This is a genomic window from Streptosporangium sp. NPDC004379 (genome assembly GCF_042873875.1).
Lineage (GTDB): Bacteria > Actinomycetota > Actinomycetes > Streptosporangiales > Streptosporangiaceae > Streptosporangium.
In genome coordinates this window covers 419,957-477,627 of sequence record NZ_JBIAMC010000004.1, presented here as the reverse complement: position 1 = coordinate 477,627, position 57,671 = coordinate 419,957, and the positions used below count along the sequence as shown (strand labels likewise).

Genomic DNA, 57,671 nt, shown 5'->3' with positions numbered 1-57,671 from the left:
GGGCCAGATCTGGCATCTGACTCTGAACCAGGAGCAAAATCTCATAAACAGGCAGGCCCTCGGGGTGATCGGCCAGAACCCGGGCGGCCATAAACAAGATCTGTCGGGTGAGCTCCGTCCGCGACGTCATAGCTGCAAGATCGGCAAATCCAACCTGATCATTACACCCGCAGCCGACGTCCCGACGGCCGGTTCACAGCCAACGGCATCCCGGGCCACCTGCGCTGTAACGCTCAGGCGGTACGGCGGATCCGCTCCAGGTGGTCTCGCCCAGAGCAGTGCGACAACCCCGGCGCAGGGGATGCGGGCGTCCTCGATCGTTGGGGTTCCGCCGCAGGTCGCGGAGTTCACCATCCAATCTTCCGAAGCCGCAGCGGATGACTGCACCGGGGCACCCTTCGGTAGCGTGCTCGCATGACGGAGCTCGGAGATCTCGCCGACCGCCTGCGGCGGTTCGCGCGGGAGCGCGACTGGGAGCGGTTCCACACGCCCAAGAACCTCGCCATGGCGTTCGCCGGAGAAGCCGGCGAACTCGTAGCGGAGTTCCAGTGGCTGACGCCCGAGGAGTCGGCCGCGGTCATGGACGATCCTGAGGCCGCCGAACGCGTCAGGTCCGAGCTGGCCGACGTCGTCACCTACCTGGTCCGCCTCGCCGACGTGCTGAACGTGGACCTCATCAAGGCCACCCACGCCAAAATCGACCAGAACGAGAAACGCTTCCCGGTACGGACCACGCGAGGACGGGCCGGGAGGGCGTCATCCGACACCGTCTGACGGCGCGACGCCTTTCCGGTCCGACTGCGACGGTCCGACGGCACGCTGGACCGGAACGACCGACGCGAGGACGACGGTGCATGAGAACAGCATCGACCAGAATAAAAACCGCTTTCCGATAGAAACCCTCGAAGACCGGCTGAAAGCCCCTGCCACTCGTCTGATTTCGTCGGAAGATCGCTGTAATGTTCCTGGCGTAGTGATGCGGCCCGACGGGCTTCCGCTGATCGTCTGATCACCTGATCGCTTGATCGTCTGATCCACGCGGACACGCCCCCATACCGCACGAGTCTCTCGTGCTGCCTGGGGGTAGGTCCGTGACGGCGTTCCGGCACTCCGCCGAAGGTCTGGCCAGACTGGCGACCGACGGCTCGGTTCCCGAAAGACGGCTCAGCGAGGTCATCGCCGAGTGTCTCCGAAGGACGGCGCGGATCAACCCCTCCCTGGCTGAGCGCAGGTCGTGGGAGCGCAGCCTTCCCGTCCTCGCCCAGGACCTCCTGGACGCCGGGCTCGGCGGCGTCGAGATGCTGGTGGAGTACCAGCTCCCGCTGACCAGCAAGCGGGCCGACGTGGTGCTCGCCGGGGTGGATCGCCGTACGGGCGAAGACGCCTACGTGGTCGTGGAGCTCAAGCAGTGGAGCCGCGCGGAGCGGTTCGAGGACGATCCGAAGCTGGTGCTCGTCGAGGGCCTGCCGGGCGGCCCCAGGCTGCACCCGTCGTTTCAGGTACGGGACTACTGCGACTACCTCGCCGACTTCGTCGGCGCCCTGGCCGGCCGGGACGATGCGCTCCGGGGTGTGGCCTACCTGCACAACGCCGCCGACCTCGACGTCGAGGACCTCTACGGGCACGTCCAGGACGAGCGCACCCGGCTGTTCACCAAGACCCGGCGCGGCGCCTTCGTCGACTACCTTCGGGACCGGTTCGCCCCGCTTCCGGGAGCAGGTGCGGCCGACCGGCTGCTGAGCAGCGCCGTACGGCCCTCCAAGCAGCTCCTCAAGCTCGCCGCCGAGGAGATCAGGGATCGTAAGCAGTTCGTCCTGTTGGACGAGCAGCGGCTGGCCTACGAGATCGTCCTGAACGCCGTGGACCGGGCGCGCGGGGCCGACTCCAAGGAGGTCGTCATCGTCTCCGGCGGCCCGGGAAGCGGCAAGAGCGTCATCGCGCTGTCCCTGCTGGGCGAGCTGTCGCGGCAGGGGCGGACCGTGCTGCACGCCACGGGTTCCCGCTCCTTCACCGAGACGCTGCGCCGTGTCCCCGGCAAGGGCTCCTCGAAGGTGAAGGGCCTGTTCAAGTACTTCAACAGCTTCATGCAGGCCGAACGGAACGGCCTCGACGTGCTGGTCTGCGACGAGGCGCACCGGATCCGCGAGACCTCGCAGAACCGCTACACCCCCGCCCGGCTGCGCAGCGACCGCCGCCAGATCGACGAGCTGATCGACGCCGCGCGGGTGCCGGTCTTCCTGCTGGACGAGCACCAGGTCGTACGGCCCGGCGAGCTGGGCACCGTCGCCGAGATCAGGGAGCACGCCGAGGCCCGCGGGTTCCGCGTCCACGAGGTCTCCCTCGACGGACAGTTCCGCTGTGGCGGCAGCCGCGCCTACGAGCAGTGGGTGCTGCGCCTGCTCGGCCTGGACGGCGACGGCCCCGAAGCATGGACCGGCGACGACCACTTCGCCGTGTCCCTGGCGGACTCGCCGTACGAGTTGGAGTCCCTCCTACGCGACAGGCAGAAGAAGGACTACTCCGCCCGCATGACGGCCGGTTTCTGCTGGCCGTGGAGCGACCCGCGCAAGGACGACACCCTCGTCCACGACGTCCGGATCGGCGACTGGTCCCGTCCTTGGAACGTCAAGGGCGACCGGGCCGTGGGCGACGCGCCGCCGAGCGCGCTGTGGGCGACGCAGGAGGGGGGCTTCGAGCAGGTCGGCTGCGTCTACACCGCACAGGGCTTCGAGTACGACTGGAACGGGGTCATCCTCGGCCCCGACCTGGTCTACCGCGACGGTCGGCTCGTCACCGTTCGCGTGGCCAGCAGGGACCCGGAGCTTAAGAAGCGGGATGTGACCGACGAGCAGGCCGACCGCCTGATCAGGAACACCTACAAGGTCCTGCTCACGCGGGGAATGGTGGGCACCCTCGTCCACTCCACAGACCCGCGGACCCAGGAGTTCCTGTCCCGGCTTCTGGCCCCGAACAGCTGAGCACGACCCGCACCCTTCATCGACGCTCCTTTTCGGATCGACAACTCAACATCACAGAATGCGGCCCGACGGGCTTCCGCCGTTCATCCGGACGTGGACACGCCCCCACACCGCACGAGACTCTCGTGTCACTTGGGGAAATCCATGGTTGCGATGCCGCTTCCCGCCTACCGGGCACCGGTCGAAAGAATCGCGGAAATGCTCTCCGTCCCAGGATCGGTGATGGAGAAAAGGCTGTTGGAGACCATCGCCACGAACTTGAAGAAGGAGACCGGCCGGGGAAGCACCCCCGGGCAGAGAGCGGCTTGGACCAACAGTTTGCCGGTCCTCTTCGGTGACCTGATGGAGGCGGGACTCGGGAAGGTGGAGGCCCTCATAGAAGTCCCGATGCCCGGAAACAAGATCACCCAAGCCGACGTCGTCCTGGCCGGAGTCGATCGCGACACGGGCGGGGACACCTATCTGGCGATCGAGTTGAAGCAGTGGAGGAGCGCCGACCTCTTCGAGGATGATCCCGACATGGTCATCCCCTCGACCCGGTTCCGCGAACCGGTGACTCATCCGGTCATCCAGGCCGAGCAGTACTGCGAGCACCTCAGGAACCACTGTGGTGCCCTGCAGGGGGTTCCGCACGCTCTGAGCGGTGTGGTCTATCTCCACAACGCGCCGCGCGAGAACGTCAGGAGGCTTTTCGACCTCGCCGGAGAGAGAGCCGTTCCGCTGTTCACCCTCAGTGAGCGTGGTGCGTTCCTCGACCACCTTCGGAACCGCTTCTCGAACGAACCTGGGGCCCCGGCGGCGGATCGGCTGCTGAACGGAACCGCACGGCCGAGCAAGCACCTTCTTGCCCAGGCCGCCGACTCACTCAAAGGCCGCAACCACTTCGTCCTCCTCGGGCGGCAGAATGACGCCTTCAGGATGGTCATGCACGAGGTCGAGCAGTCCTACCGGGCCAACAGCAAGCGGATCGTCGTCATCACGGGCGGTCCCGGCAGTGGTAAGAGCGCCATCGCCATCGAGCTTCTGGCGACGCTGAGCGAGAAAGACTACAAGGTGCGCTTTGCGACAGGTTCCCAGGCGCTCACGGAGACACTGCGCCGGCACGCCGGATGGCGTAACAAGAGAATCAAGGACCTGTTCGTCTACTTCAGCGACTTCACCCGCAGACATCCCTACCTCGATGTGATCGTCGCTGACGAGTCCCATCGCCTGCGCAAGAAGACATTCAACCGGTGGCAGCCGGCGCTCGGAAGCGATCGTCCACAGATCGAGGACATCATCGAGTCCTGCCGGGTCCCGGTCTTCCTCCTCGACGAACACCAGGTGGTCCGTCCGGGAGAGGTCGGAACAGTAGCAGCGATCAAGGCTCAGGCCCAGCAACTCGATGTGCACTTCAGGTACATCTCGTTGGATGGGCAGTGGCGCTGCGGCGGCAGTGCCCTCTATGACGAGTGGGTCCGCCGGCTACTGGGGCTGGGTGATGAGGACAGCGCATGGGATGGTTCCGGCCCGAAGCCCTGGGTGAAGGACCCCGCCTTCGAAGTGGTCCTGGCCGCGTCACCCGAGGAGATGGAGCGTGTCCTTCGGGAGAAGATCTCCGATGGATGGTCGGCCCGCATGACCGCAGGATTCTGCTGGCCATGGACCAAGGTGGATACCGATGCCAAAACCCTCACTCCCGATGTCGAGATCGGAGACTGGGCTCGTCCTTGGAACGCCAACTCCACAAGCTGGGTGGGCGACGCTCCACCCAAGGCACTGTGGGCAACCGAGAAGGGAGGCTTCGAACAGATCGGCTGCATCTACACAGCTCAAGGCATGGAGTTCGACTGGGCGGGAGTGATCATCGGTCCTGACCTCGTCGCACGCGGCGGGAAGCTCGTGACCGAGCGAGAGGCGTGCAAGGACGGTGAACTGACGAAGAAGGGAGTCACTCCCGAGCGGTTTGATCGCCTGATCCGCAACACCTACAAGGTCCTGCTCACTCGCGGCCTCCGGGGAGTCGTCATCTACGCTGTCGATCCAGCGACCCGGGAGTTCCTTTCCGAGCTGATCGACAGCACTCTTCCCGATGGGACCGATCCCCTGTGACGCCCGCCCTCCCGGGACGAACGAGGTCAGGGCAGTGGCTCCGCCGTGGAGGGCGCCCCGCCCATGGCCTGTCATTCCGGCATGGGATTCCGGTGCGGCGGCTCGGCGATGAACCGGCGAGGTTGGAGCCCTATCGCGTCGTCGTCCATCGCACCGGTTCACCGAGTACGGCGGCGGCACCGTCGAGATCGGCCAGCCGAGTGGCCAATGTGGCGACGGCCAGGCGTTCGGGGAGGGCCGCGCTGAACTTCAGCCCGTGCAGTGCTTTTTCGTCCACGTCGGGCAGGCACAGCCGGTCGGCGGCGTCGGCGGTCCCCACCCGCCACATCTCCGGGGTGAGGTCGCTGCGGAGGCGGACGGACTCGTCGCCGACCCGCTGACCTGGCACCGCGATGCCCTCCAGTGTCGCGGCGAGTGTGGCGTTGGCGCGGAACCCCGCCCAGGTCCACCAGCGCACGTCATCCGCCGAGGAGTCCCGCGTGATCACCGTTCCCCTGGGATGGACCGAGGCGGGAGATGACTCCCGGAGGGCGGCCAGCCGTTCGGTCGCCCTCCGGCTGAGCCGTACGGGGGGGTCGGCTCCGAGGAGGACCGTCCACATGCTCCTTGTGAGCGCGTATGACAGGCCGCCGTGGCCGGTGCCGCCCCAGCGCGCCTTGCCCCGGCCGTCCGCGGCCTCGACGAAGCAACGCCGTCGTGCCCAGTCGATGTAGGTGACCCGCCAGGTACGGCCGGCGAGCAGCAGCAGACGGGGCCCTTGGACCTCCTCCGTCAGCAGCGCCGGATCGGTCTTCCCGATCTCCTTCCGCCCGTTCAGCACGGTGAACTCGGGCGCGGCGGTGAAGACCGCGGTCATGTCCATGAAGTGCCGCCGGCCGAAGCGGCGTTCGGCCTCCGGGCCGATGAAGAGCATCCCCTGGTCCTCATCGAGGTAGCCCTGGTCGACCAGGTGCCGGAGAATCACGGTGGCGGAGGGGCCGAAGGGACCGAGGCCGTTCCACCACTCCTTCCAGGTCCGATCTCCCACTCGGTGTTCCTGCAGGCACAGGGCGAGCAGTTGCTGGGCCACGATGTGGCGGGGCTCGGACGGCGCACGGACCGGCTCGACGAAACCCTGCCCCCACAGATGCAGGAGCCCGGCGGCCCGCAGAAGCGACTCCTCGTCCAGCGCGAGGAACAGGCAGTTGCGGGTGGTTCCCGGCCTGCGGCCGGTGCGGCCGATCCGCTGGAGGAAGGAGGCGACCGTGGTCGGCGCGTTGATCTGGATGACCCGGTCGAGGTCTCCGACGTCGATGCCGAGCTCCAGAGTGGAGGTGGCGACGATGACGCAGTCCCGCCCCTCGGCGAAAGCCTGCTCGGACCGTCGGCGTTCGTCCGCCGACAGTGACGCGTGGGAGAGGAACGTGGTGACGCCGCGGGAGCGCAGCGCGTGGCCGAGCTCCTCGACCAGCCGCCGGGAGTCGCAGAAGACGAGCCGCTTCTCGCCCCGGTGCAGCGCGGCGAGGAGCGCCGCGGCGTTGGCCACCGACCCGACGTAGTCGAGCTGGACGTCCCCCGGAGGCGTCGGCGGGGAGGACGGGGAAACGACCACCCGGCCGTCCGCAGATGAGGTCGCCACGTCCGGGGCGACCACCTCACCCGGCCTGGCTCCCGCACCAGACCCCTGCAGCCAGCCCAGCAGCTCGGGCGGGTTCCCCACGGTCGCCGACAGGCCGACCCGCTGGATCGGGCCCCCGGCCAGCCGGGTGAGGCGTTCCAGTACGGCCAGCAGATGCCAGCCCCGGTCGTCCCCGGCAAAGGCATGAACCTCGTCCACCACGACCGCCCGGAGCCGCTCGAAGAGCTGCCGATGGTCGACGTTCACGCTGACCAGCATCGACTCGATCGACTCGGGTGTGGTGAGCAAGATGTCCGGTGGGTCGCGAAGGATCTGCCTGCGCCGGTTGCCGGACACGTCCCCATGCCAGAGCGCCACCCGCCGGCCTGTCCAGGCGGCGTAGAAGTCCAGGCGGGGCAGGAGATTGTTGAGTAGTGCCTTGAGAGGGCAGACGTAGAGGACGGACAGGCCCCGCCAGTTCGCCGAGGTCATCCGGCTGAGCAACGGGAACATCACCGCCTCGGTCTTGCCTCCGGCGGTCGGCGCCAGCAGCAGCGCGTCCGATCCGGCGAGGAGCGGTGCGACCGCCGCCTCCTGCAGCGGTCGCAGCTTCGGCCAGCCGAGGGTGTTGACGATGTGGTGGAGGACGACGGGGTGCAGGTCCTCCGCACTCACGTCAGGTCCAGCTCGACGTCGTCGACCGACAGCGCGTTGCGCTCGACGTCGTTCAGCTCCCCCGAAGCCACGGTGAGCCGGTAGTGCCGCCGGGGGTCGAAGTCGGGGAACTGGTCGACCCGGTCGAGCACGTCTCCGACGAGCTTCTTCAGGAAGACCCGCGGCGCCACTCCCACCTTGCCGCCGAGCGAACCGGCGACCGCCGCCGCCAGCGAGGCGATGTAGTCGTCGTCGACCACGGCCGGGACCCGGGGCGAGGCTCCCGTGGCGTAGAGGTCACGCACCTTGGCGCCCAGTTCCAGCAGCCCGTCACGGGTGAAGCCGGGCAGCCGGATCTGCACGGCGCGCGGGTTGTCGAAGCGCGGGTCGGTGGTGAAGTCTGCCGCCAGCCTGGAGGCGAGGGGCGGCAGCCGCTGCAGTCCCTGGTGCGACTCGAAGAACGCCGGGGTGCCGGTGACGAGCACGTACAAGCCGGGGAACCGGCCGGAGTCGACCTCGTCGACGAGTTGCCGCAGCGCGTTCAGCGCCTTGTCCCGGACGTCGGAGCGGACCCGCTGCAGTGTCTCCACCTCGTCCAGCACGAGCAGCAGGCCTGGATGTCCCGAGTCGCGCAGCACGGTCAGCAGCCCCTGGAGGAAGCCGAGGGCACCGAAGTGGTCGAGGTCGCCGCGCACCCCCGCGGCCCGCTTGGCCGAGGCCGCCACGTGCGGCTGCCCGCCCAGCCAGGCGAGCACCCCCTCGGCGGTCGCCGGATCTCCGGCGGCGACGGCGGTGCGGTATCCGCGCAGCGCGGCGGCGAACGTCGGGGCGGACCGGCTGACCTCGGCCAGCCGTTTCTCCAGGAGCGCCTCGACGGCCCGGTCCAGCGCCTCGGCGTCGGACTCGGGGACCCCCGCCGACAGGGCGTCCTCCTCCAGGGTGAACATCCATGCGTCCACGACCGAGCGCAGCGCGCTGGGCGGGAACTCGGCGGTGGCGAGGTTCTCGCAGAGCCGCCGGTAGATCGTCTCCAGCCGGTGCAGCGGCGTCTCGGTCTCGGAGATCTGCACCTCGGCGACGGCCATGCCGTTCTGCTTGGCGCGTTCGGCGAGCCACCGGGCGAAGAAGGTCTTGCCGGCGCCGTACTCACCCCTGACGGCCTTGAAGACCGCGCCGCCCTGTGCGGTCGTCGCCAGCTCGGCCTCCAGCGCGGCGGCGAAACGGTCGAGGCCGACGGCGAGGAGGTCGAGGCCGGCGGAGGGCACAGTCCCGCGCCGCAGGGCGTCGATCACCTCGCGGCGGCGACGCTCACTGACCTTCACCGAACCGCACCTGCCTCACCCGACCGTCCTCTTCGACGAAACGACGACCCGTACGGAGCACACCGCTCCCACTGGCCCGGACCGCCTCGCCACCGGCATCACCCGTCATGGCCCGGCGATTCCGAACTGCTCGGCGAGCAGGGCCGCGTCGAGCAGAACCGTCACCTCGTCGGGGTCGTAACCTACCGGATCGTAACCGTCGATGCTGAGCACCCGGCGGACCGCCGCCAGCACGTTCCGCAGCCGGGCGGCGGGGATCTCCGCGACTGCGGACAGGGTGGTCTCGTGCAGCCGCCCGCCGTTGGCGAGCAGTGCGCCCAGCACGGCGCGGACCCGGGCGTCGTCGGGAGCGGCCCGGCCTGCGCGGGCCCGCTGCGCGGCGTACGCATCGGAACCGAGGAGGTCGTCGAGGAAGCGTTCCCAACCGGGCCGGACCGCCGGAGCGGGCGCGGCGACCTCCTCCAGGCCGATCAGCTCGGCCTGCCCCTCGGGCGCCTTGGAGCGTGTCGCGGCGGGCGGCGCCGCCACCGGCCGCCGGACGGCGACCCCGCTGTTCCACCAGACGGGCTCCTGCGCCGGGGCGGGGCGCCATCCGGCGATCTCGTCCACGGGTGTGGCGCTGAACACTGCGAACGGCACCGCGACTTCGGCCCCGGACACGCCGCCGTGGTAGCCCGCCCGCTTGTGGCCGTAGCGGATGTCCTCACGCCAGGGCAGCACTACGTGGCCCCCGCCGAGGAGGACCCGCCTGCCCTTGACGAGGATCTCCCCGTCCCCGGGCGGGTTCTTCCCGGGCCGCCAGCGTCCGGACTCCGATCCGGTGCCGGAGCGGGCCGTGCCGCCGCGTTCCACCACATGCCCGTGGTCGGAGGTGAGGACGAGCAGCCGGCCGGCGATGCGGGCGGCCTCCAGCAGGGCCGGAAGGCGCTGCACCCGGTCGGCCGTCCACTCGATGGCGGGGTCCATCTTGTCGAGCGAGTCGTCGATGTCGTTGAGCACGACGCCGACGACCCGGGCCGGTCCCTCGATGGCCGACTTCACCGCCGGGGAGAGGGCGTGCCCGTCCGGGGCGCGCAGGTCGTCCTTGTGGAACAGCCGCGCCTGCGGGTCACCGACAGCCTGGGGGAAGGCCGTCTTCTCGTCGTGCTGCCCGCCGGTGTGCAGCGCCCCGGTGAGCAGGCTGGTACGGCACGCCTCGGTCACGGTCGGCAGCGCCGGCAGCAGCACCCGCCGGTGCCCGAGCGAGGAGTCGACCAGCTCGGTCCACCGCCTGGCGGTGAGGCTGTCCGCCAGCTCGGCCAGGACACCGGCCGACATCCCGTCGAGGACGACCAGGAGCGACCGGCCCAGCGGCCGGACCAGGGCGCTCAGCGCGGACTCGATCGGGACGAGCGTGCCGGGGTCGCTGTCGGCGGCGACCGCGACGGCCAGGTGCCCGGCGAGCCCGCGGTCGCGTTCGTTCCGGCGGGCGACGACGGCGGTGAGCAGTTCCCGGTAGGCGGCGGCGACCTTGTCGTCGGAGTCGCGCACACCCCGGAAGGCCCACTCCACGTAGGCGCCCGACCGCACCTGCTCGTGCAGGGCGCCGGCGAGGGTGGCGGACGGCTCGCCGGGGACCGTCAGCCAGCGGATCAGCCGCAGAGCCATCTTCGCTGCGCGGGTGCGTTCGCTGAACCCGGCCAGCTCGTGCGCCGCGAGGGTGGCGTACGCCTTCTCGGCCTGTTCCAGCGCGACGTTGTCCGGGGCGGGGAGGCATCGCCGCACCGCCGTGGCGAAGGCGCGCAGCCGCAACCCGTAGGAGCCGGGCAGCAGAGCGGAGGTGACCAGGAGCCTTTCGGCGTTGAACTCCCGCAGCAGCGACTCGGCCCGCTCCAGCAGGGTGTCCGGCCGGTCGAGCTGGGCGACCAGCGCCTCCGCCGCTCTCGCCCACGTCTGCGCCTGGTCGGCGGGCAGGTCTCTCCCGCCGATCCTGGCCCTGACCAGCCCGCGGGCCTCGGCGGTGGCCGACGCCTTGTCGCGCCACAGCAGGCCGGCGACCAGTGCGAGCGGTACGGCGTCACCGCCGTTCCCGGCCGCCGCGGCGCGCAGGGTCCACGTCCCCGCGACCCCGGTAATGGCGCCGAGCCAGCCGGTGAGACCCTCGCGGACCTCGGCGGGAAGCGAGGCCAGGCGGTGGACCGCGACCGGGTCGAGGCTCCAGCGCAGCAACCCGAGCGCGTCGGGGTACGGCGGGGTGACGTAGCGGTAGCCGTCGCGGGAACTGCCGAACACCACCGAGGCGAGGTGGGCGAGGGCGTGGTCGCGGGTGAGCGTCCCACCGGGGGCCTTCGGCCAGCCCTCGGCGGGTTCCCAGCGGGCCAGCGCCCCGGCGGCCCACCCCTCGTCCAGCAGCAGCGGGTCGATGTCGCGCGCCTCGAAGGACTGCTTGAGCATGTCCCACGGCCGTAGGGTGACCAGCCGGCCCTCGTTGACGAGGTGAGCGCGGATGCCGATGCCCAGGTCGGCGTCGTCGAGGTCGGTGAGGACGACGAGGTAGCCGTCGCCGTGCCGGAGCATCGCCTCCCGTACGGCGAGCGGGGACGGACAGATCTCGACCCGCACCGGGCTGCCGTTCAGCTCGAACTCCGGCTCACCGGGCCATTCGAGGCGGGCCTGGATGCCGACGACGCGGCGCTGCCGGCCGGAGCTCTGCAGCTTGCCGACGATCGAGCGGACCAGCGGCACGGTCGCGACGGCCAGGGACGGCCGGGTCGACTGGGGGGAGGACCGGGGGGACTCGATCACTTACGTACGCTCCAGGTGATGGTGATCTCCGCGCCGGGGTGAAGATTCGCGAAGGCCCGCAGTTCCTCCAGTGCGTCGGAAATACGTGCGGCACCGACCGTAATCGATCCGTCCGCGGCGGGCTCCACCCGGCCGGGGACCACGGACCCGCCGCCAGGGCTCACGGGCTTGCCGGCCGGGCCCACGCCGCGACCACCAGGGCTCACGGACCCGCCACCGGGGTTCACGGTCCCGCCGCCGGTTCCCCCTCCCGGGACGACCGGCGGCGTCGGGACGACCCGGCTCGCCAGGATCATCTGGGCCTCGCGTCGCGTCTCCTCCAGCACCGGCCCCAGGTGCTTCTGGAACTCGTTATGGAGGGCCGCCTCACGGAGGCTCTGCAGTACCGAGGCGGCCCGCGGCTCGTGGGAGATCGAGACGATGGCGTCCAACAGACCCCAGTCCATCCGCTCCAGGTCGGCCGCGACCTTCGGGGCGGACATGAGCGAGGTGGCGAGGACCTCCTCCGCGACCGAGACCCTCGTCTCCGCCAGGGTCCGGATGAGATCGGCGTTGTCGCTCTCACTGAGCACCTTGGTGATCAGGGCGTCGACGTCTAGGGCGGTGGACAGCCTGCCCGCATCCTCTGGAAGGCCCAGCACGCCGCGGTGGACGCCGAGCGCGATGACGAGCCTGCGGGAAGGGCCCTGCAGTTCGCGGGTCTTCTCGCGGACCATGGAGGCCAGGCGGCCGACGTTGGCCGCCGTCCGCAACGACGGGACCTGCACCCCGAACACCGTGGCGGCGCGCTTCACCGCCCGCTCCCAGACCGGCTCGTCGGGCAGCCGGGGAAGGCGCAGCTCGTAGCCGCCGTCGATCCGCTCCAGCGGGGGCCTGGTGGCGGGGCCGCCGTTGGCGAACCACTCGCGATCCTGGGTGAGCGCGAAGGCGGCGATGACCAACCCGCGCGTGGTGGCGTCGAGGCCACGCGGACGGGGCTGGTCGATCCACTCGATCAGCCGGTCGACGCCGATGACCTCATGAAGACCCTCCTGGGCGGCGCGCTGGGTGAAGTGCTTGCGCCAGGTGAAGGTGTCGGCGCTGAGCAGGAAGGCGTTCTCCAGCGCCTCGCCGACGCCGAGCGGGTTGGCGACCTTGCGGAGCACATCCCGGTCCTTCATCGGCATCGGGATGCGTCCGCTCTCCTCGGCGGCGGCGTCGTCGAGGTACCGGAGCACCGTGGCCGCCTCCATCTTGCGGACCTCGCTCGCGAACCTCGGGTGATCGGGATACTGGGAGCTGAGCATCTGGTCGAGCAGGTGGGCCATGCACTCCGACAGCCGCGCGCCCACCGGAGCCCCGAGGGTGAGCCGGGGTTCGAGGGTGGCGAAGAACTCGCTGTGCCCGCGAGTGAGGTCGATGTCGGCCGGCTCCCGCTTGGCCGCGCCGTACGCCTGCTGGATGACTCCGCTGAGCTTGCCCTCCAGGGTGGTCTTCCGGTTGGCGAGGAGCGTCTTGGCGGTGGCGCGATCCTGCACCGAGAGGTTGCTGGCGTTCTGCTCGTATCGCTCGTTGGAGGCCAGCAGATAGCGCAGCGCGACCAGCTCGCCGAGGTCCTTCTCCCGCTCCTCGGTGAAGAAGGCGGGGATCCACGCCACGCTCCGGCTCTCGACGCCCTCTCGCTGCAGCTTCTCGAAGCGGGCGAGGTCGTGGTCGGGTCCGTGCCCGGTGTCGTCGAACGGGAAGTCGATGACCAGCTTCCAGCGGTCGCCCTCGGCGAGCAGAGTCGTCCGGTTCAGCTCGTCCTCGTCGCGGATGTTGCCGTAGACGATGTCCACCACCCGGCGGCTGCCGCGCCAGACGAAGGAGTGGGTGTAGGCGCCGCCGAGCGCGTCGGCCGTCTCGGTCACGCCGAGCGAATCGAAGACGAGCTCGCGCAGCAGGCGGCGGCGCTCACCCTTGGTGTCCTGGTTGCGGACCCGCTCCAGCACGCTCTCGTAGTCGACCCCGGAGAGCTGGATGCTGATCAGCGGGTTGGCCCGGTCGTCGGCGAAGTGGATCTCGCTGACCCCGGAGTCCGCCAGATGCCGGAAGAGCGCCAGCACCTGACGGTGCTCCATCCCCTTGAGCGGGGTGGTGATGGTGCCGTGGTTGAGGGCGGCGAGCTTCTGCACGGTGAGCGTGCCGAGCGCCGGGACGCCGGGGGCGAGGGCGGCCAGCAGCGCGGTCTTGACCAGGCGGGAGTCGGTGACGAAAGGGTGGGTGCGCGGCAGGCCCCGCGCCTCCTCGGCGGAGCCGAGCCGGTGCCTGGCCAGCAGCCGGGGCAGCAGCTTCTCCTCGTACAGCGTGCGCGCGTTGGCGAAGTGCTGCTTCATCTCGTCGGTGAGCGGCACCACCCCGGAGTCCATCAGCACGTCGTAGACGTCGCCGACCGGGATGATGTCGTCGACGGTCAGCTCGTCCCGGCCGCGGCGCAGCAGCTCGGCCATGGTCCGCAGCGCGGTGCGCTCCCGCTGGAGCAGGCCGGACAGCGCGACCATGGTGGAGACCAGCGCCGGGGAGAACGGGTAGGTGCTGCGGAACGCCGCCGCGTCGGAGGAGCCGTCCGGCCCCTCCAGAAGAACGTTCCACACCTTCGGCTCGCGGGTCACCTTGACGAAGGCCGCCTCCAGCGCGCCCTCGGCGCCGGGCCGCTCCTTCAGCAGCCGGTGCTTCACGATGACCGGGAGGTTGCGGTCCTCCAGCGTGACCCGGTTGAAACGGTCCTCCCACCAGCGGAACGTCTCGCCGATGGCGTACCGCTCCGCGCCGGGGATGTTGGTGCCGAGGAAGTCGCGCAGGTCACGCTGGCGGGCGACGAACGACACCAGCGGCACCGCGCGCCGGCTGGAGGCCGACTCGACCAGTTTGGCGACCTTGGACCCCTCCTCGCCGACGAAGGCGGGGTCGGAGCTGCGGGAGGCGAGCCAGAGCACCAGCTCGTCGAGGAAGAGCACGACGCACTCGTAGCCGAGCCGCGCCGCGTGGGCGCTGATCACCTCCAGGCCCTCGTCCAGCGGGAGGTAGGAGGCGCCGCGGGTGTAGCCGGTGAAGTAGGCCGCGACGAGCGCGGAGACCAGGCTGCCGCGCCCGGCGTCACCGACCGGCGCCCGCCGGGCCTCCTCGTAGGAGACGGCGTCCCAGCTCCCGGCCAGGCCGCCCCAGCCGGGGTCGGCCTTCTGCCCGAGCCCGGTGAAGAACGCCTCGTCACCGAGGCGGGCCCGCAGGTTGTCGGCATCGGCGAACAGGCTGTCGGTGCTGTGCACCTCCGGCAGCGACGCCCCGGGCTCCAGCGCACGGATCTGCTCGACGTACCCGCCGAGCACGGCGGCCTCAAGCGACTCGGCGCCGATCAGGTGGTAGGTGAGGCAGAGGATCCTGCGGTCCGCCAGCCAGGCGTCGTGCTTGGCCAGAACCGGCTCCAGCCCGCGCAGCCCCCGGGCGTCGGCGTCGTGCCCGAGTACGGCGTGCAGTACCGACATGAAGTGGCTCTTACCGGAGCCGAACGAGCCGTGCAGGAACGCCGCGTCGCTCGCGTTCTTCTCCAGCGCGCCCTTCACCAGCGACAGCGCCGCGTCGAAGCTCTCGGCGAGCTGGGGGGTGACGACGTAGCTGTCCAGGGTCGCCTTGACCTGGGACACACCGTCGCTGAGCTTGAGCACGAAGTCGTTCGCGCTCAGCTCCTCGCTGATGTGGAGGACGTCCCTGAGGGGGGTCGCCATGCCGTCAGCCCTTCTTCCTCGTGGCGGTCCGCCCGCCGCGCTTCGTGGTCTCGGGCCGCCAGGCGGCCAGCTTCTCCCGGGTGAGCCCGCGCTCGTCGAGCTGGCCGTCCAGCCATCCGGTGAAGTACTCGGCCGGCGAGCCGGCGTAGATATCGTCGTAGTCGCCGTGCCACTGGTGCAGCCACGGCTCCAGCTCGGCCAGACCCGCGAGCAGCGGTACCGCGCGCTCGTCGTCGGCCGGGTATCCCCGCTCGATCACCAGGGTGGCCAGCGCCGTGGCCCGCTGAAGGTGGTCCCAGCCGGCCCAGCCGTAGACCGGGGTGACGTCGTTCTCCCGCTGCGCGCCCGGATAGCCGACGAACCGTTCCTTGGGCACGTCGAGCTTGCCGCGATGCCTCCAGTAGGAGATGTGCGCGAAGTCCTTGGAGGTGTACTTCGGCGGGACGTCGATGTGGACCTTCTCCCCCGCGTCCTCCCTGCGCTGCAGCGCCCAGACCTGCTCCCACTCGGCCCGCTTGGGCAGGCCGGACGACGAGTACCGGAACGCGGCGAGATAGGGGACCTGCTCCTCCCGCAGGAGGGCGACCAGCTCGGTGGTGAGGTCGTAGTCGGGACGGCCGACGTAGAGGTCCATGACCTGGCGGAAGTCGGCGTCGGTGCGGACCAGGTCGGCGAGCTGCGCCACGCTGAGCGTGCGGGGCGCGCCGCCCTCCCGGCCGCCGTCGAACCAGAGGTCCTCGTCCTCCAGCCGGTCGAGCAGCCAGCCTCGCAGCGCCTCGGCCCGCGCCCTCTCGTACGGCTCGGCCTTCCAGCGGCGCTTGCACTCCGGGGCCTCGACGAGCTTGAGCAGCGGGTGATCCATGATGATCTCGATCCGCCGCCGGACCAGGTCCTGGTATGCCTGTGGCCAGTGGGAGGGGACGTCCCGGATGGGGGTGGAACCGTGCCGGGCGAACCACTGGGTGTCGGTCTCGCCGTCGAGGAGCCGGGCGCCGAGGATGATCTCGAACGCCCGCTCACCGAGGTTCAGGCCGGGCAGGTCGTCGCCGGGGTAGGTCAGGTCCTCGTCGAGGATGCCGTAGAGCTTGTAGACCTCCCAGTCCAGCTCCTCTTGGAGGGAGATCATCTCGGCGCGGACGGCGTCGTGGTGCTTTCGGGCTTCGGCTAGGGAGGTGCGGGAAGGGACGGCTTGGGCGCAGACGGCCTGGGGGGTCACTGAGGCCAGTTCCTGAGCGAGCGCGTCAAGCCGCCGAGCCCGCTCCAACGGCGTCCCACTCGGCAGCGGGAATTCCTGCAACTTGGTCCCGGTGAACTCGTATCGTTCGATCCATGCTTCTGGGCTCCAGCGATTTCCCCCGCCACTGGAGTTATCGGCTCCGCCTTTGGCATGACTGACCTGCTTGAGCCAGAAGCAGGCAGTGGAGGAGTTGAGCAGGCCAAGCAACCGCAGGTGATCGTCATCCGTGGCATCTTCAGAAAGCTTAATGACTGGAGCGGATTGCTTGAAAACCTTCCCGCCTCTATCCAAGACGAAATGATTATGAGTTGCCACAAAGGAGAACGTGATAGATAGCGGGATCATATACCGCTCACGCACCCAGCGATACCATAGCCACCAGCGGGCCTCAGACCCGGATTTCACCCTCCCATCAGATGCGACGTTAAGCTTGAGAATTGCCCTGAAGTTCCATAAGTGCCTACCCCAATTCGAAGAGCGATCATAGTCAAGCGCTCTATGGTCTTCACCGAAGGTGACAAGAACGTCCTCAACGCCGTTCGCACTCCAGTCGCGAACCACTTCCCCGATGATTAGCTCTCTACCGAGAGGGAAGGAAATCTGCTGTCGGCGAAGCCATGGGGTTCCAACAAAAAATATCTCGTCTTGCCCGGGAAAGCTTGCAAAACCGATAGGGCGACCGATCCTGTCCGCCAGCCTTCCCCTTGACATTTCGACGAGCTTGAAAAGACCACTTGAACCACCGCCGGACAACGCCCAAGGATGGACAGACAGCTGACCCCGATCTAAGTTGACTACAGAGACGTACTCGTTCTCCGAACCAACTCGATCAATAAGATCAACGATTGACCTCCACGCGACGCCCGCCGACGGAATCTTAGGCTGAAAAGGCTCGCCGCGGACACCGAGGACAGCACGAATATGGCCAAGCCGATTGCGATCCCGATTTCTTCCGACCAATATAACCGTCGGAGTTCCGTGGCCAGGGATATAAGCCCCTGAAGCGTCAATTACTTGTGTCAGCTCCACTTCGAAGGCAAAGAATCTCTCAACCAAGTCTTTGCCAAATTCTCGCTTCATGAACGAGTTAGAAGTTATCTGGCCCACATGTCCAGGACGCTCGGCATCTCTGACTGCAAGCCGGAAGAACAGCTCAGCAAAGGGAACCGACAGTGCATACTTCCCGGAGCACGCCTTATAGCGTTCCCGATATCTCTTGTTCAACTCCGGATCCTTCACCGTGATGTACGGCGGGTTGCCGACCACAACGTGATATCGGCCGTAGTCCAGGATCTCAGGAAAACGATCAACATCTTCCCAGCCATAGAGGTGGAAGGCCAACGGATCGTCAGGTAGGACATCCAAGGCAGCCTGACGTCCCTTGCCGAATTTTCCCCCGCCATATAGCAGCGCATCGCCGGTGGCGATGTTCAGATTGAGCGCGGGCACGTCCGACGTGTCGATCCGGGTGACCGCACACTCCTTCAACGCCGCCACGATCAGCCGGAATTTGCTGATGGCGGTGGCGGTGGGGTTGATATCGACGCCATGGATCGCATCGAGCACCTTCTGCACCCGCACCCGGTCGTCCATTCCCGGCTTATGGACGACCCACTTCTCCAGCAGCCGGTTGAACGCTCCAAGGAGGAAGTGTCCTGACCCGCAGGTCGGGTCGATCAGCTTGAAGTCGTCCAGGCCGAAATCCTCGACCGCCGGTTCGAGGACCCGGTCCAGGATGAACTCCTCGACGAAGACCGGGGTCTGCAGCAGGGCGTAGCGCTTGCGGATGTGCTCCGACAGGTCCTGGTAGAGGTCACCGAGGAAGCGGGTGTCCAGGTCCGGGCTGTGGAACTCGTCGTGGGCGAGCCGCACACCGTCCGCGTCCCGGCGGCGGAAGAAGGCGACCAGTTCCTCGGCTTGGTCGGCAGAGACGTCCCACCACCAGACAAAGTCGGTGTCGGGGAAGAGCGCGTGCCCGGCCCGGGTGGAGCGGAGCCAGGTGAATGACTCGCGCAGCCACTCGCGAGCGGTCAGCCGGGGGTTGCGCTGGATCCAGGCGACCTCGGCGTCGGCCGCCTCGGAGGTGGCGTGGCCGGCGGCGTCGCGGGAGGCGATCCAGCGGTGGGCGGTGAGGTCGTTGTCCTCGCAGAAGCGGATGAACGCGCAGGCGACCGTCCACGAGCTGGCGGCCTGGGCGCACTGGGCGGTGAGCCAGTCGGTCCAGTTCTCCCCGGTGCGGCCGATGCCTCCGGCGGTGCGGTGCATCTCCCTCAGCCGGTCACCAATCTCCGGAATTCGTTCTGCCTGCCCACGCAGGTCGTCGGCGACTCGCGCCACCTGCCTCTGAAGGTCCTTGAGCAGTGCGGCGGAGATAACCGACACCTGACCACCCTTCTCACCTGTTATCGGCCAATGCTCCGGTCGCATACCGGTAAGCAGCGCAAAGTGCCATGATGCACCGCGCATTCGATCGGCAAGACCCGAAATGGCGGGTCAGCTTGATAACAATATGGGCGTTCAGCGAGCGGACGTTACGGCTGGTGACGACCCGTTCCGGTCATCCCTCCACCGACCGCTTCGCCACCGTTAATTCGGTCATCTATTACCGCTATATCGGTCAGGCCAATATCTGCTTCTATGTCCCCTATAGGTTCTAAAGTACCTTTCGGAGAGCTGTCATCGGACGAACGACACAGCGATCAGGCAGTACAGTCCTCGGCGGTCACCGATGGAGTGGCCAAGACGCACCAGACGACCTTGCCGCCGGTGGACAGACGGTAATGGCCCCAGCTGCGAGCAAGGAGGTCGACGAGACAGAGGCCGCGTCCACCCTCGTCATCCGGGTCGGGGGCGCGAAGGACCGGCGGAGTACGGCCGGCGGCATCCCAGACCCGCAGTACGACCAGATCCCCAGCGCGCTCGGTGCCGGGGCTGTTTCCTGCACCTCCGTCGCTCTCGGGGTCGCCGGGGCGGTAGAGGTCGAGCCAGATGTGGTCGGGGGGCGGGGGTGCCGCCGTCTCCAGGTCCGCGCCGGGTACGGGGGCGAGGTGGGCCTTGATGGCGTTGGAGACCAGCTCGGAGACGATGAGCTGGGCCGTATCGACCAGGTCGTCCCGGCCCCAGCCCTCCAGTACGCGCTGGACGTGCACGCGAGCGTAGTAGGGCGAGGTCGGGAAGAGGGAGAGCTCCAGGTGGTGCTTTCCGGTGCTGAAGTCGGTCATCGGCTACCCGTTCCTGGTCGGCATGACAGGCGGCAGGGCATGGGACCGGCGCCGTTCGCAGACGGGGGCGGCTGCTCTCCCCACGGGGGATGGGAGCACGACGCCGGTCCCATGAGGGCACGACCTGGGACGCGGCAGGGGGCTGCCGCGGGTCATGCCGCTTGAGCCGGACGGACCCCGAACGGGGTGGGCCGTTACGGGAGGGAAGATCATCCGCCCGGCTGTCCAGGGAAATCAGAGGTTTCGCCTTCCGAAGAGGAACCGACCCGGCAGGCTTTACGCTGAGAGCATGCACCATCACAATGGGTGAACGCAATATAGGCGTTCACACTGGCCGCATAATCCAGAAAGGCGTTAAAGATGCAGGTGAAGCCCGATTTGGGCCCGGTCGGACCCCTGCCACGACCCAGACGCCAGCCGCCCACGGTTCGCCTGCGCCGACTGGCCTCCGAGCTGCGTCGCCTCCGGGAGGAGGCCGGACTCTCCCAGACTGAGGTGGCCGAGAAGACCGACGTCAACCTCGCGACACTCCACCGGATCGAGACAGCCAAGGCGAAACCGCAGCTCCGGACCCTTACCGCTCTGCTCGACGCCTACGGCGTGACCGGCGACCGCCGCACCGGACTGGTGGCCTTGCAGAAGGAGGCCAAGCAACGCGGCTGGATCCACGGGTTCGAGATAGACCTTCCCGACAAATACAGCGCGTACATCGGCCTGGAAGCGGAGGCCCGCGAGGCCATCAACTACGAGTCGCTGTTCATCCCGGGACTGCTCCAGACCGAGGATTACGCGCGGGCGGTGATGCGCGGCGTGCGGCCCACCATCACCGACGACGAGATCGAGACGCGGATCGCCGCACGGCTGCACCGCCAAGCGCTTCTCGAGAGCGAAACGCCTCTGCGGCTATGGGCGATCCTGGATCAGGCCGCGCTGTCGCGGACGGTCGGTGATGACGCCATCATGCGGGACCAGCTCACGCACCTCGCTCAGCAGGCCCAGCGCCCACACATCACCGTCCAGGTCATTCCGTTCTCCGCCGGAGCCCATCCCGGCATGCCGGGGAGCTTCATTGTGCTCAAGTTCGACGATGACGGCCCCGACGTGATTCACATTGACAGCATGGCCGGCGGTCTGTTTCTTGAGAAAGAGGCGGATATCCGGCAATACAACGACACATGCCAGCATCTTCGCGCGATAGCCCTCAGCCCCGCCGACACGGCCGCTCTCATCGCGTCCCTGCGTGAAGATCGCTAGGGGAAGGAAGCAGGATGCAGCAGCCCGACCTCTCCGGTGCGCGCTGGCGCAAGAGCAGCCTCAGCGCCGACGGCCCGAGCTGCGTCGAGGTGGCGTTCGTCAACGACGCCGTCGCCGTCCGCGACACCAAGGACCGCGACGGCGGAACCCTCATCTTCCGCCAGGACTCATGGGCCGCATTCATCGGCGGCATCAAGTCCGGCGGCTTCGACACGCTCACCTGACCGAGGAGGCCGGAGGTGACGACCGTCCGCATCCGGTCAGGTGCACGGCGCGGGGCGGACGGGTCGCCGAGCGGCGCTGAGCCCACCGGCGTGGCCCCGAACGCCCAATGCGACCTGGACAACAGCGATCCGGCCGAGGACATACGAAAAACCAGGGACGACCACGGTGTGAGCGGGTATGCTCAAGGAGTCGCGAAAGCGAGCACAGGCTAATCCGGGGCTTCATGCCCCTGAGGGCGCGGTCTTCGGACCGCGCCCTCTTTACTTCCCCCGACCCCCGAGGCCGCTCCTTCATGAACGCGATCCTCCTCGGGCGTGACCCCCGGTCCTCCTACTCCCGGCACGTCACGACCCGGATGCTCGACTTCACCAGCGCCACCGCCCCGTGGACCCGCCGGCTGTGGGACGTCAGCTCCCTGCTCGCCCTGGAGGAACTGTACGAGGCGGGCGTCTGGGTCGACCGCAAGGTCCTGTCGCAGGGAGCGGTCGACTGGCAGCGTCATGCCCTGGATCGGCTTCTCGGCACCGACCCGGCGCTGGGCAGCAAGATCTACCGACGCGAGCTGCAGGAGTGCGTCAAGACCACCCTGACGTCGGCCAGCGACGGCCGCCGCAAGCTGCGCCACCTCATCGACGTCGCCCGCCCCGGCTACCTCGACCGGTGGGCCACCGCCGTCGCCGTCGAGGCCCCACCCCGGGCCGAGCGGGTCGCCAGGGCCGTCGCCTCCCACCTGCTCGACAGCGGGCACAGCCTGGCCGGGTTGCAGCGGTGGCTCCGCGACGGGCGGCAGGACCTCGCGGCCACGGAACTGCTGACCGAGGCGGCGGCGTTGCTCGCCCGGCCCCCGCGCGACTGGAGCGTGGTCGTCCCGTTCCAGGCGCTGCACCGGCACGAGGACCTGGCCGGCCACCTGCCGCACTGGCGGACCGCGGACGAGACGCGGGCCCTGGCCGCCGAGATGGGCCTCACGCCTCCGGAGCGGATCGTGGGCTCGCTGGCCTTCACCGTGGAGGCGCGCGACTCCGTCCGCGCGGTGGAGATCGCCTTCGGCCTGGTCGAGCGGATGCAGGCCCGCGCCCGGTTCGCCACGGGTGCGCCGGTGCTCCCCCTCGGGGACGCCTACGTCGCCGGGGAGACCAAGCCCCTGGCACTGCAACCGCCCGACCGGGGAGCGCAGGTCCTCTCCCTGGCCGCCGAGCGCCAGCTCTACGTCGTCGGCGGTGAGGTGCAGCGCTTCGGCGAGCAGTCCAGGAACACGGTCGACGACGCCCTGGAGATCGCCTCCGGGCTCAACCAGGGGCCGCTCGCGCCCGCTGTCGCCGGAGGCTGGGCGGCGCTGGAGTCGCTGCTCACCGAGGCCCGCGACCCCGACGAGCAGGGGAAGGTGGTCGCCGCGACCCGGGCCGCCGCGCTCGTCGCCGCATCCTGGCCGCGCGCCGAGCTCACCGCGCTCTCCTACCGGATCCGCGAGGTGAAGGACGGTGACCTGGCCGCCCGCCTCGGCGCGTGCGACTCCAACCGGGGGCGGGCCGCGTTGATCGCCGCTGAGCTGAGGGCCGAGGGTTCCCTCCCGCTCGTGCGGTCGTGGCGGACCCGCAGCGACGCCGCCTGCGTCCTGCGGCTGCGCGAGCTGCTGACCGACGAACGGCGGGTGCTGGAGCGGGTGCGCTACTACGTCGAGGTGTCGCTGCGCCGGCTGTACCGCTGCCGCAACATCGTGCTGCACGGCGGCTCCACCGGAGGCGTCGCCCTGCCCGCGGCGCTGCGGGTGACGGCCCCGCTGGTGGGCGCGGCCCTCGACCGCCTGACCCACGCACACCTGGTCGCCGGGATCGCGCCCATCGCCCTGGCCTCACGCGCCGAGACCGCCCTGCGGATGATCGGCGATGACCTCGGCCCGGACCTGTGCGACCTGCTCGAGTGACGTCCTGCGGAGGCTACGAGGCGGCGGAGCGGTGGTGGGCCTCGACCCACTTGGCGGACACCGGCAGCGCTCCGAGGGCGCCGGGGGCGGGCCGGTCGTCGATGTGCGGCATGCCGCCTCGCTCGACGGGCAGCAGCAGCCAGCGTGCGGCGGGCCGGGCGGTCGCCTTGTCCGCCAGCCGTTCCAGCACCGCCAGCCGTTCGTAACGGGCGAGCGGCGCCGCCTCGACGATCAACAGCGGCCTGGTCTCGGTGGTCAGCCGCTCCTCCAGCCCGGTCGCTGCGAGCGCGACGAGCCGCCGTAGGTTCGCAACATCCTGCGGAGCGGCGTCCGGGCGGTCGGAGCGAAGCACCAGCGACCAGTCGACGTTGAGCGTCTGGGCGGTCTGTCGCATCGCGGTCAGCAGCTCGGCGGTGACGTCGAGCACCTCGGCGCCGAACCGCGCGCTCAGCGCCGCGACGGCGTCGAGGTAGAGGCGGTAGTTCACCGCGAGCGTGACGAAGCCGCGCTCCCGGGCGGACAGCTCCATGCGACGCTCGAAGTCGGCGAGCTCCCGGCTGCCTCCGGTGCCGCTCAGGCTGGAGCCCACTCGGCTCCTGGAGGACGGCAGGATGGTGGCGAGCATCCGGCGCGGTTCGTAGGTGCCGTGGCCACGGGCGAAGACCAGCGGGACCCCGGCCTTCTTGAGCAGCGCGTTCAGCTCGCGCGGCTCCTCCCCTGGAGGATCCTGGGGGAACGGACCGACCTTCGGGTAGCGGGCGCGTACCCGTGCCTTGAGCTGTTCGGCGTTCATGCCGTGGCGGACGACGCCGAGCGAGGAGGCCATCTGCTCCAGGGCCAGGCGGGGGTCCAGTCCGTCGGGGTAGATCTCCGCGCGCCCGTTGGCCGCGGCGGTGCGGGAGGCGGCGGCGGCCAGCAAGGCCAGACGCTCGGCGGGCAGCTCCGCCGCTCCCTGCGGCAGCCGTACCGCGCGCAGCCTGGCCTCGGTGTGCGCCGCGCTGGGCAGCGGGGACTCGGCGATCAGGTGGTCGGCGGCCCTGCCCAGCCGTACGGCGTAGTCGAGCAGGTCGGTGCCGGGCACGGCGTCGGGGTCGGTCGGCTTCTCCAGCGCGACGATCACCGATCCGTGACAGTGCCGCTGCAGGAGCCTGGCCTCCCCGCCCCGCTCGGTCTCGACCTCGACGGCGGCGCGGACCAGCCCGAGGGCGCGGCGCATCCACCGCTCCCCCGCGGCGTCGGGGCTGCGGGAGGCGAGCAGCGCCTCGGCGATGCCCGTCGCGGCGACCACGCCGCCGGCGTCCTCGACGATGTCCACGATCTCGTCCCGGACGCGGGTGAGGCTTCGCTTCGACCGCCAGCCCTTGCGCGCCTTGGGGACGATCTGGCCGACCCGGCCCGCGGTGACCCCGGTCGCCTGCGCCAGCTCGGCGTTGCTCGGCCAGTCGGAGTCCGTGTCCTCCAGGCCGAGGTAGAGCCGCAGCACCTGGGCCTCCGCGGAGTCTCCCCGGAGGCTCTTCGGCACCAGGGAGCCGAGCACCGCGCCGACGCCCCGCTCGGAGTCGTCCTGGAGATCCGCGGTCTCGAAGGTCTCGGTGGAAGGCTGGAGCCGGCCCCGCCACTGCTTGGCTCTGCGCCTGATCTCCCGCTTCGTGGGATCGGCCACCCCGGACAGGCGCGACAGCTCGAACGGCGAGCGGGCCAGCAGGTCACGGACGGTTCTGACGTCGATGCGGTGCAGCGCGTCGACCGCGCGGGGGGTGAGCCCCGACGAGGCGATGGCGGTGTCCAGGACGGCCTTGGACGCCGCCTGGTCGAGCTCCTCACCCGTCACCGGGTTGACGCTGGTGGGCGTGGCCGCCGCCGGCGGGACGGACTCGAAGGCCGCCTGCCAGGCGATCCGCATCTCCTCGATCGACTCGTGCCGGGCCTTGACGTCACGCGAGAGCGCCCGGCGGAAGAAGGCGACCAGCCCGTCGCGGGCGGGGCCCGGCTCGAAGTCACCCGGGTCGATCGTGACGTCACTCTCGATCACCGCCGGATGGCTGCCACCGGTGCCATAGGTGGGGGTCCGGCCGGTGGCCATCTCATAGAGGGTGACGGCCGCCGCGTAGCGTTCGGCCGCCGCGTCGTAGCGGGGGCGGTGGACCGGGTCGAAGAACGGGTCGAGGTAGGGCGGGGTGCCGACGCCGGTCTGCTCCAGCGGCGCCCGCGACAGAGAGAAGTCGAAGAGCGACAGGTGCACCTCGCGACTCTTGCCGCGCTCGCGGAACGCGAGGTTGTCGGGCTTGATGTCGCGGTGGTTGATCCCGGCGAGGTCGAGAGCGGCGAGGATCTCCAGCAGGTCCCTGCCCCAGCGGCTGAGGAAGTCGAGCGAGAGGCGCCCCTCCCTGCGGATCATCGCCGCCAGACTCTCGCGGCCGGCGTCCTCCAGGAGCAGCGCCGTACGGCCGCCGACGACCAGCGGCCCCTCCAGGCTGCGGGCGATGCGCGGCTCACGGGCCAGGTGGAGCACCTCGGACTCGTCCAGCAGGCGCCGGCGGGCGCCGTCCTCGTCCAGCGCCACCTTCAGCACGGCCTGGCCGTGCTCGGGGTCCTTGACGAGGAGGGCGAGAGCGGTGGACCCCTGACCCAGCCGCTGGACCACCTCGAACCGGCCGGGCTGCTCCCCGGTGCCGATCACCACACCCGGTGCGGCGTCCAGCGGATCGACCCGCTGGGCGGCCTCCTCCTGCTGGAGGAACTCCCGGATCAGGGCCTCCAGCTCCTGGGCGAACTTCTCCGTCGACTCCGTACGCAGGTCGACGTCGCCCGCCGTGGCGTTCCTGATCAGGTCGATCAACATCTGGGAGGCGCCGTCCAGCTCGACGCCGATGTCGAGGCCCCGTTCCCGGGTGAGCCGCTGCTGGAGCTCCTCGCCGGTGTCAGCGGGCGCCTTGCCGGTGAAGATCAGGAAAGACACGGAGCCGAGGCCGAAGACGTCGGCCAGGATCGGGTCGGCGGCCGGGTCATGAAGCGTCTCGGGCGCGAGGTATCCATGGGCGGCCCGGTCGGTCAGCGCCTCGAGCGTACGGGTGCCGACGGCGTAGCCGCCATATCCGGGGGATCCCGGGGCGAGGCGCGCGGCGGTGTGCCAGTCGCGGACCCGCACGCCGTACCGGCCGTTCGCGAAGCTGCGGACGAAAATGGAGAGCGGGCTGAGCCTGCGGTGGACCAGCCGCCGGGAGTGCGCATACCGCAGCGTGTTGGCCAGGGTCCGGACGAGGCCGACCCGCTGGTCGATGGAGAGCTCGTCCGCCTTCTGCATCAGGAAGTGGTCGAGCCGGACCTCGGTCGCGTCGTGCTCGAAGACGACGGCGAGACCGCGGTCGTGCTCGTAGAACTCGAGCGCGCGAGCGATGCCCGGATGGTTGACGTTCTCCAGGGTGACGAACTCGCGCTTGGCGGCCCGGAGGGTCGCGGCACGCTCCTCCTCGGAGACGCCCCGATCGACCAGGTAGAAGCGGACCCGCCGGGCGCTCTCCAGCATGGGGTGCCGGGCGAGGTAGTCCTGCCAGCCGGGCCCCTCGGCCAGAGGAGCACCGGTCAGCTCGAGGTTTCCGACCCGGCGATGCCGCACGCTGGGACGCACGCCCGCCTTGTTGATCAGCCGGGCCAGCTCCACCGAACGCCGACGGTCGATGGCGTTGTGCGGGTTCGACGGGGTGACGGCCAGCTCGTTCGCGATGAGCTCGTCCAGGCCGTCCGGGCCCTGCCCGTCGATCCGGTAGACGCCCTTCCTGCCCCGGTCGGTGAGCCGTACCTCGGCCGTCGGCTGGTGGAGGACGACACCCGCGTGCACGAAAGGCAGGTCGCGCCCGCCGGCGTCGATGAGCAACTGCTTGAAGTGCTTGGCCTTGATGTCGGCGAGGATGCGGGGGTGGTCCTCAGCCGTGCCGTTGTGGAGCCAGGTCTGGTGGTCGCCGACGATCCGGCCGGACCAGTGCTTCAGCTCCAGCAGGTAGATGCCGCCCTTGCCGATGACGAGCAGGTCGACCTCGTACTGACGGCCGCTGCGAGTCGTGAAGCTGAAGTTGCTCCATGCCCGGTAAGGGTCCTCGTCGTCGAGTCTTGCCCGGATCGCGGCGAGGCCGCCTCGTTCGTGGGCGTACTCGGAAGGTGTGATCTCCTCCCAGCGCTTGCTACCGGACTCCACAAGCCCCTCCGTTCCTCCGCGGGAAGTCTAGTGCGGACCGCCCGTTTTCCCCATCCGCTTCGTGGGCAGCGGCGTGGAATCGGTCAGGGCGGCCGGCCTCCGTTTCCCGTTGCGCCTTCGCCGAAGGTGGGAGTCGTCCGAGAGACTTTCGACCAGGACGTCATTCCAAGGGAGCGCCATCGCGTCGCGGCATGCGCCTTCCGGAAGGCGGCTCGGGCATGACGCCGTAGCCGAGGCCGCGCACCGGCTTTCACCGGGAACGCGACCACGGCCCTGCCCGGCCCGATGGCCGGGCACGGCCTTCAGGTCACTCGACCATGATCCGGTGGGTGGCCTTGGCCGGTCCGGCTGTGGCCTCCCCCGACCACATCGCGAGGTAGTCGTACCTGCCGGCGACGGCGGGCGTGTCGGTGAACGTGTACGTGCCGTCGTCGTTCACGCTCACCGGCGGCAGCGTGACGCTTTTACCGCTGACGCCGTCGACGTACACGCTGCGTTGCACGGTGAGCGTGGCCCTCACGGGCGGATGGTCACCCGCCGTGAGCACGCCGGTCAGTGTGACGGGCGTGCCGGCGACACCCGACTGCGGCCCGTCCATGGTGAGGGTGGACACGTGCCTGATCATCACGGTGACGGAGGCGTCGCTCCGGCGGTAGCTGTCGTCGCCGTCCCAGAACACCTGGTAGGTCACCTCACCGACCTCCGGCGGCGTGTCCTGGAAGGTGAACGTGCCGTCCTTCCGAGTCGTCACGCCGGCGATCGGATCCTTCCTCCCCTCGACCGAGCGCCGGGTCACCGCGATCGGCCTGAGCCCGAGCGCCTTGCCGTCGGCGCGAGTGAGCCGCCCCTCGACGGTGACCGGCGAGCCGATGAACTCGCGCGCCGGGGCCGTCACCTTCAGAGTGGACGCCGGCAGCGCGACGCCCGTCACCCGCCACAGCAGCAGCCGGTCCGCGGAACTGCGCAGCAGCGCGAAGACGTCCGAGCCGGAGAACGCGACACCGTCCGGGAGCAGTTCGGCGTCCGGCTTGTCGGCCGCGAACAGCTTCGCGCCGGTCGCGGCGTCGTAGAGCGTGAGGTCGGTGCTGCCGTACTGGCGTCCCGCGGCGACGTAGGCGCCGTCCGAGCCGAGCGCCACGGCCGAGGGGTACCCGTCCCAGCCGTCGCCGTAGGTGCCGGTCACCGCCAGGGTCCGGGTGTCGTACCTGTTGAAGCGGCCGGGACCGTCGGCCGCGGAGTACAGGGTGGCGCCGTCGGAGGTCAGGGCGAGGTCGCGCAGGTAGTCCATGCGCCACTTCGTGCCGTCGATCGTGCCGCGCAGCTCCGGGGTGCCGCCGCCGATGTCATAGACGAGCATGTCGGCGTGGTGCAGGCCGGTCCGGCCGACCACGAGCGTGTCGCCGGCGGCCGCGAGCACGGGAGCGCTCAGGTGCTCGCCCCCGACCGCCGTCGGTGTCGGTACGGCCACGCTCAGGTCCAGGCCGACGACGCCGCCGGGATCGTCGCATCCGTACCCCACCCACAGTCGCTCGCCCAGCAGGGCCAGGGTGGACGGGCACGGGTGAGCTGAAAGGTCGATCCGCCGGGTGACGGCGAGGCTCGCAGTGTCGATCTCGGCCACCTCGTTCGAGCCGGTGAGCGCCGCGTACAGGCGGGTGGCGTCCGCGTTCATGGCCAGCTCGCGGACGTCGGACAGGCCGGTGACGACACCGCCGGTGAGGTTTCCGTCGGTGCCGGCCACGATGATCCGATCGGTGGCGGAGACGAACACCCGGCCGCCGCCGACGGCCAGGTCGGCGGTGTAGGAGTCGAAGGTCACCCCGAGGTCGGTCGTGATGTCGGCTGCCGAGGCGGCGGGGGCCGCGACGGTGAGCAGACCGGTGAGAAGGCCGGTGATCAGACCGGCGACGCCGCAGTGAGCGACTAATCGACGAACCAGTGGGTGGCGCACAAGACCTCCTGCACAGATGGGAACGTGTGTTCTAATAACCTCCCATGATCTCCATCCCGTCAAGATCAGCCGATTGCGCGAGACCAAACCGTGATCAAGAACGCTCCGTCCTGGTCGGGGAAGCGCGTTCTTGGGGGAAGACAGGGCCTGCCGTGCGCAAGGGACCCCTCGCTCAGCCACATGTCCAGTGCCGGTCGGTACCGTCGCGGTCCAGATCCGTCACCGGGTGCCGTCGGCGACGTTGATGCCGGTCGCGTCGAGACACCTGCCGGACCGTGGAGCGACGATCCGGTCGCGCCTCTGGTCTCCCCGGGTGCGCCGGACCGTCTCAGCATCGGCACGCGTACGGCGAGGCGTGGGCCTCGGGCGGATTCCGAGGTGCCCCTGTGGACATACTTCTCATGAATCACACCCGCGTCACCCGTAACACCCGGGGACACCGAGCCGAAAGAGGATAGCCATGTCGAACCCGCCGCTTCCCGAGGGCGTCGTCGAGATGCTGAAGAAGCCGAACCCCGCCGTCATCGCGACGCTCCGGTCCGACGGTCAGCCCGTGTCCACGGCCACCTGGTACCTCTGGGAGGACGACGGCCGGATCCTGGTCAACATGGACGAGGGCCGCAAGCGACTGGACCACCTGCGCAACGACCCCCGGGTGACGCTCACCGTGCTCGACGAGGGCAACTGGTACACCCACGTCAGCATCATCGGGCACGTCGCCGAGATGCGTGACGACGAGGGCCTGAAGGACATCGACCGGCTGTCGACGCACTACGGGGGCAACCCGTACCCGCGGCGGGATCGCAAGCGGGTCAGCGCCTGGATCGAGGTGGACCGCTGGCACGGCTGGGGCGAGCACAAGGACAGCAGCCAGGCCTGACGGCCGCGGCGCCGTTCCTCACAGAAACCCCGGACGATGGGGCCGGGCGGCGCACCCGGCCACCTGTCGGCAGGCCGCGCCACCTTCTCCCCTGGCGGACTGCGGACGGACGGCTCGCCCCGATGGAGTCAGGCGGCTTCCCGCCGGAGCCGCCGCTCACGCCGCCAGACGAACGCCACCATGCCGATGTTCGCGACGGCGAGGATCAGCACGGACGGGCCGCCGCTGCCGGCGGACCGGTCGATCGCGAAGGCCTCGCCGTCCGCCATCAGCGTGTTGACGGCCGTCCACAGGACGTTGTTGGCGGTGTGGAAGGCGATGGACGCTTCGAGGCCCCGGCTGATGATCGCCATCAGGCCGGCGCTGATGGCGAACACGGCGTAGTAACCGGCCAGCCAGGGGTCGGCCGACCCGTGGCTCGCTGCGAAGGCCAGGCTGGAGATCACGAGTCCGACGGCCATGGCCGGGCGCACCGCACGCACCCAGGACGCGGCGGCGGGCAGCATGGCGCCCCGGAACATCAGCTCCTCACCGGCGGTCTGCATCGGGGTGCTCAGCACCACGAGCCCCAGCATGACGATCGTCGTGCCGGTGACGCCGAAGGCGGTCCAGCCCGGCGAGTCCGGCGCGATCAGCGCCACGACGCCGATCACCGCGCCCACCAGCGGCACCGCGCCCATCAGGTAGTACGTCAGGCGGCGGGTGTCGAAGGCCCGCGGGAAACTGATCAGGCTGCGCCACGGCACCTTGGCCAGCCACGCCAGGAGCAGGATCGTCAGCACGCCCGTCACGCCCGTGCTCAGGTTGACGGCCAGGAACTTCAGCGGTGTGAAGGCGGGCGCCATCGGGTCGTCGCTGCCCTCGAGGACGCCTACGACCTGGTAGAGAAGCACCTGGAGGACCAGCAGCAGCAGCGGCGACCCGATGATGACCACGAGCGGCTTCCACCGGCTCATGCGGAGATGGGCGCCGAACGGCCGGGAGCCGTCGACGGCCGGCCGGGAACGCTCCGGCGTCAGGAGACGCGAACGTCCCGCGTCGGATGGGATCGGGTGGCCCGTCGCGTCCCCGGGTCCGTCGGGTCGTGGTGCGTCCATCAGAGGATTCCTCTCGGGCTTGCGCCGGCAGGTGGGCCCGCGGGCGAAACGCCATGCCTCCTGGGCGCACGCGGGAGCGCGCCGCCACCGGTGACCATGACGTTCATGCAGGCGGGCACATCGGTGCTCACACCCGGATCGCGAGGTCGGTGACCCGCGGGGTGAACATGCCCTCCATTGCAACGCTCACCGCGTCCCTCCGGGCAGTGTCACCACGTCACCACCTCGCCGTGACATTCCGCGCCGGGCACGACGGGAGACCCGCCCGGCGTCGGCCACCGGGGAGTTCCCCGATGCGGCTGGCCTGGTCGTCAGGAGACACCGGGGAGTTCCCCAATGCGGACGGCAAGGCCGAGCGCGCCGGCCCGACCGGCTCACGGCCCGCCCCGGCTCGGAGCGGGCCGGGGGCCGGTCAGGAGCCGTGCCCCGCGAAAGGGCCGTCGGCGGCGAACGCCCGCTCGGCGAAGCGTTCGCCGATGCGCCGGTGGGCGGCGGTGTCCGGGTGGAGCCGGTCGGGCAGCGGCAGTTCGGCGAAGTCGGCCTCGCCGTAGAGGTCCAGGCCGTCGAGGTGATGCAGGTTCGGGTCGCCGGCCGCCCGCTGGGCGGTGATCCGTGCCAGTTCGTCGCGGATGACGCCGAGGGTCAGCTTCCCGCTCGCCCGCTCCGCCGGGTCGCCGGTGGCCATGAAGCGCACCTGCCCGGCGCTGAAGGCGGCGGGGTCGAACGCGCCGGGCCCCGGGGTGTCCTCGTGGATGGGGCAGTGGATGGGTGAGACGACCAGCAGCGGCGTGGTGGGGTGGCCGTCGCGGATGGTGTCGAGGAAGCCGTGCACGGCCGGGGTGAAGGCGCGGAGCCGCATCAGGTCGGCGTTGACCAGGTTGATACCGATCTTCACGCTGATGAGGTCGGCCGGGATGTCCCGCATGGTGCGGGCGGTGAACGGGTCGAGCAGCGCGCTGCCGCCGAAGCCGAGGTTGACCAGCTCGACATCGCCGAGGGAGGCGGCCACGGCCGGCCAGGTGGCGGTGGGGCTGGTCGCGTTGGAACCCTGGCTGATGGAGCTGCCGTGGTGCAGCCAGACCCTGCGGCCCCGTTCCGGTACGGGTTCGACCGGGGCGTCGGTGCGCAGGGCGACGAGTTCGGTGGTCTCGTTGTGCGGCAGCCAGATCTCGAGGTCCTTCACCCGGTCGGGCAGGCCGGTGAAGCGGACGGTGCCGGGTGGGCCGGACCGGTGGTCGGCGGTCCCGGCGGCCATGTCGATGGTCACCGTGTCGCCGCCGGTCACTCCGGCCTGGTCGGTCAGGTGGCCGTCGACGAGCAGGTCGTAGACGCCGTCCGGGCGGGGCGGCAGGCCGGTGTAGGTGTGCCGGGTGGGCAGTGTGTCGAGTTCGACCGCGGTGGCACGGGTGCGGAAGGCCAGCCGTACGCCGGCGGGCTGAGCCTCCACCATGGCGAGCTGCCCGTCGGTGTACTGGGCGCGGGCCCACGCGGGCAGCCGGTGCGGCAGCAGGCCGCGGGCGGTGCGCTGCAGGTCGAGCGCGCCGCGCAGGATGTCCGTGCTGATCGGCGTGGTGATCCAGGTGGTGGTCATGTCCTCGGTCCATCGATCGGTGTCGTACGGTCCCACGGCGGATACCCGCGGGATCGCCCGTCACAGCCAGTCGTGTTCGCGGGCGTAGCGGGCCGCGTCGTGGCGGGTCCGGGTCTGGGTCTTGCGCATGGCGTTGGAGAGGTAGTTGCGTACGGTGCCCGGCGCGAGGTGGAGCCGCGCGGCGATGTCGACCACCGAGTAGCCCTCGCCGGTGACCCGCAGCACGTCGGCCTCACGGTCGGTCAGGGGGCAGTCGTCGGTGACGGCGAGCGCGGACACGTCCGAGTCGATCCAGCGTCTGCCCGCGTGCAGGGTGGCGATGACCGAGACGATGTGGGCCGGTTCCGCGGACTTGCTGACGAAGCCCTGGACGCCGAGCCTCAACGCCTTGCGCAGCACGCCGGGGCGGGCGTGCCGGGTCAGCATGAGGACCACCTGTTCCGGGTGGGCGCGGCGGATCTCGGCGACCGCGCCGAGGCCGTCCACGCCCGGCATCTCCAGGTCGATGACCAGCACGTCGGGCCGGTGCCGCAGGGTGGCGTCGATCGCCGTCCGGCCGTCCTGCGCCTCGGCGAGGACGGTGATGTCGCCCTCCATCGGCAGCAGCGCGGCCAGGGCCGTGCGCAGCAGCGCCTCGTCGTCGGCGAGCACGATGGTGGTCATCGGCCGTTCTCCCCCGGGGCCGCCGGGGCCGCTGATACCTCCGGCGCCGCGCCGGCACGGACGGGCGGGAAGACCGCCGCCGTCAGGAACCGCTCGCCGGTCTGTTCCACGGTCAGCTCGCCTCCGTCGCCCGCCACCCGTCGCCGCAGCACCGCCAGCCCCCTGAGCTCGGGGAGCGTCGTGGCGGTCACGCCGTCGTTGACGATGGTTATGCCCGACTCGGCGAGCGTGATCCGCACCTGGGTGGCCTGCGCGTGGCGCAGGATGTTGGTGGTCGTCTCCCGCAGCACCTGGCCGAGCAGCTCGCCGGCGCGGGAGTCGGTTTCGGCCTCCCGGGTCACCCGGACCCGGATGCCGGCGGCCTCGAACAGGTTCTTCGCGTTCTCGATCTCCGCGGTGAGGTTGAGCCTCCGTTGGGCGTGCGCGAGTTCCTTGGTCTGCGCGATGGTCTCGCTGACCAGCGCGTACGTCTCCCGTAGTTCCTTGTCCGCCCGTGCGGCGTCGTGGGGCAGCAGTCTCCGGGCCAGGGCGATCTTCAGTTTGGCCACGTGCAGGGTGTGGCCCTGGATGTCGTGCAGGTCGCTGGCGAACCGGAACCGCTCCCGGACCACGGCCAGCTCCGCCTCGCGCTCCCGGGTCTGTTCGAGCTCCCGGATGAGGTCGTAGAACCGCTCTCCCACCGCCGTCATGAGCATCACCAGCGCGGTGAGCACGGTCGGGACGAGGGCGTAGACGACCAGGACCTCGCGGACGTCGTCCCGCTGCACGAGCAGCCGGGCCGCGCCGACGGCGGCGACGTAGGCGAACAGACCGGCCGCCGCCGGCCCTCGACGCCGCCGGACCTCGCGCAGTGAGAAGGAGCCCACGGCGCAGACCCCCCAGTACGCGTTGGGGCTGCCGGTCACCAGCACCCCCAGCGGCCACACCACCGCCGCGACGATCATGCAGGGAAGCGCCACCCGCGCCAGGTCGTCCGCCGTCCATCGTTCGAAGGCCACCACGGCCGCCACGGCGCCCGGCGCCAGGACGGCGAGGTGCCACCAGGCATGCGTGTCGGTGTAGAGCAGGAACACGGCGGCGAACACGACCGGTGGCAGGGACGTCGCCAGGTTGAGGCGGCGCAGTCGTCCCTGCGTCGACTCGGTGAAGCGCGGCGGTCGTTCGGTCACGACCCCAGTGTCCGGCCCCCACCGGCCATGACCAGTGACACCACGTCACATGCGGTCGTGACACCGCGCCACTGACGCGTCGCGTGCGTACCCGCTGTCATGGGTACATGTCTACCACGCCCGTCATCGAGGTCGACCGGCTGAACGTGACCTACGGTGACTTCCACGCAGTGAAGGATCTGTCCTTCGAGGTGCGGCCCGGGGAGCTCTACGCGCTGCTGGGCACCAACGGGGCCGGGAAGACCTCGACACTGGAGACCATCGAGGGGCACCGCACGCCGACCTCGGGCACCGTACGCGTCTTCGGGCACGACCCCGGTGACCGGCGAGCGGTTCGTTCACGGATGGGCGTCATGCTCCAGGAGAGCGGTTTCTCCCCTGACCTCACCGTCCGCGAGTCCGTCCGGCTGATCGGCCGGCTCACCCGGCGCGCCGACGACGTCGACCGGGTGCTCGACCTGGTCGACCTCACCGGCCGGGCCGGCCGGCGCGTGTCCCAGCTGTCCGGTGGGGAGAAACGACGGCTGGACTTCGCCACCGCCGTCTACGGCACCCCGGAGCTGATCTTCCTGGACGAGCCGACCACCGGCCTGGACATCTCCTCCCGCGACGCCGTGTGGGCGACCGTGGACCGGCTGCGCGAGAACGGCGCGACCATCGTGCTCACCACCCACTATCTGGAGGAGGCGCAGCAGCGCGCCGACCGGATCGGGCTGATGCACGAGGGGACCTTCCACCGGGAGGGAACCGTCTCCGAGCTGACCCGCACCCTGCCGGCCGTCATCCGCTTCTCCCTCCCTTCCCCTTCCCCGTCGACGCCGACGCCGATGCCGTCGCCGCCGGTGCGGGCCGTCGCCGACGCGGACGGGAGGGTCGTGGTCGAGACCTTCGAACTGCAGAAGGACCTGCACCTTCTGCTGGGGTGGGCGGAGGAGCACGCGGTGGAGCTGCGGGACCTGGAGGCCGGGCCGACCCGGCTAGACGACGTGTTCCGGGCCATCGACCACTGATTCGTCCTTCGGGAAGGAGCCTCACCGTGTTGTCCATCGCGTCCAGCGAACTGGTCCAGATCTTCAGGAACCGGCTCGTGCTGATCACGAGCCTCATCATCCCCGTGGCCGTCTGCGTGCTCTTCGTCCGCCAGCACGAGACCTTCACAGCCATCGGCAGCCTCGGCTACATCGCGGCGATCGTGCTTTTCACCGTGACCGCGTTCGGGCTCTACACCACCGCCGTCACCACCCTGGCCTCCCGGCGCCAGAACCTCTTCCTCAAGCGGCTGCGCTCCACCGCCGCCGGCGACGCCGGCATCCTCACCGGCCTGCTGCTGCCCGTCACCGTGCTGGCCGTGATCCAGGTGACCGCGATCCTGATCGCCCTGGCCGTGGTCGCCGGTGGACCGGCCGACGTCGCCCTGCTCGTGGCGGCGGCGCTCGCGGCCCTGGCCATGATGGTCGGACTGGCCCTGGCCACCGCCGGGCTGACCAACTCCCCCGAACACGCCCAGGTCACCACCCTGCCGGTCACCCTCGGCGTGATCGCCGTGGCGAGCTGGGTGGGCATCAGCGGCACCGCGGACCTCACCTGGCTCAAACGGCTGCTGCCCGGCGGCGCGGCCACCGAACTGACCGTGAACGCCTGGAACGGCGGCGTCGCCGTGGCCGACTCCCTGCTCCTGCTCGCGCCCACCCTGGGCTGGGTCGTCGTCGCCGTCGTCCTCGCCACCCGCCTCTTCCGCTGGGAGCCCCGCCGATGACCGCCGAATCCCCGCCGGCCGTCCCGGCCCTGGCGGAAGACCTCCTGCTCCTGCTGTTCCAGCCCGGGTCCGGGACCATCGCGGGTGAGAACACGCTCTTCTACGTCCTCGGCGGAGCCGTGCTCGCCGACCTCGCCCTCGGCGGCCACCTGACCGTGGAGGCCCGCGACCGGGTCAGGGGCACGGAGGGTCACCCGCCCTCGGATGATCTCCTCCGCCCGGCGTGGGACCACCTGTCCGAGAAGCCGCGGGGGGTGCAGGCGGCGCTCGCGGCGATCGGCCCCGCCCTGCGCGAACCGGTGCTGGAGAGGCTCGTCAGACGAGGCGACATCGACCGGGAGCCGCACAGGCTGCTCGGCCTGTTCCGTACGACGGCCCTCCGGGACGGCGGGACCGGGCGACGAGCCCGTCTCCTCGCCGATGTCCGGCGGGTCCTCGTGGACGGCACGGAGCCGTCGGCCCGCGTGGCCGCGCTCGCGGCGCTGCTCTCGGCGAGCGGGACGCTTCCGCGGTTCCACCCCGAGATCCCCTGGACGTCAGCCGTGATCGAGCGGGCCGAGGAGCTCGAGCGCGGCGACTGGGGCGCCCACGCCGCGGCGGAGGCCGTGAACCGCACCGTGACGGCCACGGTCGTCAACAGCGTCGTCGTGGCCGTCGCCGTGCTTCCTCCGAGCTAGTGCGCCGGCGCCACCGGCCGGCACCACAGGGGGTGGGCCGCGGCCCGGCTGGGGCGAGCACGAGGACGGCAGCCGAGCCTGAGGCCGCGGAATCGGGACGGGCCGGAAAAAGCCGGGCGTCACGGGGCGGCATGGGCCGACCCCGAAGAGGCGGTCAGCCGCGGAGGGTGCCGTCGCCGAGGCCCTGGAGGGCCAGCCGTACCAGGGCCGAGCCCTGTTCCGCCAGGCCGGACGCCGCAGTCTCCACGGCGGCCAGCCGCCGGAAGGCGTCACCGAGGCGGCGCTGCTCGGCCAGGGGCAGGCGGGGCAGCTCCACGCGGCGGATGTCGGAGCGGGAGCCGCCGGTCTGGCCGCGCCGAGGGCCTTGGGAGCCGGCGATCCGGAGGAAGCCGGCGAGGCAGTCGGGGTCGATCCGTTCGAGGTCGGGACGCAGCAGGTGCAGGCCGGGGCCCAGCAACGCGCCGCCCTCGGTGACGACACGGGCGGCGAGGACCCGGCTTCCGGCCGGTACGACGACGTCGCCGGGTTCGAGGACGACAACGCCGGGGGCGGACGTGGTCGAGGAGCCGGACGTGACAGGGGCAGGGGCGGACGCGACGGGGGCGGGCGCGGCGCGGCCGGTGGGCGGGCGGTCGGCGATCACGTCGTCCACGGTCAGCACCGGAACCATGTCCGCGCCGGGCTCACCGGGAGGCGCCTGTTGAACGGCGACCGCGCCGGGCTCGCCGCGGGGCGCCTGGCAGACGACGATCGCGCCCGCCCTGACCTGCTCGGCGACCGTGGTCCTGGGCAGCTCGTCCGCCGACGCGGTGAGTGCGCGCAGGTCCTCGGCGGCCCGCTGGAGCGCGGCGGCGGAGGCGGCCAGCGCGTCGAGCGCGGTGGTGAACTCCTGGCCGGTGCTCGCGGCCGAGCGGACGGTGGCGTGGCGGGCGGGGGTCAGGTCGACGTCCTCGTCCAGCAGCTCGATGAGCGGTACGGCTCCCGGCGTGTCCGCGCCCATCTGGATGTCCGCGCCCACCTGTGTTTCAGCGGTCCCCCCGAGACCCGGTCCTCCCCGCCCAGCCGCGGCTGCCCGGGGACCCGCTTCCCCCTGCTCGTCCGCGGTTTCCCCGGGGACGCCGGTGAAGGACCGCCAGCCGTCCAGGACGGTCTCCCGTACCCGGGGCCAGGGCAGGTCGGCGGCGTCGATCATCAGAACGTGGGACGGGATCGGGTCGCCGGGTTCGGGTCGGCGCAGGATCCACAGGTGGGGTGAGCCGAGGGCGTTCGGGGCGGCCCCGGCGGGCAGGGCGACCACGGCGCGCAGCGCGCCCGCGCGCAGGAGCTGGGCGCGGATGCGGCGGCCGGAGCGGCGGTCGGCGGCGGCGGAGGGCATCAGCACCACGGCATGGCCGCCGGGTTTGAGGTGGAACAGCGCGTGCTGGACCCAGGGCAGCTCCGGCTCGCCGCGCGGGGGCAGGCCGTACTGCCAGCGGACGTCTCCGGACAGTTCCTCGTAGCCCCAGGCGCGTTCGGCGAAGGGCGGGCCGCAGACGACGGCGTCGGCCTGGAGGGAGGGGAAACGGTCGTCGCGCAGGGCGTCACCGACGCGGACCGTCGCGGGGTGGCCGTGCAGCAGGAGCCGTACGGCGGCGATGCGGGCGGCGTGCTCGTCCCGTTCCTGACCGGAGAGGGCGGTCGCGCCCGAGGCGGCGGCCGACAGCAGAAGTGTGCCGAGACCGCACAGCGGGTCGAGGACGGTGCCGTCCCCGGCGGCGGACAGGCTCGTCATGAGGTCCGCGACCTCGGGTGACAGCGTCACGACGCGCCGGGAGTGGGCGTCGAGGTAGCGCTCGCAGAGGAAGTCGAAGGTCGCGGCGGCGCCCTGCCCGGCGGCCAGCTCGGCGACGGAGCGCAGCAACTGGACGGCGACCGCGACAGACGGAGCACCCGTCGGCTCGGGAAGGTCGTCCATGTCGAGTTCGGCGGCGAGCGACTCGGACAGCGCGTCGTCGTCCTTCCTCGCGAGCTTCGCCCACGTCTTCGGGGACCGGTCGAGGAAGAGCAGGAACGCGCCGACCCGGCCGACGGCCTCGGCGAGGCGGAGGTCCTCGACGTCGGCCCGCAGCTCCTGCCAGACGCGTTCGCCGAGCGGAACCTCCGCCAGCTTGCCCTGGCGGCGCAGCCACTCCTCCACCTCGGTCAGGGAGAACAAAGGACTGCTCGACGTCCCGCCGACCGGGGCGGGGAAGTCCTCGAAGCGTCTTCGCCAGTTGCTGACGGCGGCTCGGCCGACCCCCGCCAGCCGGGCGATGTCGGCCGCCGCCACCGTGGCGCTGTCCCGCATCGGCGATCTCACCTTCTCCGCACCGGCACACCGGATGGCCGCCGTATGTCTCGCACGGGGTCAGTGTAGAGATGCCGGTCGATCATGCCAGGGGGAGGTGGCGTCCGCGGGCAGGTCGGGGCCGTGGTCCCGCGCCCGGTAGGTGGTTCGAAGGCGGGCGGGGCCGGTCGGCCCCCGCGGCGTCTCATACGCGTTTCATACCGCGAATCCGCCTCACAATGGTGCCGCGTAGCGATATCCGGACAGATCAACCGAGGAGATGATCCGCCGGTAGCCCGCAGCGTCCTCCGGGCGCGCGCTGAGCACGTAGAACGAGACCTTCGACTTGGGGAGATGCCAGATCTTCATCGTGTACTCGATGTTGACCATGCAGGGGATCGACCATTCCCGGTAGGCGGCCTTCCTGCCGTCCGACATGCGGGCCAGGCTGGAACGACGCAGGCGGGCGCCGTCCCCGTAGACGCCGTAGTAGAGACCGAACTCCCCGATGTCCTGGTCGTCGTAGGAGCCGTTGGGATCGCGGAACACGGAACCGCCGGCCAGGCACGGCGCGGGGTCACCGATCGCCCAGCCCGAATAGGGGTCGTCGATGGAGCGGCCCGGCCAGGAGTCGGGACCGGAACCGGTCTCCAGCACCATGGCGTCGGGGCGGCAGGCGAGTTCCCACGGGCCGCTGCTCCCCCGCGCGTTAGGCGACTCGATGCAGGCCAGGTCCTTGCGGACGCGCAGCAGCCGCCATCCTTTCGGCAACGTCATCGCGATTCCCCGGAAGGAGACGGCCTCACCGCCGGAGCGCGGGACCGTCCGGGCCTTCTCCGTCGCCCCGGTCGAGGTCTGCTGTGCTGTCGCCGGAGTCGGGGAGCCTGAAACCGGCGCGGGCGGAGTCGTGGCCGCGAACTGGGCGAGTGCCTTCGGTCCGGCGGTCGTCTCATTGGAGCGTTCCCGGAGGGGCTCCGCCGGGGACGAGGTCGCCGCGGCGGCGATGATCGCGGTGACCGCCACCAGGGCAGCGGCCGCCGCCGTGGCGATGTAGGCGTGCACCCACGACGGCCCGGAACGCCCGCGCGCGATCTCGGCGGAGTCGCCAGCCGGAAGCGCCTTGACCTCCGGAGCCGCCGGAACCTCTGGAACCTTCGGAACCGGCGCGGCCGCCACGGTCGCCGGCGACGCGGCGGGCGGCTCGGGCCACTCCGTCGTCTCGCCGGGCGACAGCACCCAGGTGCGCTGGATCATCGCCGTGGCGTCGGCCTCCGGCTCCGCCGTGCCGTCGGCCCGGTTCCGCCAGGCGTCGGTGACCCCGGCCAGGACCTCGGCGGCGGCCGGCCGTTCCGCGGGGTCCTTGGCCAGCGCCCGTTCGACGAGGTCGCGCAGGTCGGCGGGGACGGCCCCGGTGTCCGGCGTCTCCTCGCGGACGCGGTAGGCGAGCACCTCGGGTCGGCCGGCGCCGTACGGGGGCTCGCCGGTGACGGTGAAGAGCACGAGCAGGGCCCAGCCGTACACGTCGGCCGGGGTGCCCGCGGAGCCCTCGCCGTACTCCTCGGGACTGATCCAGCCGGGTGAGCCGACGAGCGTGCCGGTGTGCGTCACCGTGCCGCCGTCCAGCACCTTGGCGATGCCGAAGTCGATCAGCCGCGGCCCGTCGGGGGCGAGGATCACGTTGGACGGCTTGAGGTCGCGGTGGACCACGCCGGCCGCGTGCATGGCCACCAGCGCCTCGGCGACCCCGGCGGCCAGGCCGTACAGGGCGTCCCCGGACAGCGGGCCCCCGGCGCGTACGTGCTGCTCGATCGTGGGACCGGGGATGTACTCGGTGGCGAGCCACGGGCGCTCGGTACCGGGATCGGAGCCGAGGACCCGGGCCAGGCAGACGCCCTCCACCCCGTCCAGCACGGAGATCTCCCGGCTGAAGCGGCGGCGGAACTCCAGGTCGACGGAGAGCGGCTCGTGCACGAGCTTGACCGCCACCCGGCGGCCGGTGTCGTCGACGCCCGCGTAGACGACCCCCATGCCGCCCGCGCCGAGACGTCCCACCAGCCGGTACGGGCCGATCTCGCGTGGATCACCTGACAGCAGCGACAGCACGCGGCCTCCATGGGGGTTCGTTCGGCTTGGGCGGAGATTGAAGCAGATGGAGGGGAGATCCACCAGAGGAAGACGATACACACCATACGCCCGAAACCAGGTTTGTTCTTGTTGACTCAATTCACAGTGTGGTTAACTCGTAGGACCGGGCGGCGTGCGAGCGCCGCCCGGTCCATCCACTCGCGTTCCCCCGAGAGTCCATTCACTCGCGTCCCCCGAAAGCGAGCCCTCGTCATGCACGGAAACGAGCAGCCCCCGCACGGCCCCCAACCGCAGGGTCGGCCCCCGCGGTACGGCCCGCCGCCGCAGTACGGTCCGCCGCCCGTCCACCCCCGGTTCGTGGCCGCGCCGAAGAGGGGTGGCTGCCTGCGGGCGTTCGTCGTCGCTGTGGTCCTCCTGGCCGGGCTGGTCCTGGTGGGCGTCGGTGTGCTCCTCAGCGGCGGGGGCGGCGACTCCCCCGGATCGGACGTCGGCGTCTCCGCCCCCGCCGGGAAAGCCGAGAAGGACCGGAAGGACGGGAAAGCCGGAGAACAGGCCGCGGCCGGCATCGGCGACACGGTGAAGGACGGCAAGTTCTCCTTCACCGTGACCAAGGTGGAGAAGGGCGTCGAGCGCGTCGGCGACCAGTACGTCGGGTCCGACGCCCAGGGCCAGTACGTCCTCGTGCACGTCACCGTGAGGAACATCGGCGACGAGGCGCAGATGTTCCTCGACTCCGCGCAGAAGCTCATCGACACGGCCGGCCGCGAGTACGACGCCGACTCGGGGGCCGCCGTGCTCGGTCTAAAGAACCCCAACGCCTTCCTCAACAACATCAATCCCGGCAACGGCGTCAGCGGCATCCTGCTCTTCGACGTCCCCGACGACTTCAAGATCAAGGCGATCGAACTGCACGACTCGCTCTTCTCCGGCGGCACGCAGGTGGCGCTGCGGTGATGAGTCCACCGATGTGATCTCATTCCGGGAACGTTCCAACAATCAGAGATCACCGACCACTAGCATCACGCCACCCGCCCGATCACCTGGGCGGGAGGGGCCGGGTTCGCACGGACATCATGCGGCGAGCACGAGCCGTACGACGTGAAGGAGACAAGCCGCGTGAGCGCGCAGCAGTCCCGGGCCCGGGACCCCCGTCTGATCGACTCCACCACGCGCCTGGTGGAGTTCCTCCGCGACCTGGCGACCGCGCGCCGCGCCCCGGTTCGAGACGTCCGGCAACACGGCCAGGTGCTCTGGCTGGTCGACCTGCCCGACGCCGTACGGCCCCGTCCGGAGGCGGGGCCCGGCGAGGTCCTCCTCTCCGTCGACCACGTCCGGAGCGTCCCCCACCCGTCCCCACCCGAGGAACTCCACGGCTGGCTGCGGCCGAACGAGCTCATCGACCCCGAGCTGGACGCCCCCGAACTGTCGGAGACCGGACCGGGGTTCATCGAGGAGCCCGGAGAGGACGGTCGCCCGGTGTCCCGGCCGGAGACCGAGGACGACCGGCCCGACGTGGTCACCGCGTACGAGACGTGGCTTCCCCTATGGCGGGCGTGGGCGGACCGGGAGCGGGAGCGGGTCCGGCAGCAGCGCTGGCACCGCGACCTCTACTCGATCGCCAACCAGCTGGGGCAGATCGACGACGAGTGGGAGCTGGTGCTGGCGACCGGACTGCTGTCCTGGGCCGCCCCCGGTGGCGTCGGCATCCGCAACCACCTGATCGCGACCCGCCTCCACCTGCGGGTGGATCCGGATACCGAGCGGGTCGACGTCCTGCTGGGTGAGGCGGCGCCGGCCCTGCAGGACCGCGAGCTTCTGGCCGACCTCGACGGGTTCACCCCTGAGCGGACCGACCCCCTGCGGCGGCGCGTCCGGGAGGGGGAGGCCACCGGGTTGCAGAGCGGCGTCACCGGTCTGCTGGAGGCATGGTGCGACCGCGGGCTCGACGTCAGGCCCACGCCCCGCTTCCTGCCTGACTGGGCGCCGGGGAAGGCGTCCGGTGGCCCCACCGAGGTACGGCCGGCGCCCGCGCTCGTATTGCGCAAGCGAGACCACGGCTCCCTCATCTCCTACTACGACGAGATGATCTCCGCGCTGACCGGCCCGGACGCCCAGACGCCTCTCGGGCTGGCCCAGCTCGTCGGCTCTCTCGAACCGGAGGAGCGCATGGCCTTCCTCCGGGAGCTTCCGGAGAGGAAGGCCGTCTCAGGAGACGTCCTCGGACAGGACCCGCTGTTCCCACTGCCCGCCAACCCCGAGCAGCGCACGATCATGACCCGGCTGGGGGCGGACAACGGCGTCGTCGTCCAGGGGCCGCCCGGGACGGGGAAGACCCACAGCATCGCCAACCTGCTGTCGGCGCTGCTCGCCCAGGGGCAGCGGGTGCTGGTCACCAGCCAGAAGGCGCAGGCGCTGCGGGTCCTGCGGGACAAGCTCCCGGCGGAGATCGCCGCGTTGTGCGTCTCCATGACCGACCTCGGCCGCGGCGGCTCGGCGGAGCTCGAAGGCGGCGTCAAGGCGCTGTCCGGCCGTTTCTCCTCCTTCGACCCCGCCCGGCAGGCCCGGGGCATCGCCGAGAAGCGGAGTCAGCTCGAAGGCGCCCGCCGTGCCACCGCGGAGCTGACCGAGCGGATCCGGGCTCTGCGTGAGTCGGAGACCTACCACCACCCCGAGGTCGCGACCGGTTACGCGGGCACCCTCGCCGGCATCGCGCGGCGGCTGCGGCAGGAGGCGGCGGAGTGCTCGTGGATGCCGGTACCGCTGCCCGCCTCCGCGCCGCCTGCGGCCCCGATCACCGTCGGTGAGGCGGCGGAACTCATCACCCTGCTGGCCGGGGAGACGCCGCGGCGGAAGGCCCGGCTCTCCCAGCGCCTTCCCGACGTGGCCTCCCTGCCGGGTGTGGAGAGACTGAACGGCCTGATCGCGGCGGAGTCCGCCGCGCACGACGTGGCGCGGCAGGCCGAGACGGAGGTCTCCCGGCGCATCGAGCACCTCACCCCCGCCCTGCTCGCCCGGCTGGAGGGGATCGCGGCCGACGTCGCCGCGCGTCTTCACCGGCTCGACCTGCCAGAGGAGGCGGCGGCCTGGGATTCCGAGGACTGGACGGTCCGTGCGCTGCGGGACGGCCTGGCCGGACGCGAGGTCACGGTCTGGGAACAACTCGCCGCACACGCCGATCGGCTCGCCGCTGCCAGGGACGCCGTCAGGACGGTCGGGTTCCGGGCGATCAGCCACCCGCCGCTGGACACGCCGGGCGCGACCGGAGCCTACCTTCAGGCGATGCGGGAGCTGCGCGACCACCTCGCCGCAGGCAACCAGCTCAAGCGCGGCCCTTTCAGGCCCGCCGTGCAGAAACGGGCCGCGCCATGGCTGGAAGGGACGCTGGTCGACGGGATCCCCCCGTCCAACGCCGAGCTGCTGTCGCTGGTCGTCGCGGAGTTCGATGGCCGGGCCGCTGCGGCCGAACTGCGGCGCGGCTGGTGGCTCGTCGGGGTGGAGTTCCCCGAGGACGTACCGCTCCAGCGGGCGGTGGCTCAGCTCGGGGACGCCTTCGACCGGCTCGGCCAGGTGCGCCACGTCCTGTCGGCGGTGGCGGAGACCACGCGGCTGCTCACCATGGCGGGCGCGCACGTCAGACTCGGCACGCCCGCCGACTGGACCGCGTATGCCGCGGCGCTGCGTGCCGTACGGCTCCGGGCCGAGGCCGCGCGGGCCACCTCAGCGCTGGGTGAGCTGCACGCGGCGTTGCGGCGCGAGGTCGAGCTCGGCACCCCCGCCCCAGAGCTCGTCGAGGCCGCGAACGCGGTGGCCGTACGTGACGACGCCGCCTACCGGCGGTGCCTGCACGCGCTCACCGAGGCGCACCGGGAGCAGGCCGAGCAGCGGCACTGCGACGAGCTCGCCGGCCGGGTCCGCGCCGCCCATCCGGCGCTGCTCCACCTGCTGTCCGAGGCCGGGTCGTGGCGGCCCGGGTTCTCCACGTGGGAGAGGGCGTGGGCGTGGGCGAAGGCGCAGACGTTCTTCACCGAGCAACGCCGCCCCGGCCTGGAGCAGCGGCTGGAGGCCGAGCTGGAGTCGGCGACCGCCCGCGAGATGAGACTGACCGCGGAGCTCGCCGCCGAGCAGTCCTGGCAGGCGGCGCTGAGCAGGATGAACTCCCGGCAGACCACGGCGCTGCGTTCCTACCAGGACCACATGGGCAAGCTCGGCAAGGGCACCGGCCGGTACGCCGCGAAGTTCCAGTCGCTCGCCCGCGAGGCGATGTCGCACGCCCGCGACGCCGTACCTGCCTGGATCATGCCGTTGCAGCAGGTATTGGAGACGATCCCGCCGGTCCGGGACTCCTTCGACGTGGTCATCGTCGACGAGGCCAGCCAGGCGAGCATCGAGGCGCTCTTCCTGCTGTGGCTCGCTCCCCGGGTCATCGTCGTCGGGGACGACAAGCAGTGCGCGCCCTCGACCGTGAGCCACGGCGAGCTCGCACCGATCTTCGCCAAGCTGTCGAGCTATCTGCCGGACCTCCCGGCGTACCTGCGGGACGCGTTCACCCCCAAGTCGAGCCTGTTCGACCTGCTGGCCACGCGGTTCGGCTCGGTGCTGCGGCTCAAGGAGCACTTCCGGTGCATGCCGGAGATCATCGACTTCTCCTCGCGGCAGTTCTACGCGGACGAGCCGCTGGTGCCACTGCGGCAGTTCGGCGCCGACCGGCTGCCCCCGCTGCGGACGGAGTACGTGCCGGGCGCCGTGACCGAGGGGACGACGACCCGGCTGCGCAACCTCGCCGAGGCCGAGGCCATCGTGGAGCGGATCCTCGCCTGTACGGAGGATCCGGCCTACCGGGAGCGGACCTTCGGCGTCGTCGTGCTGCAGGGCGGAGCGCAGGCGCAGCTCATCCACGGCATGCTGCTCGACCGGCTGGACACCAAGGAGTGGGAGAAGCGCAGGCTGCGCGTCGGGACGCCGCCCGACTTCCAGGGCGACGAGCGTGACGTGGTGTTCCTGTCCATGGTGGTCGCCGAGAGACGGTCCGCGCTGACGAGCACCGAATGGCAGCGCAGGTTCAACGTGGCCGCGTCACGGGCCAAGGACCAGATGTGGCTGTTCCACTCCGTCACGCCTGACCTGCTCTCTCCCGCCTGCCTGCGCAGATCGCTGCTCACCTACCTGCTGAACCCCCCGTCGGCGCTGCTCTCGGCCACGCTGGACGATGTGACCCCGGATGTCTCCCATCCGGAGTTCGACTCGCTCTTCGAGCAGCGGGTCTTCCTGCGCATCCGTGAGCGCGGCTACCACGTCGTCCCCCAGGTGGAGGTCAACGGCCGCCGGATCGACCTCGTGGTGAGCGGTGCGGGCGGACGTCTGGCGGTCGAGTGCGACGGTGACTTCTGGCACGGCACGCCCGAGCAGCGGGAGGCCGACCTCGACCGGGAGCGGGAGCTCAAACGCGCGGGCTGGCGGTTCTGGCGGGTCCGTGAGAGCGAGTTCCACTTCGACCCCGAGGCCGCCCTGGAACCCCTCTGGTCCGAGCTCGACCGGCGGGGCATCCGGCCGGGCGAGGTCGCGGGCGAGGAGAGTGGCGGCGCGTCCTCGTCGTGGAACGCGCTCGCTCTGCCGGGAGAGGACGGTTGGGACCGGCTCGACGACCTGCTCGACGGACTCGATGTGCTCGACGATGTGGGAACGCTGACGGCCGGCGCGTTGACGGGTGTCCCCCTGACCGGTTCATCCGCGGAATCGACCACGGCTCGGATACGCTCCTGGGCGCGCAGCCAGGGATACGCCGTCGGCGAGCGCGGCCGTCTTCCCGAAGGAGTGGTCGAGGCGTATCACCGTGCGCACATCTCCGACCGGTAGAAAAGCGATCGGCCATGAGGACGCCTGTCCGATGTGGACCGCGGGATGCCCTTTTCCGGGCCGGTGAGTGAGAGAGGGCCCCCTCTTCCGGAGACCCGCCCGGACCCGCGCCGGGGCCTTTCGGGAGGGGCCGGCTCCGGGCATCGGTCACTTCTCACCACGATCACCAGCCGATCACTAGAGTTCGGGATATGACCAGACGCCGATGGATGCTCGCCTCATTCACCCTCGCCGTCCTTCTCTTCGCGACCAATGTGACCGTGCTGAACGCGCTGGGACCGGCGCTCGCAGACGGCCTGGCGGTTCCCCCCACCTCAGAGTTCGGCATCACCTACTCGTATCTGTTGGCTTTCGTCGCGGTCGTTCTTCCGCTGAAGGCGCGCAAGAGCCTGCTCATCTCAGGGCTCGCGGCCTTCTTCCTCGCGTCCCTGGTGTGCGCCTTCGCCACCGACGTCGGCGTGCTGATCGGTGGCCGGGTGCTGCAGGGCCTGGCCGCCGCGGTCGTGATCCGGGCAGGCATCATGTTCATGACCGGCGCCTTCCCCGGCACTCGGGTGTGGACGGCGGCCGTGGCGCCCCTGGTGGCGGCCATGGTGGGTCTGATGACGGGGTCGGTGCTCGGCCTCGTCATCGCGGATCACTTCCGGTTCGACTTCGTCTTCCTGCTCGACGCGCTGCTGGCCGTCGTCGTCGCGGTGGCGGTCGCCGTCACCTTCCCGGGCACGAAGACGTCAGCCGGAGCCCGGCAGCCTGATCCACACCCCCTGGATTCCGTCTGACCTGGCGCGTCCGCTTCCACACCCGAGAGCGGGCTTCACATCCTCGGCGGCGTCCGCCCCCGGATCTCCCCCCTCTTTCACCCCGGTCCGGGGCGTGCGACTCCAGGACGTCACCGGTCAGCGGGAGCCGCTGAGGGATTCGAGGGAGGCGCCGGACTTGCCGATCAGGGCCGTGCCGAAGTACCTGTCGAGGCCGGGGAGGTTCATCAGCCTCAGGGCGATCCTGCGCAGCCGCAGCCGCGCCGGGGACGACGGCAGGAACCACTCCACCCCGCTCCGCCCGACCTTCTGCTTCTCGGTGACCACCGGGAGCCACTGCTCCTGGTAGCCCGCCAGCGCCGACTCCACGGAGTCCGGGGAGGCCGCGGGGCTCGACGGGTCGGCGGCCGCGAGCCGCTCACCGAGGAGGTACGCGCCGGCCACGGCGAGCGAGGCGCCCTGACCGGCCAGCAGCGACACCGCGCCGCAGGCGTCGCCGAGCAGCGTCACCCGGCCGCTGTTCCACCGCGGCATCTCGATCTGGGCCACCTGGTCGTAGTACACCTCCGACGGCTCGGGGCAGCGTTCCAGCGCCCGGGGGACGAGCCAGCCGAGGGTCGAGCATGCCCGCCGTACGGCTTCCCGCGCGTCCTCCGGCAGGGCGGGATCGGCGGAGCGGTGGACGGTGAAGACCGCCACCCGGCCGTCGCGCAGGCCGTACAGGCCCATCTGCCGGCCCACGGTGTCGGTGAGGCAGAAGCGGCCGTCCACCGCCTTGTAGATCTCGGGGTCGTCGAACACGTAGGCGGCGGTGTGGAAGCCGAGATACCGCAGGAACCGCTCCTCCTCGCCGAAGACCAGCCGCCGCACGGCCGAGTGGACGCCGTCGGCGCCGATCAGCAGGTCGGCGTCGAGCGTCGTGCCGTCGCCGAGCGTCACCCGGACGCCGGCCCCGCCGCCCCCATCGCCCCCACCGTCCCGGCCACGTCCGCCGTCCCCGCCGCGTCCACCGTTCCCTGCGGCCCCGAGGTTCTCGACCCCGGTGACGCCGCTGCCGTAGCGCAGGTCGACGCGGTCCTCCACCTGCTCGCGGAGCGCCAGCTCCAGGTCGGGGCGCATGACGCTCAGCAGCCGGCCGTCCAGCACGCGGCCGAAGCGCTCGTAGTCCAGGCGGGCGCGGGAACGGCCCGCCTCATCGAGGTAGCGCACCCCGTCGAGCCGGTAGCCGAGTTCCTTCAGACGGGGCAGCGTCCCCATCCTCCGGGCCGCGTCGTAGCCGAGCCCGAAGAAGTCGATCATGTATCCCTGGCTGCGCGGGCCGGGCGCCTTCTCGACCACGACGACGTCCCAGCCGTGGGCGTCCAGGCGTTGGGCGGCGGCCAGGCCGGCGATGCCGGCCCCGCAGATCACTGCTCTTCTCATCTCGATCCTTCCGGCTTCTTCGGTACGGGGACCCGGTCGGCGCCTCATCGTCGGGCGCGGCGATCGTCACCTCCGGGGCGGGTGCCTGGGCGGATTCCGGGGCGGGTGAGGAGGCGGCGCAGGACGGTCGTGACGGCCGCCGACGTCAGCTCCGGATTCAGCGGCCGGTGCAGCATCATCCCGTCGAGGGCGGCGGCCAGCACCGAGGCGGTCTCCTCCGGCTCCTCCTGTCCGCGGGCCCGGAGCCAGGAGGCCAGTTCCCGCCGGAACCGGGTGACCAGGGCGGTGAACTCGCGGCGCAGGTCCTCGTCCCGGGCGGCGGCGAGGTAGGTCTCGGTGAACAGCACCGACACCGGGTCGCTCCCGGTGAAGGCGTCGAGCGCGCCGAACATCGCCGCGAGCCCGTCGTCCAGGGTCTCGGCCCGCTCCAGCAGCGGACCGGTCTGCGCGACGACGCCGCCGATGACGTCGAGGGCCGCCTCACTCAGCAGCGCCTGCAGGGACGGGAAGTGGTAGTGGACCAGGCCGGGTGCGACACCCGCCCGCTCGGCCAGGATCCGCGTGCTGACCGCGGCCCACCCCCGCTCGGGGATGAGCTCGGCCGCGGCGTCCAGCAGCTTCCGCCGCACCTCCCGGCCGCGCTCCGCCGACGTCTTCACCCTCGTGCCGCCTCTCTCATCGGACGATCGCCTTGGTCGAACGACTTGGTCACTCGTCCAAGTAATAGCACGACGCGTCCGCGGAGGCCAGCCGACGATCGGTCGTACCCCCGACGCCGACCGGCGATCGGTCATGTCCCGATGCCGGCCGGTTCCGGGGGATGCCGCCGGTCGCGTGTGCCGGGCCGCTCCGGCAGGACCCGGCTACGACGCCGGCTTGATCTCCGTACCCTGGGCGGAGACCAGGCGCCAGCCTCCGGCCGGGTCGGCGGCGAAGACGTGGGTGTAGCGGCTGCCGGCCGTGAAGGCCGTCCCGTCGTCGCCGGTGAAGCTCATCTCGGTCCGCCCGACGACGATGCCGACGTCCCCGACGCGGCGGACGACGGCCTCCTCCGGGAAGGACCGCACGGCCGGGAACCGGAGGTCTCCGGAGGACATCGCGCCGAGCAGGTCGGCCGCGGTGGCGACGGCGCCGTCGTTGACGGCGACGATGACGAAGTCGCCGGCCAGCAGGTCTCCCAGCGCGGCGGTGTCGGCGGTGACCAGCGCGTCGAAGAAACGCCGGTCGTGGTCCAGCAGGGACGCGCGGTCGCCGGGGGTGGCGGTGATGGTCATCGGTCGTGTCCGTTCATCGATGGTGTCCGTTCCCTCGGTGCCGAGGGAACCCCTTCGACGCCGAGGGAACTCCTTCGGGACCGAAGGGAACCCCTTCGGGGCCGAAGGACCGCGATGCTAGACCGTGACGCCGGTGACAAGGTCAAGGGCGGGCCCGTGGCGGGCTCCGGGGACCGGAGCCGAGCGCCCGGCGCGGCTCGCCATCTGGGACCCGCGCCCGGTACGGCCCGCCCTCCCGTCGGGAAGGCGGTCCGGGTCAGCGGGCGCGGCCCGAGCGGCGGGCGTGGGCGCGGTAGTGGTCGAGGACGTCCTGGCGCAGCAGGTGCCCGAAGCCCGCGTCCTCGATGCGCAGGCCCAGTTCGGGCTCGGTCACGCCGAGCGCGGCGGCGGTGGCGGCCAGGTTCCATTCGCACACGGCCAGGTCGTTGAGCAGGCGGCCGCGCCGTACCTGGCTCTGCGACAGCCGGAACGTCTTGAGGTACGCCAGCCGGCCGTCCTCGTCCGTGATGAGCTCGCCGATGTGGTTCCCCCGCTGCGGCTCGAAGGGCGGCAGGAAACGGGACAGCCGGTAGCGGCCCATCGTGTACACCTTCCGGCGGGTGTATCCCGGGCCCAGCAGGTCGGCCGCCATGGTCCGGTCGTGGAAGGCGGCCCACTCCTCCGTCTGGCGGCGGGCCGCGGCGCGCAGGTCGGCGAGCGAGCGCACCTCGGCGTCCACGACGCGGGCGCGGAAGTCGGGCACCGGCATGGTGAGCGTCGCGTAGTGGTGGATCAGCTCGCCGTACAGGTCGTGGACCAGGGTGGCGTGCAGCGCGCGGTAGTCGGCGGGGTGCGGCACCACGAACGCGGCGGCGAGGGCGTCGGCGGCGTAGACGACGGCGCCGCACTGACCGGGGTGGATCTCGAAGACGCGCAGCGCGTCCGCCAGCCCCCGGACCTGGACGCCGGTGTAGGCCTCCTCGGCGCGGGGCGAGAGCCCGCGGTCGATCGCACGCCGCGACCACTCCTCCCAGGCGATCTCGGGTCCGCCGAAGTGCAGCGCCAGGTAACCCTCCATCGCCAGGTGCTGCGGCATGAAGCGCAGCCGGTTTCGCGCCTCGCGGCGGACCATGCTGTGGTGGAAGCGCAGCGGCATGCGGCGGGGCGCGGGCGCACCGTTCTTCGCCGGGTCGCGGAGCTGGGTCCCGTACGCCGCGGCGGGCGTGCCGTCGGACGTCCAGGTCGCCACGAACGCGTGCGGGATGTAGGAGACGTAGTGCCTGCGCGGCCTGACCTCGACGACGTCGAGGCCGCGGAAGGCGTCGGGGCGGGCGTCCTCGTCGAGGCCGGGGTCGTCGTGCAGGAGGGCGTCGAGCCGCAGGTCCTCGATCGGCTCGTCGCGGACCAGCGGCACGAGCCGCACGCCGCCCCATGTCTGTGCCGGGCGGGTGGTGAGCCCGGTGAGGGTGAGCTCCTCCGTCATGCGTCCTCCCCCGGGGTCCGCCGGGCGTTCTCCCCTGCCTCCCCGGTCGTACGGGCCGTCCGGTCGCCCTCGTCCGGCACCGGGTCCGCCGTCTCTGAGGGCTCCGGGGACTGCGAGGTCTCCGTGGACTCCGCCGTACCCGGAAGCTCCGCCGTCTTCGGAAGCTCCCCGGCCCCCGGGGGCTCCGCGCCCAGGAAGGCCGCGACGCGGCGTGCCAGGTGGGCGCGCAGTTCCGGCAGCCCGGTGCGGCCCTCGGCGAACCGGGCCAGCTCCGCGAGGGCGACGAGGTCCTCGGCATCGCGGATCCCGGCGGTCGGCACGCCGGGCGCCAGTCGCCGCACGTCGAAGGCGGCGGCGTCGTACACCGGGTTGAGGTGCACGACGCCGCACGCGCCGTCCGGGTCGAGCCGGGTGCGCCAGACCCGCAGCACCTCTCCCGCCAGGCCGGGCGGCGCGTTGTCCCAGCCGTCGGAGACGATGACGAGACGTTCGGGCCGGGCCTCCAGGGCGTCGAGGACGCGCTCGCCGAGCGGTGTCGCGCCGTGGGGGCGGACGAGCAGCGAGTCCGTACGGCCCGACAACCACAGCGGCGTGTACCGCGAGGCCAGCGCCTCCAGCAGGAAGTCACAGGCCAGCGCGACGGCGAGCGGGCGGCGGCGCTTCTGCGCCGAGCCGTACGACGAGAAGCTGTCGTCGAGCACGGCGGCCACCCGGCCCCAGCGTCCGGCCTGCTCCCCCGCGGTACGGCGGGCCGCCGCGCGCAGCGCCTCCGTCAGCTCGGCGCGGCGGCGCACCCGGTCGTCCAGTGGGAGACCGAGTACGTAGGACGCCAGCCGGGTCAGGGGCATCGTGGTGAGGTCGGCGCGCGCCGCCTCCGCTCCGAGGGTGTGGGCCGACTCCTGCACGCGCAGCCGTTCCAGCCGGGTGAGCCGGGGCGCGATGCGCTCCAGGAAGGCGGCGCGGGGGATGCCGTGCTTCGCCGCGAACCCCTCGGCCACCGTGTAGGGCAGGTCGTAGATCGCCGCCTTGCGGTGGTGGGCCTGCCGCCAGCTCTCCAGGATCGGCGTGGCGTAGGCGGCCTTGCGGTGCGGGGCGAACAGGAACGTGCCCAGCTCCCCTCCCGGCGCCAGGTGGGCGTGACGGAAGGCGGTCTTGACGGCTCCGCGGTACTTCACCGCGTCGAACGCGAGGTCGGGACGGGCGGCCAGCCAGTCCCGCATGATCGCCCTGGTGCGGCGGTTGTTGACCCGGGCGCGGCGCAGCTCGTGGAACAGCCGGTAGACCCGGGGCGGCGGCAGCAGGGCCAGCCGCCGGGCGATCAGGCGTCCCTCGGCCCGGCGTCGGCCCGGGTCCGCCTCGGCGGCCGTGACCAGCAGGTTCCCGATGATCCGGGCGGCGTTGTGGTGGTTGACGTCCAGAGCGAGGGTGGCCGCGTACAGGTCGCGGTAGTTGCCGACCATGTAGTCGTGGAGGAAGGCCAGGGACAGGCTCTGCTCGCCCGCGCCGGAGTGGAACTCGCTCTGTCCGGTGGAGGTGATCGCGGCGTTCACGAACAGCAGGACGTCCTCGGCGGCGACCAGGTCCGCGAAGGTCTCCGTGCTCTCAGCGGCCACGGTGATCGCCCCGTTCTCGGTGGTCGCGACGGTACGGCGCCGGCCGGGGTGTGGAGGCACGAACTGCAAGCCAACGTTTCACAGCCGTTTCCGGAAGTCGCACCGAAGTCCCGCGGCCGGCCCTGGAACGATAACACCGGCTTGTCCGCCTTTTCCTGGCGTTTTCGCCGTCCCACAGCCGCCCGGCGTCTTCGCCGTCCCACGGCTTCCCGGCGTTTTCGCCGCCTCACGGCCGCCCGGCGTTTCGCCGTCACACGGCCATCCGGCGTCTTCGCCGTCCCACGGCTTCCCGGCGTTTTCGCCGCCTCACGGCCGCCCGGCGTTTCGCCGTCACACGACCATCCGTCTCATGACCGCCCGTCTCATGACCGCCCGTCTCACGGCCGCCCGTCACCCGCCGGGCCGGTCCGGCGGCGGGACTCACGCGGGGACGCCGGTTCCCGTCCGCCGTGCCGGAGGCGGAGGTCCCGGCGGCGGAACTCACGCGGGGATGCCCCGGTGACCCGCTTGAACGCGCTGCTCAGCGCGCTCTCCGAGCCGTAGCCGACCTCACGGGCGATCATCGCCACCGTGTCGTCGCCGTGGCGCAGACGGTCGGCGGCCAGTTCCATCCGCCAGGCGGTCAGGTATTCGAGCGGCCCCTGCCCCACGACGTGCTTGAACCGGGCGGCCAGCGTCGACCGGGACACCGCCGCGACCCCGGCCAGCTCGGCCACCGTCCAGGCGTGGGCCGGCCGGGCGTGCATGGCCCGCAGCGCGGGCGCCACGACCGGGTCGGCGAGCCCGGCCATCCAGCCGGACGCCGCTTCCGCCCCGGCGCCGGCCAGGTGCAGGCGCAGCAGGTGGATCAGCATGACCAGGGCGAGATGCCCGGTGACCAGGGTCGAGGCGAGCGGCCGGGCACGCAGCTCGGCGTCGATCTGCTCCAGCGCCCAGCGTACGGTCGCGGCCTCGGCGGTGTGCCCGGGAACGTGGATCACCGGCGGCAGCACGTCGAGCAGCAGTTCCTTGGCTCGCTCCCCGAAGTCGAACCGGCCGCCGATGAGGACCACGTCCTCGTCGGCGCCGACCCGCGCGACGTCGCCGTCGGCCGCCGCGAAGATCGGGCCTGCCGGGACCGGACGCACCCCCGGACCGCTCGCCAGGGTGAAGGCACGCGACCGGGTGAGCAGGAAGCAGTCGCCCTCGGCCAGTTCGAACGGCTCCGGAACACCCTCGACGGTGAGCAGGCAGTGGCCGCGGCGCACCGCGTTGAACTTGACCGCCGGTGGCGGCTCGAACGACAGCGCCCACTCGCCGCCCGCCACCAGCCTGACGGACAGGCGGCTGGTCGTGCCGACGAGGGCCAGGACGTCTTCGAGGGGATCGGCTTGCTGGACGCTCACGCAACCATGGTGGACCCTGAACCATCCCACGTCCAACGCCCGGTTCCTACCGTTGTGGTCATGACACGCATCACCACTCCGTTCAACGCCAGGACCACGGCCGCCGAAGTCCTCGCCGGCGTGGACCTCACCGGGCGGCGGATCATCGTCACCGGCGGCGCATCCGGGATCGGCCTGGAGACCGTCCGGGCACTGCGGGACGCGGGGGCCGAGGTCACCGTCGCGACCCGCGACCCCGGCGACGGGCAGCGGCCCCTGGACCTGAGCGACCTCGACTCGGTCCGCACGTTCACGGCCGGCTGGACCGGGCCGGTCCACGCGATCGTGGCGAACGCCGGGATCATGGCGCTGCCCACCCGCCGGGTCGCCGCCAACGGCTGGGAACTGCAGCTGGCGACGAACTTCCTCGGGCACTTCGCGCTGATCACCGGCCTGTACGAGAACCTGCGACGGGCCGCCGGAGCCCGGGTCGTCATGGTGAGCTCCGGCGCCCAGCTGGGCGCGCCGTTCGACTTCGACGACCCGCACTTCGAGCGTCGTCCGTACGACCCGTGGGTCGCGTACGCGCAGTCCAAGACGGCCGACGTGTTGCTCGCGGTCGGAATCGCCCGTCGCTGGGCCGCCGACGGCATCACCGCGAACGCCCTCGAACCCGGCTACATCCACACCAACCTGCAGCGGCACCTCGACGCGGACGCCATGCGGGCGCTCGGCGCGATGGACGACGAGGGGAACCTGCTGACCCCCGACTACTACAAGTCCCCCGAGCAGGGCGCGGCCACCTCGGTGCTGCTCGCCGCGTCCCCGCTGCTGGACGGCGTGACGGGCCGGTACTTCTCCTCCGACAACCAGGAGGCCGAACGGGTGCCGGGCGGCGCGGGCACGACGGCGGGCGTCGCGGACTGGTCGATGGACCCGGTCGCCGCGGACCGCCTCTGGGACCACGCACTCGCGGCGACGGCGGCCCGCTGAACGGTCTACGCCGTCCGGTACGGCGGGCGCGCGGGGCGGCCGCCGTACCGGAGCAGCAGGATGAGCGCGGAGACGGTGAGTGCGGCGCCACCCCACAGCGGTGAGAAGGCGCGGAACGGCCCGTCGGCGCCCGCTTCGGCGGTGAACGTCCAGTCGGGGTAGACCCGCAGGCCCTCGGACACGAAGTCCGGCCCCTCACCCGCCACACCGACGGTGTCCCGGATCGCGTCTCCCGGCAGGCCCGCCGGGGCGCCGAACGCGACGATCACCCCCACCGCGGCGTTGAGCAGCAACGCGCCCGCCGTCCACCGCGCCCAACCGCGAGTCCTGCGCACCACCGCGACCAGCGCCGCCGCGGTGAGGCCGACGGGCCCGGCGAGAAGGTCGAGGCCCGGCCAGAGCGGGGACGGGCTCACGGTCATGAGACGCACCGGGAGGACCGGGAGGACGTACTCGATCATTCCCCTCGGCCCGATCCAGAACGGCAGGCCGTACGCGAGGTTGAGGGCCACGGGGACCACCGGCAGCGCGACCGTGGCGGCCGCGAGCGGCCACGGTCCGAGCGGAGCCCGGACCGGACGCGGCCGCTCCCCATACGGCACGGCCCGCGCGCGCGGGTCGCCGAGGTCGTGGGCGGACCGGGCCAGCCACACCGGACCGAAGAGTTGGAGGACAGCGGTGACGCCGTGGAGCAGCAGGAGGCCGGGGTCGCCGGGCAGGGCGAAGCCGCCGAACCCGACGAACTCGCCGGCCCCGGTGAAGTCACCGAAGAACCGGGCCGTGAGGGCGAGGGGCAGCAACAGGGCGCCGACCCCCGACCACACGGTGACCCGGCCCCACCGGCCGTCCCCGGCCTGGGCCGCCAGGACCAGCACCATCCAGAGGGACGAGAGCAGCCCGCCCAGCCCGGCGACGTCGAAGAGCCGTTCCACGGCGAGGAGGTCGAGCAGGCCGGCCGTCTCCTGGCCGATCGAGGAGATCCCGGCGGCCAGCCCGGCCACGAGCGCGGTACGGCGGAGCAGCGGGGAGGCGCCGGTCAGCACCCGATGGAACAGCACCGCGAGGGCGAGCGCCATGAACCCGTGGACCACACCCGTCAACGGTGACGGGAGCGGCGTCAGCCACGCGACCAGGTACCAGACCAGGTCGGCGTAGAGGACCGCCCGCAGCCGGCGGACGTCTCCGTCCGGCGCCCGGAACGGCCCGGCCGCTCGGCCGCGGAGGATCTGCCAGAGCATCCACCCCTGGAGCACGCCGGGAAGGAGCAGCGGCAGCCAGAACCATCCCGGGGATGCGGGCGGCTCCATGAAGGTCTCGTGGGTCACCAGCCACCAGGCGGCGCCGCCCTCGCCCGTGATCGCGGCGACGATGACGGAGACGACGGCCGCGACGGCGTAGCCGGCGGCGGCGAGCACGGCGAGCCGCCCGAAGCGGTACCGGCGGCCGGGGACCTCGCCGCCCCCGACGGGCTCACCGCCGGGGACCTCGGCGCCCCCGAAGGGGACGGCGTCCCGGGAAGCACCGGCATCGTGGGAGGGG

37 protein-coding genes (2 of these 37 running past the window's edge) are annotated in these 57,671 nt (G+C 71.2%); 15 read left to right on the top strand and 22 right to left on the bottom strand.

Annotated features, from left to right (window positions below; translation table 11 throughout):
- Nucleotides 1–16, bottom strand: partial view of an AAA family ATPase gene (locus ACFYSC_RS12025; RefSeq protein WP_389960190.1) — the 5' end (the start) only. It extends 1,997 nt beyond the left edge of the window; 16 of the gene's 2,013 nt are visible here — the first part of the coding sequence; its start codon is at nt 14–16; its stop codon lies beyond the left edge, outside the window.
- A 398-nt stretch (nt 17–414) separates the two neighbouring features.
- Here ACFYSC_RS12025 and ACFYSC_RS12020 point away from each other — a divergent pair, with 398 nt between their 5' ends.
- From ACFYSC_RS12020 to ACFYSC_RS12005, 4 genes are all read left to right on the top strand, one after another.
- Entirely contained in the window at nt 415–774 is a 360-nt protein-coding gene (locus ACFYSC_RS12020) for a nucleotide pyrophosphohydrolase (protein WP_389960188.1), read from the top strand.
- Between the two features lie 76 nt (nt 775–850).
- Entirely contained in the window at nt 851–1,009 is a 159-nt protein-coding gene (locus ACFYSC_RS12015) for a hypothetical protein (RefSeq protein WP_389960186.1), read from the top strand.
- Nucleotides 1,010–1,091: 82 nt separating this feature from the next.
- On the top strand, nt 1,092–2,978 hold the full coding sequence (locus ACFYSC_RS12010; protein WP_389960184.1) for a DNA/RNA helicase domain-containing protein: 1,887 nt from the start codon (nt 1,092–1,094) through the stop codon (nt 2,976–2,978).
- 222 nt (nt 2,979–3,200) lie between these two features.
- Nucleotides 3,201–5,069 (top strand): DUF2075 domain-containing protein, encoded by a 1,869-nt coding sequence (locus ACFYSC_RS12005; protein ID WP_389960182.1) that lies wholly within the window; start codon nt 3,201–3,203, stop codon nt 5,067–5,069.
- Between the two features lie 130 nt (nt 5,070–5,199).
- On the opposite strand, the gene ACFYSC_RS12000 is transcribed toward ACFYSC_RS12005, so the two are convergent.
- The 6 genes from ACFYSC_RS12000 to ACFYSC_RS11975 all read right to left on the bottom strand — a co-directional run bounded on the left by ACFYSC_RS12000 (nt 5,200) and on the right by ACFYSC_RS11975 (nt 19,624).
- On the bottom strand, nt 5,200–7,341 hold the full coding sequence (locus tag ACFYSC_RS12000; RefSeq protein ID WP_389960180.1) for a DEAD/DEAH box helicase: 2,142 nt from the start codon (nt 7,339–7,341) through the stop codon (nt 5,200–5,202).
- Nucleotides 7,338–8,642 (bottom strand): BREX system ATP-binding protein BrxD, encoded by a 1,305-nt coding sequence (brxD, locus tag ACFYSC_RS11995; RefSeq protein ID WP_389960178.1) that lies wholly within the window; start codon nt 8,640–8,642, stop codon nt 7,338–7,340. The genes ACFYSC_RS12000 and brxD overlap by 4 nt, the downstream gene beginning before the upstream one ends.
- A 105-nt stretch (nt 8,643–8,747) precedes the next feature.
- Nucleotides 8,748–11,426: a BREX-2 system phosphatase PglZ gene (gene pglZ, locus ACFYSC_RS11990; protein ID WP_389960176.1), complete on the bottom strand. Its 2,679-nt coding sequence runs from the start codon at nt 11,424–11,426 to the stop codon at nt 8,748–8,750.
- Complete coding sequence (locus ACFYSC_RS11985) at nt 11,423–15,166, bottom strand: DUF6079 family protein (protein WP_389960174.1); 3,744 nt, start codon at nt 15,164–15,166, stop codon at nt 11,423–11,425. The genes pglZ and ACFYSC_RS11985 overlap by 4 nt, the downstream gene beginning before the upstream one ends.
- Before the next feature lie 4 nt (nt 15,167–15,170).
- Nucleotides 15,171–18,785, bottom strand: coding sequence for a BREX-2 system adenine-specific DNA-methyltransferase PglX (gene pglX, locus ACFYSC_RS11980; RefSeq protein WP_389960172.1), 3,615 nt, complete (start codon nt 18,783–18,785; stop codon nt 15,171–15,173).
- Nucleotides 18,786–19,102: 317 nt separating this feature from the next.
- Nucleotides 19,103–19,624, bottom strand: coding sequence for an ATP-binding protein (locus ACFYSC_RS11975; protein ID WP_389960170.1), 522 nt, complete (start codon nt 19,622–19,624; stop codon nt 19,103–19,105).
- A 360-nt stretch (nt 19,625–19,984) separates the two neighbouring features.
- On the opposite strand from ACFYSC_RS11975, the gene ACFYSC_RS11970 reads away from it, so the two are divergent.
- The 3 genes from ACFYSC_RS11970 to ACFYSC_RS11960 all read left to right on the top strand — a co-directional run bounded on the left by ACFYSC_RS11970 (nt 19,985) and on the right by ACFYSC_RS11960 (nt 23,027).
- On the top strand, nt 19,985–20,878 hold the full coding sequence (locus ACFYSC_RS11970; protein WP_389960168.1) for a helix-turn-helix transcriptional regulator: 894 nt from the start codon (nt 19,985–19,987) through the stop codon (nt 20,876–20,878).
- A gap of 14 nt (nt 20,879–20,892) precedes the next feature.
- The gene (locus ACFYSC_RS11965; protein WP_389960166.1) at nt 20,893–21,102 is read left to right on the top strand and encodes a DUF397 domain-containing protein; all 210 of its coding nucleotides are present in this window, start codon (nt 20,893–20,895) and stop codon (nt 21,100–21,102) included.
- A gap of 293 nt (nt 21,103–21,395) precedes the next feature.
- The gene (locus tag ACFYSC_RS11960) at nt 21,396–23,027 is read left to right on the top strand and encodes an integrase (protein WP_389960164.1); all 1,632 of its coding nucleotides are present in this window, start codon (nt 21,396–21,398) and stop codon (nt 23,025–23,027) included.
- 13 nt (nt 23,028–23,040) lie between these two features.
- On the opposite strand, the gene pglW is transcribed toward ACFYSC_RS11960, so the two are convergent.
- Nucleotides 23,041–27,219, bottom strand: a complete 4,179-nt coding sequence (pglW, locus tag ACFYSC_RS11955) for a BREX system serine/threonine kinase PglW (protein WP_389960162.1) — start codon at nt 27,217–27,219, stop codon at nt 23,041–23,043.
- A gap of 307 nt (nt 27,220–27,526) precedes the next feature.
- Nucleotides 27,527–29,170 (bottom strand): YncE family protein, encoded by a 1,644-nt coding sequence (locus ACFYSC_RS11950; protein ID WP_389960160.1) that lies wholly within the window; start codon nt 29,168–29,170, stop codon nt 27,527–27,529.
- Between the two features lie 460 nt (nt 29,171–29,630).
- Between ACFYSC_RS11950 and ACFYSC_RS11945 the strand changes: the two genes are divergently transcribed.
- Nucleotides 29,631–30,050 carry a PPOX class F420-dependent oxidoreductase gene (locus tag ACFYSC_RS11945; RefSeq protein ID WP_362932307.1) on the top strand — a complete coding sequence of 140 codons (420 nt, stop codon included), beginning with the start codon at nt 29,631–29,633 and terminating at the stop codon, nt 30,048–30,050.
- A 128-nt stretch (nt 30,051–30,178) separates the two neighbouring features.
- Here the strand turns inward: ACFYSC_RS11945 and ACFYSC_RS11940 are convergent, their stop codons facing one another.
- The 4 genes from ACFYSC_RS11940 to ACFYSC_RS11925 all read right to left on the bottom strand — a co-directional run bounded on the left by ACFYSC_RS11940 (nt 30,179) and on the right by ACFYSC_RS11925 (nt 34,570).
- Nucleotides 30,179–31,006, bottom strand: coding sequence for a CPBP family intramembrane glutamic endopeptidase (locus tag ACFYSC_RS11940; RefSeq protein WP_389960158.1), 828 nt, complete (start codon nt 31,004–31,006; stop codon nt 30,179–30,181).
- A 553-nt stretch (nt 31,007–31,559) separates the two neighbouring features.
- Nucleotides 31,560–32,738 carry an SGNH/GDSL hydrolase family protein gene (locus tag ACFYSC_RS11935; RefSeq protein ID WP_389960156.1) on the bottom strand — a complete coding sequence of 393 codons (1,179 nt, stop codon included), beginning with the start codon at nt 32,736–32,738 and terminating at the stop codon, nt 31,560–31,562.
- Nucleotides 32,739–32,798: 60 nt separating this feature from the next.
- On the bottom strand, nt 32,799–33,401 hold the full coding sequence (locus tag ACFYSC_RS11930) for a DNA-binding response regulator (protein WP_389960154.1): 603 nt from the start codon (nt 33,399–33,401) through the stop codon (nt 32,799–32,801).
- Nucleotides 33,398–34,570 carry a sensor histidine kinase gene (locus ACFYSC_RS11925; RefSeq protein ID WP_389960152.1) on the bottom strand — a complete coding sequence of 391 codons (1,173 nt, stop codon included), beginning with the start codon at nt 34,568–34,570 and terminating at the stop codon, nt 33,398–33,400. Before ACFYSC_RS11925 ends, ACFYSC_RS11930 begins: the two co-directional genes overlap by 4 nt.
- 107 nt (nt 34,571–34,677) lie before the next feature.
- On the opposite strand from ACFYSC_RS11925, the gene ACFYSC_RS11920 reads away from it, so the two are divergent.
- From ACFYSC_RS11920 to ACFYSC_RS11910, 3 genes are read left to right on the top strand one after another with little or no spacing between them, the layout of a single operon-like run.
- On the top strand, nt 34,678–35,580 hold the full coding sequence (locus tag ACFYSC_RS11920) for an ABC transporter ATP-binding protein (protein WP_389960150.1): 903 nt from the start codon (nt 34,678–34,680) through the stop codon (nt 35,578–35,580).
- A gap of 26 nt (nt 35,581–35,606) precedes the next feature.
- Nucleotides 35,607–36,326 carry an ABC transporter permease gene (locus tag ACFYSC_RS11915; protein WP_389960148.1) on the top strand — a complete coding sequence of 240 codons (720 nt, stop codon included), beginning with the start codon at nt 35,607–35,609 and terminating at the stop codon, nt 36,324–36,326.
- A complete protein-coding gene (locus ACFYSC_RS11910) occupies nt 36,323–37,003 on the top strand; it encodes a GPP34 family phosphoprotein (protein WP_389960146.1) in 681 nt (226 codons plus the stop codon). Before ACFYSC_RS11915 ends, ACFYSC_RS11910 begins: the two co-directional genes overlap by 4 nt.
- Before the next feature lie 154 nt (nt 37,004–37,157).
- Here the strand turns inward: ACFYSC_RS11910 and ACFYSC_RS11905 are convergent, their stop codons facing one another.
- Both ACFYSC_RS11905 and ACFYSC_RS11900 read right to left on the bottom strand, forming a co-directional pair.
- Nucleotides 37,158–39,329, bottom strand: coding sequence for an N-6 DNA methylase (locus ACFYSC_RS11905; protein ID WP_389960144.1), 2,172 nt, complete (start codon nt 39,327–39,329; stop codon nt 37,158–37,160).
- A gap of 213 nt (nt 39,330–39,542) precedes the next feature.
- Nucleotides 39,543–41,411 (bottom strand): serine/threonine protein kinase, encoded by a 1,869-nt coding sequence (locus ACFYSC_RS11900; protein ID WP_389960142.1) that lies wholly within the window; start codon nt 41,409–41,411, stop codon nt 39,543–39,545.
- Nucleotides 41,412–41,645: 234 nt separating this feature from the next.
- On the opposite strand from ACFYSC_RS11900, the gene ACFYSC_RS11895 reads away from it, so the two are divergent.
- The 3 genes from ACFYSC_RS11895 to ACFYSC_RS11885 all read left to right on the top strand — a co-directional run bounded on the left by ACFYSC_RS11895 (nt 41,646) and on the right by ACFYSC_RS11885 (nt 48,025).
- Nucleotides 41,646–42,347 carry a DUF4352 domain-containing protein gene (locus ACFYSC_RS11895; RefSeq protein WP_389960140.1) on the top strand — a complete coding sequence of 234 codons (702 nt, stop codon included), beginning with the start codon at nt 41,646–41,648 and terminating at the stop codon, nt 42,345–42,347.
- 162 nt (nt 42,348–42,509) lie between these two features.
- Complete coding sequence (locus ACFYSC_RS11890) at nt 42,510–47,246, top strand: histone-like nucleoid-structuring protein Lsr2 (RefSeq protein WP_389960138.1); 4,737 nt, start codon at nt 42,510–42,512, stop codon at nt 47,244–47,246.
- A gap of 191 nt (nt 47,247–47,437) precedes the next feature.
- Nucleotides 47,438–48,025 carry an MFS transporter gene (locus tag ACFYSC_RS11885; protein ID WP_389960136.1) on the top strand — a complete coding sequence of 196 codons (588 nt, stop codon included), beginning with the start codon at nt 47,438–47,440 and terminating at the stop codon, nt 48,023–48,025.
- 117 nt (nt 48,026–48,142) lie between these two features.
- Here the strand turns inward: ACFYSC_RS11885 and ACFYSC_RS11880 are convergent, their stop codons facing one another.
- From ACFYSC_RS11880 to ACFYSC_RS11855, 6 genes are all read right to left on the bottom strand, one after another.
- Nucleotides 48,143–49,426: an FAD-dependent monooxygenase gene (locus ACFYSC_RS11880; RefSeq protein WP_389960134.1), complete on the bottom strand. Its 1,284-nt coding sequence runs from the start codon at nt 49,424–49,426 to the stop codon at nt 48,143–48,145.
- Between the two features lie 44 nt (nt 49,427–49,470).
- Nucleotides 49,471–50,085 (bottom strand): TetR/AcrR family transcriptional regulator, encoded by a 615-nt coding sequence (locus ACFYSC_RS11875; protein WP_389960132.1) that lies wholly within the window; start codon nt 50,083–50,085, stop codon nt 49,471–49,473.
- A gap of 204 nt (nt 50,086–50,289) precedes the next feature.
- Nucleotides 50,290–50,700 (bottom strand): YybH family protein, encoded by a 411-nt coding sequence (locus tag ACFYSC_RS11870; protein ID WP_389960130.1) that lies wholly within the window; start codon nt 50,698–50,700, stop codon nt 50,290–50,292.
- A 256-nt stretch (nt 50,701–50,956) separates the two neighbouring features.
- Entirely contained in the window at nt 50,957–52,162 is a 1,206-nt protein-coding gene (locus ACFYSC_RS11865) for a hypothetical protein (protein ID WP_389960128.1), read from the bottom strand.
- Nucleotides 52,159–53,835: a hypothetical protein gene (locus tag ACFYSC_RS11860; protein ID WP_389960320.1), complete on the bottom strand. Its 1,677-nt coding sequence runs from the start codon at nt 53,833–53,835 to the stop codon at nt 52,159–52,161. The genes ACFYSC_RS11865 and ACFYSC_RS11860 overlap by 4 nt, the downstream gene beginning before the upstream one ends.
- A 317-nt stretch (nt 53,836–54,152) precedes the next feature.
- Complete coding sequence (locus tag ACFYSC_RS11855) at nt 54,153–55,160, bottom strand: AraC family transcriptional regulator (protein WP_389960126.1); 1,008 nt, start codon at nt 55,158–55,160, stop codon at nt 54,153–54,155.
- Nucleotides 55,161–55,220: 60 nt separating this feature from the next.
- Between ACFYSC_RS11855 and ACFYSC_RS11850 the strand changes: the two genes are divergently transcribed.
- Nucleotides 55,221–56,132, top strand: a complete 912-nt coding sequence (locus tag ACFYSC_RS11850; protein WP_389960124.1) for an SDR family NAD(P)-dependent oxidoreductase — start codon at nt 55,221–55,223, stop codon at nt 56,130–56,132.
- A gap of 5 nt (nt 56,133–56,137) precedes the next feature.
- Here the strand turns inward: ACFYSC_RS11850 and ACFYSC_RS11845 are convergent, their stop codons facing one another.
- Nucleotides 56,138–57,671 carry the 3' portion of a hypothetical protein gene (locus ACFYSC_RS11845; RefSeq protein ID WP_389960122.1) on the bottom strand. It continues 80 nt past the right edge of the window, so only the last 1,534 of its 1,614 coding nucleotides appear in the window; its start codon lies beyond the right edge, outside the window; its stop codon occupies nt 56,138–56,140.

What these genes read in the sequence shown, in the direction of transcription:
- ACFYSC_RS12020 (WP_389960188.1), top strand. Translation starts at nt 415, where the DNA reads ATGACGGAGCTCGGAGATCTCGCCGACCGCCTGCGGCGGTTCGCGCGG.
- ACFYSC_RS12005 (WP_389960182.1), top strand. Translation starts at nt 3,201, where the DNA reads ATGGAGAAAAGGCTGTTGGAGACCATCGCCACGAACTTGAAGAAGGAG.
- ACFYSC_RS11985 (WP_389960174.1), bottom strand. Translation starts at nt 15,166, where the DNA reads ATGGCGACCCCCCTCAGGGACGTCCTCCACATCAGCGAGGAGCTGAGC.
- ACFYSC_RS11975 (WP_389960170.1), bottom strand. Translation starts at nt 19,624, where the DNA reads ATGACCGACTTCAGCACCGGAAAGCACCACCTGGAGCTCTCCCTCTTC.
- ACFYSC_RS11970 (WP_389960168.1), top strand. Translation starts at nt 19,985, where the DNA reads ATGCAGGTGAAGCCCGATTTGGGCCCGGTCGGACCCCTGCCACGACCC.
- ACFYSC_RS11965 (WP_389960166.1), top strand. Translation starts at nt 20,893, where the DNA reads ATGCAGCAGCCCGACCTCTCCGGTGCGCGCTGGCGCAAGAGCAGCCTC.
- ACFYSC_RS11960 (WP_389960164.1), top strand. Translation starts at nt 21,396, where the DNA reads ATGAACGCGATCCTCCTCGGGCGTGACCCCCGGTCCTCCTACTCCCGG.
- ACFYSC_RS11945 (WP_362932307.1), top strand. Translation starts at nt 29,631, where the DNA reads ATGTCGAACCCGCCGCTTCCCGAGGGCGTCGTCGAGATGCTGAAGAAG.
- ACFYSC_RS11940 (WP_389960158.1), bottom strand. Translation starts at nt 31,006, where the DNA reads ATGAGCCGGTGGAAGCCGCTCGTGGTCATCATCGGGTCGCCGCTGCTG.
- ACFYSC_RS11935 (WP_389960156.1), bottom strand. Translation starts at nt 32,738, where the DNA reads ATGACCACCACCTGGATCACCACGCCGATCAGCACGGACATCCTGCGC.
- ACFYSC_RS11930 (WP_389960154.1), bottom strand. Translation starts at nt 33,401, where the DNA reads ATGACCACCATCGTGCTCGCCGACGACGAGGCGCTGCTGCGCACGGCC.
- ACFYSC_RS11920 (WP_389960150.1), top strand. Translation starts at nt 34,678, where the DNA reads ATGTCTACCACGCCCGTCATCGAGGTCGACCGGCTGAACGTGACCTAC.
- ACFYSC_RS11910 (WP_389960146.1), top strand. Translation starts at nt 36,323, where the DNA reads ATGACCGCCGAATCCCCGCCGGCCGTCCCGGCCCTGGCGGAAGACCTC.
- ACFYSC_RS11905 (WP_389960144.1), bottom strand. Translation starts at nt 39,329, where the DNA reads ATGCGGGACAGCGCCACGGTGGCGGCGGCCGACATCGCCCGGCTGGCG.
- ACFYSC_RS11895 (WP_389960140.1), top strand. Translation starts at nt 41,646, where the DNA reads ATGCACGGAAACGAGCAGCCCCCGCACGGCCCCCAACCGCAGGGTCGG.
- ACFYSC_RS11885 (WP_389960136.1), top strand. Translation starts at nt 47,438, where the DNA reads ATGACCAGACGCCGATGGATGCTCGCCTCATTCACCCTCGCCGTCCTT.
- ACFYSC_RS11880 (WP_389960134.1), bottom strand. Translation starts at nt 49,426, where the DNA reads ATGAGAAGAGCAGTGATCTGCGGGGCCGGCATCGCCGGCCTGGCCGCC.
- ACFYSC_RS11870 (WP_389960130.1), bottom strand. Translation starts at nt 50,700, where the DNA reads ATGACCATCACCGCCACCCCCGGCGACCGCGCGTCCCTGCTGGACCAC.
- ACFYSC_RS11865 (WP_389960128.1), bottom strand. Translation starts at nt 52,162, where the DNA reads ATGACGGAGGAGCTCACCCTCACCGGGCTCACCACCCGCCCGGCACAG.
- ACFYSC_RS11850 (WP_389960124.1), top strand. Translation starts at nt 55,221, where the DNA reads ATGACACGCATCACCACTCCGTTCAACGCCAGGACCACGGCCGCCGAA.